44 protein-coding genes (1 of these 44 cut by a window edge) are annotated in these 56,086 nt (G+C 72.0%); 24 read left to right on the top strand and 20 right to left on the bottom strand.

The features are described 5' to 3' along the window. Positions 1 to 139: 139 nt before the first annotated feature. The 4 genes from ABZ883_RS30135 to panB form a co-directional block, all read right to left on the bottom strand. The gene (locus tag ABZ883_RS30135) at positions 140 to 850 is read right to left on the bottom strand and encodes a zf-HC2 domain-containing protein (protein WP_360911606.1); all 711 of its coding nucleotides are present in this window, start codon (positions 848 to 850) and stop codon (positions 140 to 142) included. Next, complete coding sequence (locus tag ABZ883_RS30130; protein ID WP_360911604.1) at positions 847 to 1,380, bottom strand: sigma-70 family RNA polymerase sigma factor; 534 nt, start codon at positions 1,378 to 1,380, stop codon at positions 847 to 849. Before ABZ883_RS30130 ends, ABZ883_RS30135 begins: the two co-directional genes overlap by 4 nt. A 59-nt stretch (positions 1,381 to 1,439) precedes the next feature. Continuing rightward, complete coding sequence (locus tag ABZ883_RS30125; RefSeq protein WP_360911602.1) at positions 1,440 to 1,988, bottom strand: hypothetical protein; 549 nt, start codon at positions 1,986 to 1,988, stop codon at positions 1,440 to 1,442. 217 nt (positions 1,989 to 2,205) lie between these two features. After that, on the bottom strand, positions 2,206 to 3,087 hold the full coding sequence (panB, locus tag ABZ883_RS30120; RefSeq protein ID WP_360911600.1) for a 3-methyl-2-oxobutanoate hydroxymethyltransferase: 882 nt from the start codon (positions 3,085 to 3,087) through the stop codon (positions 2,206 to 2,208). Between the two features lie 168 nt (positions 3,088 to 3,255). Here panB and ABZ883_RS30115 point away from each other — a divergent pair, with 168 nt between their 5' ends. The 4 genes from ABZ883_RS30115 to ABZ883_RS30100 all read left to right on the top strand — a co-directional run bounded on the left by ABZ883_RS30115 (position 3,256) and on the right by ABZ883_RS30100 (position 8,017). After that, on the top strand, positions 3,256 to 4,860 hold the full coding sequence (locus tag ABZ883_RS30115; protein ID WP_360911598.1) for a DHA2 family efflux MFS transporter permease subunit: 1,605 nt from the start codon (positions 3,256 to 3,258) through the stop codon (positions 4,858 to 4,860). After that, positions 4,857 to 5,501, top strand: coding sequence for a TetR/AcrR family transcriptional regulator (locus tag ABZ883_RS30110; RefSeq protein ID WP_360911596.1), 645 nt, complete (start codon positions 4,857 to 4,859; stop codon positions 5,499 to 5,501). The genes ABZ883_RS30115 and ABZ883_RS30110 overlap by 4 nt, the downstream gene beginning before the upstream one ends. 150 nt (positions 5,502 to 5,651) lie before the next feature. Next, the gene (locus ABZ883_RS30105; protein WP_360911595.1) at positions 5,652 to 6,686 is read left to right on the top strand and encodes an endonuclease/exonuclease/phosphatase family protein; all 1,035 of its coding nucleotides are present in this window, start codon (positions 5,652 to 5,654) and stop codon (positions 6,684 to 6,686) included. Positions 6,687 to 6,805: 119 nt separating this feature from the next. After that, positions 6,806 to 8,017 (top strand): MFS transporter, encoded by a 1,212-nt coding sequence (locus tag ABZ883_RS30100; RefSeq protein WP_360911593.1) that lies wholly within the window; start codon positions 6,806 to 6,808, stop codon positions 8,015 to 8,017. A gap of 821 nt (positions 8,018 to 8,838) precedes the next feature. Here the strand turns inward: ABZ883_RS30100 and ABZ883_RS30095 are convergent. Next, positions 8,839 to 10,596 (bottom strand): NAD+ synthase, encoded by a 1,758-nt coding sequence (locus ABZ883_RS30095; RefSeq protein WP_360911591.1) that lies wholly within the window; start codon positions 10,594 to 10,596, stop codon positions 8,839 to 8,841. 199 nt (positions 10,597 to 10,795) lie between these two features. Here ABZ883_RS30095 and ABZ883_RS30090 point away from each other — a divergent pair, with 199 nt between their 5' ends. After that, the gene (locus tag ABZ883_RS30090) at positions 10,796 to 12,157 is read left to right on the top strand and encodes a glutamine synthetase family protein (protein ID WP_360911589.1); all 1,362 of its coding nucleotides are present in this window, start codon (positions 10,796 to 10,798) and stop codon (positions 12,155 to 12,157) included. Between the two features lie 510 nt (positions 12,158 to 12,667). Here ABZ883_RS30090 and pstS read toward each other — a convergent pair. Beyond that, the gene (pstS, locus tag ABZ883_RS30085) at positions 12,668 to 14,416 is read right to left on the bottom strand and encodes a phosphate ABC transporter substrate-binding protein PstS (protein WP_360911587.1); all 1,749 of its coding nucleotides are present in this window, start codon (positions 14,414 to 14,416) and stop codon (positions 12,668 to 12,670) included. Between the two features lie 449 nt (positions 14,417 to 14,865). Here pstS and ABZ883_RS30080 point away from each other — a divergent pair, with 449 nt between their 5' ends. Further along, the gene (locus ABZ883_RS30080; protein ID WP_360911585.1) at positions 14,866 to 15,396 is read left to right on the top strand and encodes a DUF6368 family protein; all 531 of its coding nucleotides are present in this window, start codon (positions 14,866 to 14,868) and stop codon (positions 15,394 to 15,396) included. An 82-nt stretch (positions 15,397 to 15,478) separates the two neighbouring features. Here the strand turns inward: ABZ883_RS30080 and glpK are convergent, their stop codons facing one another. Continuing rightward, complete coding sequence (gene glpK / locus ABZ883_RS30075) at positions 15,479 to 16,993, bottom strand: glycerol kinase GlpK (protein ID WP_360911583.1); 1,515 nt, start codon at positions 16,991 to 16,993, stop codon at positions 15,479 to 15,481. 47 nt (positions 16,994 to 17,040) lie between these two features. After that, positions 17,041 to 17,808, bottom strand: a complete 768-nt coding sequence (locus ABZ883_RS30070; protein ID WP_360911581.1) for an IclR family transcriptional regulator — start codon at positions 17,806 to 17,808, stop codon at positions 17,041 to 17,043. 183 nt (positions 17,809 to 17,991) lie between these two features. On the opposite strand from ABZ883_RS30070, the gene ABZ883_RS30065 reads away from it, so the two are divergent. Continuing rightward, entirely contained in the window at positions 17,992 to 18,426 is a 435-nt protein-coding gene (locus tag ABZ883_RS30065; protein ID WP_360911580.1) for an ATP-binding protein, read from the top strand. Positions 18,427 to 18,444: 18 nt separating this feature from the next. Here ABZ883_RS30065 and ABZ883_RS30060 read toward each other — a convergent pair whose 3' ends face one another. The 4 genes from ABZ883_RS30060 to ABZ883_RS30045 form a co-directional block, all read right to left on the bottom strand. Then, positions 18,445 to 19,488: a TolB-like translocation protein gene (locus ABZ883_RS30060; protein WP_360911578.1), complete on the bottom strand. Its 1,044-nt coding sequence runs from the start codon at positions 19,486 to 19,488 to the stop codon at positions 18,445 to 18,447. A gap of 20 nt (positions 19,489 to 19,508) precedes the next feature. Beyond that, positions 19,509 to 20,672, bottom strand: a complete 1,164-nt coding sequence (locus ABZ883_RS30055) for an MFS transporter (RefSeq protein WP_360911628.1) — start codon at positions 20,670 to 20,672, stop codon at positions 19,509 to 19,511. Positions 20,673 to 20,794: 122 nt separating this feature from the next. Further along, on the bottom strand, positions 20,795 to 21,694 hold the full coding sequence (locus ABZ883_RS30050; RefSeq protein WP_360911576.1) for an alkaline phosphatase family protein: 900 nt from the start codon (positions 21,692 to 21,694) through the stop codon (positions 20,795 to 20,797). A gap of 200 nt (positions 21,695 to 21,894) precedes the next feature. Then, positions 21,895 to 23,334 carry an N-acetylmuramoyl-L-alanine amidase gene (locus ABZ883_RS30045; RefSeq protein ID WP_360911574.1) on the bottom strand — a complete coding sequence of 480 codons (1,440 nt, stop codon included), beginning with the start codon at positions 23,332 to 23,334 and terminating at the stop codon, positions 21,895 to 21,897. 79 nt (positions 23,335 to 23,413) lie between these two features. Between ABZ883_RS30045 and ABZ883_RS30040 the strand changes: the two genes are divergently transcribed. After that, complete coding sequence (locus ABZ883_RS30040) at positions 23,414 to 23,929, top strand: hypothetical protein (RefSeq protein WP_360911572.1); 516 nt, start codon at positions 23,414 to 23,416, stop codon at positions 23,927 to 23,929. 480 nt (positions 23,930 to 24,409) lie between these two features. Next, complete coding sequence (locus tag ABZ883_RS30035) at positions 24,410 to 27,388, top strand: bifunctional [glutamine synthetase] adenylyltransferase/[glutamine synthetase]-adenylyl-L-tyrosine phosphorylase (protein WP_360911570.1); 2,979 nt, start codon at positions 24,410 to 24,412, stop codon at positions 27,386 to 27,388. Between the two features lie 39 nt (positions 27,389 to 27,427). Here ABZ883_RS30035 and ABZ883_RS30030 read toward each other — a convergent pair whose 3' ends face one another. Genes ABZ883_RS30030 through ABZ883_RS30020 form a run of 3 tightly spaced genes read right to left on the bottom strand, consistent with a single transcriptional unit; the run spans position 27,428 to position 31,053 of the window. Further along, positions 27,428 to 28,270, bottom strand: a complete 843-nt coding sequence (locus ABZ883_RS30030; RefSeq protein ID WP_360911568.1) for a phosphatase PAP2 family protein — start codon at positions 28,268 to 28,270, stop codon at positions 27,428 to 27,430. Between the two features lie 37 nt (positions 28,271 to 28,307). Then, a complete protein-coding gene (locus ABZ883_RS30025; RefSeq protein ID WP_360911566.1) occupies positions 28,308 to 29,396 on the bottom strand; it encodes a LacI family DNA-binding transcriptional regulator in 1,089 nt (362 codons plus the stop codon). A 25-nt stretch (positions 29,397 to 29,421) separates the two neighbouring features. Next, the gene (locus ABZ883_RS30020; RefSeq protein WP_360911564.1) at positions 29,422 to 31,053 is read right to left on the bottom strand and encodes a glycoside hydrolase family 13 protein; all 1,632 of its coding nucleotides are present in this window, start codon (positions 31,051 to 31,053) and stop codon (positions 29,422 to 29,424) included. A 325-nt stretch (positions 31,054 to 31,378) separates the two neighbouring features. Between ABZ883_RS30020 and ABZ883_RS30015 the strand changes: the two genes are divergently transcribed. The 5 genes from ABZ883_RS30015 (at position 31,379) to ABZ883_RS29995 (ending at position 37,506) form a co-directional block, all read left to right on the top strand. Beyond that, complete coding sequence (locus ABZ883_RS30015) at positions 31,379 to 32,650, top strand: extracellular solute-binding protein (RefSeq protein WP_360911562.1); 1,272 nt, start codon at positions 31,379 to 31,381, stop codon at positions 32,648 to 32,650. A gap of 118 nt (positions 32,651 to 32,768) precedes the next feature. After that, the gene (locus tag ABZ883_RS30010) at positions 32,769 to 33,770 is read left to right on the top strand and encodes a sugar ABC transporter permease (protein ID WP_360911560.1); all 1,002 of its coding nucleotides are present in this window, start codon (positions 32,769 to 32,771) and stop codon (positions 33,768 to 33,770) included. Positions 33,771 to 33,780: 10 nt separating this feature from the next. After that, on the top strand, positions 33,781 to 34,713 hold the full coding sequence (locus tag ABZ883_RS30005; protein ID WP_360911558.1) for a carbohydrate ABC transporter permease: 933 nt from the start codon (positions 33,781 to 33,783) through the stop codon (positions 34,711 to 34,713). A gap of 92 nt (positions 34,714 to 34,805) precedes the next feature. Then, positions 34,806 to 36,437, top strand: coding sequence for a glycoside hydrolase family 13 protein (locus ABZ883_RS30000; protein ID WP_360911556.1), 1,632 nt, complete (start codon positions 34,806 to 34,808; stop codon positions 36,435 to 36,437). A gap of 31 nt (positions 36,438 to 36,468) precedes the next feature. After that, positions 36,469 to 37,506 (top strand): LacI family DNA-binding transcriptional regulator, encoded by a 1,038-nt coding sequence (locus tag ABZ883_RS29995; RefSeq protein WP_360911554.1) that lies wholly within the window; start codon positions 36,469 to 36,471, stop codon positions 37,504 to 37,506. Positions 37,507 to 37,719: 213 nt separating this feature from the next. Here ABZ883_RS29995 and ABZ883_RS29990 read toward each other — a convergent pair whose 3' ends face one another. Further along, complete coding sequence (locus ABZ883_RS29990; protein ID WP_360911552.1) at positions 37,720 to 39,177, bottom strand: hypothetical protein; 1,458 nt, start codon at positions 39,175 to 39,177, stop codon at positions 37,720 to 37,722. Positions 39,178 to 39,556: 379 nt separating this feature from the next. Between ABZ883_RS29990 and pulA the strand changes: the two genes are divergently transcribed. The 3 genes from pulA (at position 39,557) to ABZ883_RS29975 (ending at position 46,305) form a co-directional block, all read left to right on the top strand. Continuing rightward, on the top strand, positions 39,557 to 44,971 hold the full coding sequence (pulA, locus tag ABZ883_RS29985) for a pullulanase-type alpha-1,6-glucosidase (RefSeq protein WP_360911626.1): 5,415 nt from the start codon (positions 39,557 to 39,559) through the stop codon (positions 44,969 to 44,971). 215 nt (positions 44,972 to 45,186) lie between these two features. After that, positions 45,187 to 45,942, top strand: coding sequence for a TNT domain-containing protein (locus tag ABZ883_RS29980; RefSeq protein WP_360911550.1), 756 nt, complete (start codon positions 45,187 to 45,189; stop codon positions 45,940 to 45,942). A 12-nt stretch (positions 45,943 to 45,954) separates the two neighbouring features. Then, positions 45,955 to 46,305: a hypothetical protein gene (locus ABZ883_RS29975; protein ID WP_360911548.1), complete on the top strand. Its 351-nt coding sequence runs from the start codon at positions 45,955 to 45,957 to the stop codon at positions 46,303 to 46,305. Positions 46,306 to 46,363: 58 nt separating this feature from the next. Here the strand turns inward: ABZ883_RS29975 and ABZ883_RS29970 are convergent, their stop codons facing one another. Both ABZ883_RS29970 and ABZ883_RS29965 read right to left on the bottom strand, forming a co-directional pair. After that, complete coding sequence (locus ABZ883_RS29970) at positions 46,364 to 46,870, bottom strand: GNAT family N-acetyltransferase (protein WP_360911546.1); 507 nt, start codon at positions 46,868 to 46,870, stop codon at positions 46,364 to 46,366. 122 nt (positions 46,871 to 46,992) lie between these two features. After that, entirely contained in the window at positions 46,993 to 48,972 is a 1,980-nt protein-coding gene (locus ABZ883_RS29965) for a hypothetical protein (RefSeq protein WP_360911544.1), read from the bottom strand. 186 nt (positions 48,973 to 49,158) lie between these two features. Between ABZ883_RS29965 and ABZ883_RS29960 the strand changes: the two genes are divergently transcribed. Then, positions 49,159 to 49,713: a DUF1203 domain-containing protein gene (locus ABZ883_RS29960; protein WP_360911542.1), complete on the top strand. Its 555-nt coding sequence runs from the start codon at positions 49,159 to 49,161 to the stop codon at positions 49,711 to 49,713. Between the two features lie 83 nt (positions 49,714 to 49,796). Here the strand turns inward: ABZ883_RS29960 and glnII are convergent, their stop codons facing one another. Beyond that, on the bottom strand, positions 49,797 to 50,816 hold the full coding sequence (gene glnII, locus ABZ883_RS29955) for a glutamine synthetase (protein WP_360911540.1): 1,020 nt from the start codon (positions 50,814 to 50,816) through the stop codon (positions 49,797 to 49,799). 196 nt (positions 50,817 to 51,012) lie between these two features. Here glnII and ABZ883_RS29950 point away from each other — a divergent pair, with 196 nt between their 5' ends. The 5 genes from ABZ883_RS29950 to ABZ883_RS29930 all read left to right on the top strand — a co-directional run bounded on the left by ABZ883_RS29950 (position 51,013) and on the right by ABZ883_RS29930 (position 54,542). Then, entirely contained in the window at positions 51,013 to 51,387 is a 375-nt protein-coding gene (locus ABZ883_RS29950) for an isomerase (protein ID WP_360911538.1), read from the top strand. Between the two features lie 8 nt (positions 51,388 to 51,395). Next, complete coding sequence (locus ABZ883_RS29945) at positions 51,396 to 52,256, top strand: Gfo/Idh/MocA family oxidoreductase (protein WP_360911624.1); 861 nt, start codon at positions 51,396 to 51,398, stop codon at positions 52,254 to 52,256. A gap of 79 nt (positions 52,257 to 52,335) precedes the next feature. Further along, complete coding sequence (locus tag ABZ883_RS29940) at positions 52,336 to 52,740, top strand: hypothetical protein (protein ID WP_360911536.1); 405 nt, start codon at positions 52,336 to 52,338, stop codon at positions 52,738 to 52,740. Between the two features lie 56 nt (positions 52,741 to 52,796). Next, positions 52,797 to 53,804, top strand: coding sequence for an NADPH:quinone reductase (locus tag ABZ883_RS29935; RefSeq protein WP_360911535.1), 1,008 nt, complete (start codon positions 52,797 to 52,799; stop codon positions 53,802 to 53,804). A 156-nt stretch (positions 53,805 to 53,960) separates the two neighbouring features. Next, on the top strand, positions 53,961 to 54,542 hold the full coding sequence (locus ABZ883_RS29930) for a TIGR03086 family metal-binding protein (protein WP_360911533.1): 582 nt from the start codon (positions 53,961 to 53,963) through the stop codon (positions 54,540 to 54,542). Positions 54,543 to 54,547: 5 nt separating this feature from the next. On the opposite strand, the gene ABZ883_RS29925 is transcribed toward ABZ883_RS29930, so the two are convergent. Then, on the bottom strand, positions 54,548 to 55,384 hold the full coding sequence (locus ABZ883_RS29925; RefSeq protein WP_360911531.1) for an undecaprenyl-diphosphate phosphatase: 837 nt from the start codon (positions 55,382 to 55,384) through the stop codon (positions 54,548 to 54,550). 217 nt (positions 55,385 to 55,601) lie between these two features. Here ABZ883_RS29925 and ABZ883_RS29920 point away from each other — a divergent pair, with 217 nt between their 5' ends. Further along, positions 55,602 to 56,086, top strand: the beginning of a protein-coding gene (locus ABZ883_RS29920) for a magnesium and cobalt transport protein CorA (protein WP_360911529.1). The gene runs 610 nt beyond the window's last position; only the first 485 of its 1,095 coding nucleotides appear in the window; it begins with the start codon at positions 55,602 to 55,604; its stop codon lies off the right edge, out of view.

Below are 56,086 nucleotides of genomic sequence, written 5' to 3'. Positions count from 1 at the left end.
CTGCTGCGCCGGCCGGATCTGGCGGAGCGTGCCGCGGACGTCCTCGCGTGGGTGTGGACGCAGACGGTCCTGCCGGACTGGCCGCGGCGGCGGCGCGCGCATCGCGCGTCCCCCCTCGGCTCTTCCGGCCCCGCAGGGCTCAGACGTTCACCGACACCAGCCGCTGCCCCTGCGCCGTGATGACGTCGAAGCGCGCGATGTCGTCCGGCTGCATCCCCGCCGACCCGTCGAGCGTCAGCGGCTGCGGCTGGGCGGAGGTGCCGTAACCCGCCGTCGGGACGCTCCAGGTGGAGACGGTCTGCTGCGAGCCGTCCTTGCCGATGGCGACGAGGCGGCAGGTGAGCGGGCCCTGGACGCCGGAGAGGTTGAGGCCGACCTCGCTGCCCCACTTCTTCTCGTTGACGCCGACCGTGGCCTTGACGCCCGTGGCGGTGTCGGAGCTCTTGAACTCCTGGGCGTAGGTGTGCGCCGCCGGGGAGTCCGAACCGCCGGAGGCCAGCACCGCGACCGTCGGGCCGCCGATGATCAGGGCGACCGAGGCGGCGAGCGCGAACATCCTGCGCCGGGCGCGGGTCTTGCGCTCGTCGGAGACCTTGCCGAGCAGCTTGCCGAGGACCGCGTCGCCGCTGGGCGGCAGCGGTGCGCCGGCGCCGGCGGGGGCGAGTTCGGCGAGCACGGGCACCAGCCCGCTCAGCTCGTCGAGCTGCTGCCCGCACTGGTGGCAGATGGCCAGGTGCTCCTCGAAGCGCGCCATGTCGGCGTCGTCGAGGACGCCGAGGACGTAGGCCCCGACGTCGACGTGCGGGTCGTGAGGCGTACCTGCCCCGGAACCGTAACCGTAGACCGTCACGAGGTGGTCACACCCCTTTCCTCAAGAGCGATTTTCAGTGAGCGGAGGGCATAGAAGACCCGCGAGCGCACGGTGCCGGGCGGTACCCCCAGCGCCGCCGCGGCCTCGTTGACCGTCCGGCCCTTGAAGTACGTTTCGATCAGCACCTGGCGGTGGGCCTCGGTGAGATCTTCCAGTGCGTCGGAGATCGTCATCAGCCTCAGGGAGCGTTCGAGTTCGTCCTCGGCCGGGAGCTGGTCGAGGGCGGCCGGGGAGGCCTCCGGGGGCCGTGCCTGACGGCTGCGGTGGCCGTCTATCACGATCCGTCGGGCGACCGTCACCAACCAGGGCCGCAATGACCGGGCGCCCGGGTCGAGCCGCGAGGCGCTCTTCCATGCGCGCAGGAGGGTTTCCTGCACGACGTCCTCGGCGAGGTAGCGGTCACCGCCGACCAGCCGAAGGACGTATGCGAAGAGAGCGCCCGCGTGTTCGCGGTAGAGCGCCCGCATGAGGTCCTCTTCGGGGACCCCACCTGAGCGATGGTCGGCCACGAGCGCATCCTGCCCTACTGATCGCTGCGGGTCGAGTCCTCGCAATGCCTGCTGTCCCATCAGTATCCGTCTGACCCGTTCTGGGTGGTGGCGCTCTTCGGCCGTGCGCCGGGCACGGCCTTCTCGCCTTGGATGTCGGCCGCGAACCAGACCCGGTCCACGCCCTGGCCCCTGGTGTCGCCCGGGTTCTTGTCGCCCGTGAAGCGGTAGAGCGGCCAGCCGTTCAGCGTGAGCTGGAGGGATCCGTCGGGACGCTTGACGCTGCCGACCAGGTTCTGGTCGACGCCCTGCACCTGGGTGTCCGAGACCGCGGCGGCCGGCAGCCACCGGGTCGCGCACGGGCCGGCGCAGGTCGCCGTCGGCGGGACGTTCCTGTCCTGGTCGAAGCGGTAGAGGACCCACCCCTGGTTGTCGGTGACGAGCGTGCCCAGCTGGGCGTTGTCCACGGTCCGCAGTCCCGCCGCCTGCTGTGTGGCGGAGGGCTGGGGAAGGACCGCGTCCACCGGGGGACCGCTGCCGCCGCTCGCGTTGCAGGCGGTGGCAGCGATCAGCATCGTGGCGGCGAAGGCCCCCGCGATCACTGATCGGTGCAGCTTGTCAAGGCTCATGCCTGTGCCCCCGGCATTCCTGGTCGGTGCTCCGCCGCCCCCTGGTGGGCGGCTGCCCACTCATACGCGCGGGGGCCCGGGTGTACTCAACCGTCCCGGAAAAAACTTCCGCCCCGGGGAGGGGGATTCCCGGGGCGGAAGCAGGCGGCAGGGCGCACCGCCGCTCAGGAGGGTCTTCGGGGGGCCGGACCTCGCAGGACGTCCCCGGCGGGAGACCTCAGTGGAAGCTGTGTTCCGCGGCGGGGTAGGCCCCGCCGGCCACGTCCTCCGCGAAGGCCTTCGCGGCGCCGCCGAGCGTCTCGCGCAGGGCGGCGTACTGCTTGACGAAGCGCGGCACGTGGCCGCCCGTCATCCCCGCCATGTCGGTCCACACCAGCACCTGGGCGTCGCACTCCGCGCCCGCGCCGATGCCGACGGTCGGAATGTGCAGGCTGCGGGTGACCTCCGCGGCCAGCTCGGCCGGGACCAGCTCCAGGACAACGGCGAAGGCGCCCGCGTCCTGCACGGCCTTGGCGTCGCGCAGCAGCTGCTGGGCCGCCTCCTCGCCGCGGCCCTGCACGGTGTAGCCGCCGAAGGCGTTGACGGACTGCGGGGTGAGGCCGATGTGGGCCATCACGGGGATGCCGGCCTGGACCAGCAGCTCGATCTGGTGGGCGGAGCGCTCGCCGCCCTCCAGCTTCACGGCGCCGACGCCGGCCTCCTTCAGCAGGCGGGTGGCGCTGCGCAGCGCCTGCGTCGGGCCCTCCTGGTACGAGCCGAAGGGCAGGTCGCCGATCACCATCGCGCGCTTGGTGCCGCGCACGACGGCGGCGGCGAGCATCGTCATCTCGTCCAGCGTGACCGGGACGGTGCTGTCGTAGCCGAGGTGGCAGTTGCCCATGGAGTCGCCGACCAGCAGGACGGGGATGCCGGCCTCGTCGAAGACGGAGGCGGTCATCGCGTCGTAGGCGGTGAGCATGGGCCACTTCTCGCCGCGCTCCTTGGCGGCGGCGATGTCCCGGACCGTGATGCGGCGGGTCCCCTTGCCCCCGTACAGCGCCTTGCTGCTGTCGGGTGCGGACGGGGCGGGCGGCTGGGCGGCCGAAACGGCGTGCGTCATCGCAACGCTCCTTGTGTTCATCTCGAGGCGCCCTGACGGCGTCCCCGGACCGTTTCCATGCTGACACGACCTGCCGTCCGCGCAAAGGGGGACTCCGGTCCCGCCGCTTTGCCGAGGTTTTACAATACGAGACGGTCTCGTATCGAAACTCGGGTCTAGCGTGGGACCATGTCCGCCGACGTGCCGCAGATCCGGCCCCTCAGCGTCCCGGAGGCGGTTCACCGCCGCCGCTGGGCGATACTCAGCGTCCTGTTGCTCAGCCTCCTCGTGGTGGTGCTGGACAACTCGATCCTCAACGTGGCGATGAAGACCATCGCCGAGCCCGCCCCGACCGGACTGGGTGCCACCCAGAGCCAGCTGGAGTGGGCGATCAACTCCTACACGCTGGTCTTCGCTGGTCTGCTCTTCACCGCCGGTCTGCTCGGCGACCGGATCGGCCGCAAGAAGGTGCTGCTCTTCGGCATGGTCGCCTTCGGCATCGGATCGGTGCTGTCGGCCTTCGCCGGCTCCTCCGGGGAACTGATCGCCTTCCGCGCCGTCATGGGCTTCGGCGGCGCGTTCGTCATGCCCGCCACCCTCGCCATCATCATCAATGTCTTCGAGCGCGAGGAGCAGCCCAAGGCGATCGGCATCTGGACCGGCGCCGTGGGCCTGGGCATCGCCATCGGACCGGTCACCGGCGGCCTGCTGCTCCAGCACTTCTGGTGGGGCTCGGTCTTCCTGGTGAACGTGCCGATCATCCTGGTCGCGCTGGTGGCGATGGTGCTGCTCGTCCCCGACTCCCGCGACCCGCGGCCGGGCCGGCTCGACCCCATCGGTGTGCTGTTGTCCATCGTCGGCCTCGTGCTGCTGGTGTACGGCATCATCAAGGGCGGCCAGCTGGCCGACTTCGGCGCCCCCGCGGCCTGGACGACCATCGTCGGCGGCCTGGTGATCCTGGGCGCGTTCGTCTGGTTCGAGGCGCGCAGCACCCACCCCGCCTTCGACGTGGCGTACTTCCGCAACCCGACCTTCTCGGCCTCGGTCTCCGCGATCGGCCTGGTCTTCTTCGCGCTCATGGGCGTGACGTTCTTCATGGTCTTCTACATGCAGAGCGTGCGCGGCTACAGCGCCCTGGAGTCAGGCCTGCTGCTGCTCCCGCTCGCCGTCGCCCAGCTGATCTTCGCGCCACGGGCCCGGCTCGTCGTCGACCGCGTCGGCGCCCGGGCGACCTGCGGCGCCGGCCTCGGGCTGATCGCGCTGTCCTTCCTCGGCTTCCAGCTGCTGGACTCCGACAGCCCGATCTGGATCCTCGAGGTGCTGTTCTTCCTGATGGGCACGGCGATGGCGCACGTCATGCCGCCGGCGACCGTCGCCATCATGTCCTCGCTGCCGCGCGAGAAGGCCGGTTCGGGCTCGGCCGTCAACAACACCTTCCGGCAGGTCGGCGGCGCCCTCGGCGTGGCAGTCCTCGGCTCGGTGATGTCCACGGTCTACCGTGACGGCATCAAGGACCATCTGACCGGCCTCCCCGCCGGCGTGCAGCACCAGGCCGGCGAGTCCATCGAGGCCACCCGGGCCGTCGCCGAGCACATGGGGCCCGCGGGCAAGGCGCTGATCGCCCCCGCCACCGACGCCTTCATCCACGCCATCCACGTCACCGCGCTGGCCTCGACCGCCGTCGCCCTGCTCGGGATGGTCGTCGTGCTGCTCTTCCTGCCGCGCAAGGGCGCCGCGGCGCGGCCCGCGGGCGGCGGGGAGCGTGAGGCCCGTCCGGTGGAGGTGGGCCGATGACGTTGCCGGTGACGCCCGCGCGGGAGGACTCCGAGGCCGGACGGCCCCGGTGCCCGCGCGGGCGTCCGCGCAGCGCGGAGGCCGACTCGGCGATCGTCGAGGCCGTCCTGCGGCTCATCGAGGAGGGCGCCACCATCGGCGGGCTGTCCATGGAGGGCATCGCCCGCGCCGCGGGCGTCGGCAAGGCCACCGTCTACCGGCGCTGGCCCGGCAAGGACGCCCTCATGCTGGACGTCCTGCGCTCCGTCGACGAGGAGGCGCCCGAACTCGCCGGCGTCTCGGTCCGCGACGACCTGGTGACCTGCGTGGAGTTCATACGGCGCCGCGCCCTGGTCAAGCGGTCGTCCGCGCTCATGCGCAACGTCCTCGCCCAGTTCCAGAACGTGCCCGAGCTGTGGGCCGCCTACCACGACACCGTCATCGTCACCCGCCGCCGGCAGGTCGCCGAGGTGCTGGCGCGCGGTATCCGCGAGGGCGAACTGCGCGACGACGTGGACCTGGAACTTCTCAGCGACCTCTTCGTCGGGCCTATGCTCTCCCGCGTGATGCTCCGCCCGGAGGCCTCGCTCCCGGACGGACTGTCCGAGCAGATCGTGGACTCGGTGCTGGGCGGGGTGCGTGCCGTGCGTGGCGCGCCCTGAGCGGGCGGTAACGGGGGGAATGTGCCCGTTGTGTCACAGGCGGCCTCCCGCCACCCTTCGCGGGAACCCGCCGTCCGGCGCGCCCCGTCCTCCTTGTGTCGATCCCCTATGGTCGACTGAGCACTTCGCAAGACAGTGAGGACTTCCCCCATGGCCCAGGCGTACGACGCGAACGTGACCACCGACGGCGGCGGAGAGCCGCGACGCGGGTCCGGCGCGGCGGGACGACTCAGGCGCTGGATCGGGAAGTTCAGGGACGGCATGTGGCGGCGCGGCATCATCACCGCCGTACTGGCGGTCCTCACGGCCCTGGTGATGGGCTTTCACGGTGCCCTGCCCAACCGGATCGGCAACGTGGGCAGCCTGACCGAGACCTTCCTGCCGTGGGTCGGCCTGGCGATCCCGGTCCTGCTCGTGATCGCGCTGCTGCGGCGCTCGGCGACCGCGCTGATCGCACTCCTGGTGCCGGTGCTGGTCTGGGCCAACTTCTTCGGCGGCCTGCTCTCCGACAAGCACACCGGCGGCGGCGATCTGACCGTGCTGACGCACAACGTCAACGCCGACAACCCCGACCCGGCCGGCACCGCCCGCGACCTCATCGCCTCCGGCGCCGACGTGATCGCCCTGGAGGAGATCGCCGTCGGTCAGGCGCCCTCGTACGAGCACGGCCTCAAGGCCGCCTACCCGTACCACTCGGTGCAGGGCACGGTCGGGTTGTGGAGCAAGTACCCGCTCACCGGCGTGCGCCCGGTCGACATCGGGCTCGGCTGGGTCCGCGCCATGCGGGCCGCGATCACCACACCGGACGGGAAGGCCGCGGTCTACGTGGCCCACCTGCCCTCGGTGCGGGTCAAGTTCAACGCGGGCTTCACGGCCGGGGAGCGGGACCACAGCGCCGACGACCTCGGCGAGGCCATCGCCGGGGAGAAGATGCCCGACGTGATCCTCATGGGCGACCTCAACGGGACCATGAACGACCGCGCGCTCGCCAACATCACCTCGCAGATGCGCTCCACGCAGGGCGCCGCCGGCCACGGGTTCGGCTTCAGCTGGCCCGCCGACTTCCCGATGGCGCGGATCGACCAGATCCTCGTCAGGGGCGCGGAACCCACCGACTCCTGGGTGCTGCCGGCGACCGACAGCGACCACCGGCCGGTGGCCGCGAAAGTGGCTCTCTCGCAGTAAGCGGGTTTAACGTGCCGTTCGTCTGTGGGTGACGCCACGGGAAGAATGGTCGGGGAGAGTTTGTTCCGAAGATAAACTAATGGGGCTCCCCGCCTCCCACCTCCCCGGAAGGGTCACTCATGCCTCTCGCCCTGCTCGCACTGGCGATCAGCGCATTCGGCATCGGCACGACGGAGTTCGTGATGATGGGCCTGCTGCCCAACGTCGCGGACGACCTGCACACCTCCATCCCGACCGCCGGCTACCTCGTCTCCGGCTACGCCCTCGGCGTCGTCATCGGCGCGCCCGCGCTCGCCGCCCTCACCACGCGCATGCCGCGCAAGGCCCTGCTCATCATGCTCATGGGCCTGTTCACGGTCGGCAACACCCTCTCCGCGCTCGCCCCCGGCTTCGGCTGGCTGCTCGCCGGGCGCATCGTCGCCGGGCTCCCGCACGGTGCCTTCTTCGGCGCCGGCGCGGTCGTGGCCGCCGGCATGGTCGACCCGGCCCGCAGGGCCCGCGCGGTCTCCCTCATGATCGCCGGGCTCACCGTCGCCAACATCGTGGGCGTCCCCGCGGCCACGCTCATGGGCCAGCACCTGGGATGGCGGGCCACGTTCCTCACCGTCGGAGTGATCGGCCTCCTCGCCATGGCCAGCATCGCGCTCCTCGTCCCGCGCCTGCCCATGACGCCGGGCGGCGGACTGCGGCACGAACTCTCGGTCTTCCGCAACGGACAGGTCTGGCTGGCACTCGCCACCACGATCTTCGGCTTCGCCGCGGTCTTCACGGTCTACAGCTACGTCACGCCGCTGCTCACCAAGGTCGCCGGCTTCGGCGAGAGCAGTGTCACGATCGTGCTCGCGCTCTTCGGTGTCGGCGCCACCATAGGCAACCTGCTCGGCGGCCGCCTCGCCGACCGGGCCCTGCGGCCCGCCCTGCTCGGCAGCCTCGGCGCGCTCGCGGTCGTCCTGCTCCTTTTCACGGTGACCGCGCACGCGCAGTGGAGCGCCGCGCTCACCGTCGTCCTCCTCGGGATCGCGGCGTTCGCCGCGGGCTCGCCCCTGATGATGCTCGTCATGGACAAGGCCCGGCAGGCCCCCGGCCTCGCCTCCGCCGCGAACCAGGCGGCGTTCAACCTCGCCAACGCGGGCGGCGCGTGGCTCGGCGGGTTCGTCATCGCCCGCGGCCTGGGCTATGTCGCGCCCGCGGTGGCGGGGGCGGGGCTCGCCGTGTTCGGCGTCGCGATAGCGGGGGCGGCTGCGCTGCTGGAGCGGCGTGGCGGGGTGTCCGGGTCGCGGGTCGTGGCGGCGGGGGTGGTGCGGGGGGCGGCGCCCGAGCGGGTCGGCTAGCGCCTGGCCGCCTGGGTTTTTTCCCCGCCCTCCCGCCCGTGTACCCGGCAAGGTCTGGGCGCCCCGACGCGCGTTTCGTTGGGGGTCGGGTTCGGGGCCTCCGGGGCTGGCCATTCTGGACAGCACATTTCGGTGCCTCAGGTGCTTCCCATTGAGCACCCCGGGTCACGCACCCAAATATGCTCCACAGTCCAGAACACCCACCCCTACGACCCCGCCCCCTCAGGTCTCGTATCGCGCCTGATCCCCGGTGGGGGGTAGAGACGGCACCGTGCTCGGACCGGTCGTCGGCTCGGCGCCTGTTGTACGACCGCCGATGGTCGATCTGCGCCCCCTACCCTTCCGCCAGCCACTGGGCGCTGCGCTTCTCGGCCACAACGCGCCTGCGCCCGCCGCACGAGAAATCCGGGCGACGGGGTCGGCGTTTGCGCACGTCAGGGTGCCGCGGTTCTGTCGTATCCGCAGAACGCACTTTTGCTGTCCCCGGCTGCCGGGTGATCGCTCTCCCGCAACCGACTGCGCTGCGCCGACGGTGGCCCGGAGCACGGCCGCCCCCTACACCCCCCCTCCGGGGATCAGGCGCGTGACGAGACCTGAGGGGGCGGGGGTGGAGGGGTGGGTGTTCTGGACTGTGGAGCATATTTGGGTGCATGACCCCGGGCGCGCAGCGGACAGTGCCCGAGGCACCGAAATGTGCTGTCCAGAATGGCCAGCCCCGGAGGCCCCGCACCCGACACCCCAACAACGTGCGCCGGGGCAACTGACTTCACAGGGCACACGGGAGGGCGGGCGGGGAAAGAACCCGGTCCGGACGCGAAGCGTCAGGCGTGTTCGCGCCAGCGGTTCGTGATCGGGAGCCGCCGGTCCTTGCCGAACCCCTTCGCCGAGATCTTCGTCCCCGGCGGGTATTGCCGCCGCTTGTACTCCGCCGTGTCCACCATCCGCAGCACCTTGGCGACGAGTTCCGCGTCGAACCCGGCGGCGACGATCGCGTCGCGTCCCTGGTCCTGGTCGACGTACATCGCCAGCATCCGGTCCAGGACGTCGTAGTCCGGCAGGGAGTCCGTGTCGACCTGCCCCGGCCGCAGTTCCGCGCTGGGGGGCTTGGCGATGGAGTTCTCGGGGATGGGCGGGGTCTGGCCGCGCTCCGCCGCGGCGCGGTTCCGCCACTGCGCGAGGCGGAAGACGGTGGTCTTGTAGACGTCCTTGATGGGCCCGTACGCGCCGACGGAGTCGCCGTACAGGGTGGAGTAGCCGACCGCGAGCTCGCTCTTGTTGCCCGGGGCGAGCACGATGTGCCCCTCCTGGTTGGAGATGGCCATGAGCATCGTGCCGCGCAGGCGGGACTGGAGGTTCTCCTCGGCGAGGCCGGTGAGCCCGAGGGCGCCCATGTACGCGTCGAACATCGGGGCGATGGGGACGGTGCGGAAGTTGAGCCCGGTGCGCCGGGCGAGCTCGGCCGCGTCGTCCTTGGAGTGGTCCGAGGAGTACCGGGACGGCATGGAGACGCCGTAGACGTTGGCCGCCCCGACGGCGTCGCACGCGATGGCGGCGACGAGGGCGGAGTCGATGCCGCCGGAGAGCCCGATGAGGACGGAGCGGAAGCCGTTCTTGGCGACGTAGGCGCGCAGGCCGACCACGAGCGCGGTGTAGATCTCCTCGTCGTCGCCGAGCCGGGCCGCCTCCTCGCCGCGGACCTCCGGCTCGTACGCCGGGAGCGGCTCGGCGGAGAGCGTGACGTGCTCGATCTCCAGCCCGTCGTCCACGATGCCGCTGGGCACCTTGGCGGGGTCGGCGGCCGGCAGGTCGAGGTCGAGCAGGACGCAGCCCTCCTCGAACTGCGGGGCGCGGCCGATGACGTCGCCGGAGGCGGAGACGACGATGGAGTCGCCGTCGAAGACCAGCTCGTCCTGGCCGCCGATCATCGCACCGTAGGCGAGGGTGCAGCCGGCCTCCTGGGCCCGCTTGCGCACCAGCTCCAGCCGGGTGTCGTCCTTGGCGACCTCGTACGGGGAGGCGTTGATCGCGACCAGCAGCCCGGCTCCCGCGGTGCGGGCGGCGGGCACGCGGCCGCCGTCCTGCCACAGGTCCTCGCAGATGGCGAGGGCGACGTCGATCCCGTGCACGCGGACGACCGGCAGGGTGTCGCCGGGCACGAAGTAGCGGAACTCGTCGAAGACGCCGTAGTTGGGCAGGTGGTGCTTGGCGAACTTCAGCACGACCTTGCCGCCGTGCAGCACGGCGGCGGCGTTGCGGGGCGAGCCGGCCGGCTGGCCGTACCGCGGCTGGGCCTTCTCACTGCGGTCGAGGTAGCCGACGACCACCGGCAGGTCCCCGAAGCCCTCGGCGGCCAGGCGGGCCGCGAGCTGCTCCAGGGCGGTCCGGCTGGCTTCGACGAAGGAGGAGCGCAGCACGAGGTCCTCGACGGGATACCCGGTCAGCGCCATCTCCGGGAACGCCACGAGGTGGGCTCCCTGTTCGGCCGCGTGCCGGGTCCAGCGCACCACCGACTCCGCGTTGCCGGCGAGGTCGCCCACCGTGGAGTCGATCTGATTCAGAGCGAGGCGTAGTTGAGGCACGGCGCCCAGTGTAATCGTCAAACCGACGCGATGTAGGAGAGCGCGGCTGTGTGGCGCAAGCCACGTCCGTGCTTTCCCGACTGTCGTAGCGGCGCGACGGATGCGTAATCTTGTGGAAACCGCGGCGGGTGATACTGACGTGCTCCCGCCATGCCCTTGGCTGTGGTGCACAGGCCGTATGACCTGCAAGGATGTAGCTATGGACAAGCAGCAGGAGTTCGTTCTCCGCACCCTTGAGGAGCGGGACATCCGCTTTGTGCGGCTTTGGTTCACGGACGTGCTGGGCTATCTGAAGTCCGTGGCCGTCGCGCCGGCGGAACTGGAGCAGGCCTTCGACGAGGGCATCGGCTTCGACGGCTCCGCGATCGAGGGCTTCGCCCGGGTCTACGAGTCCGACATGATCGCCAAACCGGACCCCGGCAGCTTCCAGATCCTGCCGTGGCGCGCCGAGGCGCCCGGCACCGCCCGGATGTTCTGCGACATCCTCATGCCCGACGGCTCGCCGTCGTACGCGGACCCGCGCTTCGTCCTCAAGCGATCCCTGGCCAAGGCCTCCGACCTGGGGTTCACCTTCTACACGCACCCCGAGATCGAGTTCTTCCTGCTGAAGAACCTTCCGCTGGACGGCACCGTGCCGGTCCCGGCGGACAACTCCGGCTACTTCGACCACACGCCGCAGAACGTGGGCCAGGACTTCCGCCGCCAGGCGATCACCATGCTGGAGTCCATGGGCATCTCGGTGGAGTTCTCCCACCACGAGGGCGCCCCCGGCCAGCAGGAGATCGACCTGCGCTACGCGGACGCGCTGTCCACCGCCGACAACATCATGACCTTCCGGCTGGTCATGAAGCAGGTCGCGCTGGAGCAGGGCGTGAACGCCACCTTCATGCCCAAGCCCTTCAGCGAGCACCCCGGCTCCGGCATGCACACCCACCTGTCCCTCTTCGAGGGCGACCGCAACGCCTTCCACGAGTCCGGTGCCGAGTACCAGCTCTCCAAGGTCGGCCGCTCCTTCATCGCCGGCCTGCTGAAGTACGCCGGCGAGATCTCCGCGGTCACCAACCAGTGGGTCAACTCGTACAAGCGCATCTGGGGCGGCGCCAACCGCACCGCGGGCGCCGGCGGCGAGGCCCCCTCGTACATCTGCTGGGGCCACAACAACCGCTCCGCGCTGATCCGCGTGCCCATGTACAAGCCCGGCAAGACCGGCTCCACCCGCGTCGAGGTCCGCTCCCTCGACTCCGGCGCCAACCCCTACCTCGCCTACGCCGTGCTCCTCGCGGCCGGCCTCAAGGGCATCGAGCAGGGCATCGAGCTCCCCCCGGGCGCCGACGACGACGTCTGGGCCCTGTCCGACGCCGAGCGCCGCGCCCTCGGCATCGAGCCGCTGCCGCAGAACCTCGGTGAGGCCATCCACCTCATGGAGCGCAGCGAACTGGTCGCCGAGACGCTCGGTGAGCACGTCTTCGACTTCTTCCTCCGCAACAAGAAGCAGGAGTGGGAGGAGTACCGCTCCGAGGTCACGGCGTTCGAGCTCCGCAAGAACCTCCCGAACCTCTAGCCGCGGGCCAGGTACGACGCGATCCGGGCCGGCAGCGCGAAGCTGCCGGCCCGGCGTCGACTTGTTTCGCCCTGTGCCACCCGGGGGCTTCCCTGGTGTCCCGGTCGTCGGCCTGCTGGGGTGTACTGCCAGGATGTGCTGAAGCCCTGTGCACCGCTGGAGAGATCATGAAGCGTCGTTTCGGAGACGATCCCCTGGTGGACAGGATCAGTTCCTGCGCCGGGCTGGTGGTGGCTCTCCTGGTCCTGAGCGTGGGAGTCTCCCAGTACCGGCAGGGTGGGTCGGTCTGGTGGGCCCTCGTGCCCGCGCTCGGGGTTCTCAGCGAACTCCGCCTGGTGTGGCGCGCTTTCCGTTCGCGTCGCCCGCCGACAGCCGGGGCAGTCCGGAGTGACACGGCCGGCTGACAGCGATTGCGGGTCGCGCTGCCGGCGGGGCCGTACGAGGAGGCGTGAGCGCGGGGTGGCCGCGCTCACGCTCTCGTTCCGGGGCGAAGGCCCTGGGCCGGGCAGGTCAGATGACGGTCAGTGTGAGGACCGCGGTGTACGTGCCGGGCAGGGTGGTGGTGGGGGCGTCCAGGTGGAGTTCGGCGCCGAGGTCCGCGGTGCCGGGGCCGGTGCCGGTGGCCAGGGTCCGGGCGTCCCTCAGGCCGGTGCCGTCGCCGAGGGGGATCGGGTCGCCCGCGGTGACCGTGTGGACGTTGCCGCGGTTGGCGACGCTGGGGGTCCAGGTCAGGTGGCCGGCGTCGATGGTGTGGCCGGCCGGGTCCGTGAAGTCGCCGGCCTGGGCCGTGGCCGTCCAGCCGATGTTGCCGGGGCGGGTGTCGGTGACGGTGACCGGGGTCATCCGGCCCGAGGTGTGCAGGTACTCACCCGACTCACCGAGCAGCGGGTTCGGCAGTTCCACGTGCGGGTAGCCCGCGACGGACATCACCAACGTCCCGGGTTGGAGGGTCGTCGTGATGAACTGCGTCGCGTCGTCGAGGCCGGTGTCCTCGCACGAGGGACTGCTGCCCAGGCGGTCGCAGACGGACGGGTAAGGGGCCGTCTGGGCGAGGGTGTTGGTGCCGTCGGTGGAGAACGTGGGGTTCTGGCAGGTGCTGATGTCGATGCTCTCGACGTTGACGCCGGGGACCTTGCGGATCTGGGTCATACCCGCTTGCACGAGGTTGATGGGCAGCGGCGCGTACCCCAGGCTGTCCACGTGGCTCTGGCCCTTGCAGAGCGCGTAGTAGGCGAAGGCGCCCAGGGTCTTGCCCTTCTGGGCGGTGAAGTTCGACTCCAGCCTGGTCGGGACGATCATGTAGCTGTAGCTGGAGAGCGGATAGGCACGCGGGTCGGTGTCGTTGTAGACGCCGTCGAGGTTCTGCGTCATGTCCAGGTTGATCCGCGCGTTCAGCAGCGCCACCGAGACGTTCGGCGCCGTGGGCTCGACGTAGTACCCGGCCTTGTTGAGCACCTTGGCGACCGGGAAGCCGGTGGTGTACTTCGCGTACGAGTACTCGACGTACGTGATGGTGCCGATGTTGCCCTGGTGCGCGACGTAGCCGGCGACGCCGTTCGAGCCCGCCTGGGCGACGAAGCCGCTGCCCGCCACGGTGGGGTAGTTCGAGGTCGTCCCGCAGGGGGTGCTGCGGCCGGCCCGGCCGCAGTAGTCGTCCCACAGGGACGGGTACTGCTTGCTCATCCAGGTGCTGAACTGCGCCGTGGTGCCCGAGTTGTCGGCGCGCACCACCGGGACGACGGGGCGGTCGGGCAGCTTGGAGGCGATCGCGGGGTTGTCCGCCTTGATGGCGGGGTCGTTCCAGTTCGTGATCCGCCCGGTGAAGATCCTGGCGATGACCTCGCCGGACAGCCGCAGGCCGGTGACCCGCTTCCCGTCGATGGTGAGGTTGTACATGAAGGACGTGCCACCGGCCGTGATCGGCATGTAGGCGAAACTGCGCGTCGGCGGCACGTCGACGACGCCGGAGTCCGTCAAGCCGTAGGGGATCTCGGAGACGGCGAAGTCCACCGTGCTGTTGCGGAACTGGTTGCGGCCGTCCGACGAGCCCGTGCCGATGTAATTCATTATCAGGTCCGACTGCCGGACATCGGCCCGCCACTGGTCCAGCGCGTTCTGGCTCCAGGTTGACCCGGCTCCCGAGATCGGCACGTACGTCGCGGCGGTTGCGGGGGCGGCGCCGAACAGGAGGCCGGTCAGAAGGGTGAGAGCGGTGACGACTCTCAGGCGTGCGAGAAATGCCGGAAGCGAGCCGGGCATGGCGGAGTCTCCTGGTCGGTGTGGGTGAGTGCGGGCCGTCGGTGGAGCGGTTGCTCAGTGCCCGGGGCGGCGGTTGCGGACCTGAGGCGGGCTCGCCTGTTCATGCGCGCTCGGCGTCCCGGCGCCGGGCCGGTGCCAGCCGGTGCCGTCGGTTGCCGACCGCCCCCATGAACCATCGTTCCCCCCGTGTCGCGGAGCACGATGTCCGTGCCCGCGGCGCGATCAAGGGCCCCCCTGAGCCTTGTGCGCATCGCGCAAGCCTGCGCGTCCGGCCGCAACCCACGACGACGGACAGGTGAAGGACGAACGAACACGCTTGCCCTGGGCGACCGTTGAGCCTGATGCGGCTCAACCCGTTCGGTGCCGCGTCTGTCAGACCCTGGACCGTGTTCCCACATGCGCCGGACCGCTGACGCGGTGGGGGCTAGGATCGCGCCGTTGCCGGCCCGGTGTTGGTGATCGAGTTGCCCGCGGTGCCCTCCGCCGCGGTGGTCGGACGACTCCGCGACATGCTGGCGGGTATCTCGGCCTGGTTCGAGGAGCGGCGTCCCGGCTTCTACGACGTCAACGTCTTCGCGGACCGTATGGGCCCTGTGGAGCCCGGGGAGGCCGACTTGCGCCGGCCTTTCCTGGTGTCCGTGATGGGGCCCGGCATCGGGGACGAGGAGACCTTCGAAGCCGAGCATGAGGACGGGCCTGATCTGGAACCACTCGTCGGGTTCCGCCCCACGCATGCCGTGAACGTCATGGCCGGGTGCAACGACCGGATCGATCACGTCGCCACGGCCTTGTTGACGGCTTCCATCATGGACGTGGTCGGGGGCGTGGCCGGTGTCGAGCTGTGGGACGGCCAGATGCCCGTCGTGGCGGGCCTTCCCGGTGTGCTGGCGATGACGGACGATGCGTGGCCGACCGCGTTCGCCACAGCGGAGTTCCTGCGTGCGTGGGCAGCGCGGCCGGGCTTCCGGCTCCTCAAATAACCAGGGGCGCCGCCGGGGACGGCCCGCGCTGCTGACCGGCCGCCCGAGTGGCCCGCTGGCGCACCCGCACGGCGGCGCCCGGTCAGGGAGCCTTTGGGGGGCGGATCCAGCCGATGGAGCGTTCGACGGCGCGTTTCCAGCAGTCGTACTCGGCCTCGCGTTCCGCGGGTTCCATCGCGGGCAGCCACTGGGCCGCGCGGTGCCAGTTGCGGCGCAGGACCTTCAGGTCGGGCCAGTAGCCGGCGGCGAGGCCGGCGGCGTAGGCGGCGCCGAGGGAGACGGTCTCGGCGACCATGGGGCGCACCACGGGGACGTCGAGGACGTCGGCGAGGAACTGCATGAGGAGGTTGTCGGCGGTCATGCCGCCGTCGACCTTGAGTTCCTTCAGGGCGATCGAGGAGTCGGCGTTCATCGCGTCGACGACCTCGCGGGTCTGCCAGCCCGTGGCCTCCAGGACGGCGCGGGCCAGGTGGCCCTTGGTGATGTAGGAGGTGAGGCCGACGATGACGCCGCGGGCGTCGCTGCGCCAGTGCGGGGCGAAGAGCCCGGAGAAGGCGGGGACGATGTAGCAGCCGCCGTTGTCCTCGACCGTGCGGGCCAGCGTCTCGATCTCCGGCGCGCTGTTGATCAGGCCGAGGCGGTCCCGGAACCACTGGACGAGCGAGCCCGTGACGGCGATCGGGCCCTCCAGCGCGTAGACCGCGGGCTGTCCGTCGATCTTGTACGCGATGGTGGTGATCAGCCCGTGGTTCGAGCGCACGAGCCGGTCGCCGGTGTTGAGCAGCAGGAAGCTGCCGGTGCCGTACGTGCACTTCGCCTCGCCGGGGGAGAAGCAGGTCTGCCCGAACAGGGCGGCCTGCTGGTCGCCGAGGGCGGCGGCCAGGCGGACTCCGGGGAGCACGGCCTTGGCCTCGCCGTAGACCTCGGCCGAGGCGCGGATCTCCGGGAGCATCGCGCGGGGCACGCCGAAGAAGTCCAGCAGCTCGTCGTCCCAGGCCAGCGAGCGGAAGCTCATCAGCATGGTGCGGCTGGCGTTGGTGACGTCGGTGATGTGCAGGCCGCCGTCCGGGCCGCCGGTGAGGTTCCACAGCAGCCAGGTCTCCATCGTCCCGAAGAGCACCTCGCCGTTCGCGGCGCGTTCCCGCAGTCCGGGGGAGTGCTCGAAGAGCCAGCGCAGCCGGGGGGCGGAGAAGTAGGTGGAGGGCGGCAGGCAGCACCGTTCCATGAAGAATTCCGCCCCGGGGTCCCGCAGCAGCTCGTCGACGAGGGGGCCGGTGCGGGTGTCCTGCCAGACGATGGCCCGGCTCAGCGGGGTGCCGGTGGCGCGGTCCCACACGACGGCGGTCTCCCGCTGGTTCGCGATCCCGATGGCGGCGACCTCCTCGGGGGTGATGCCGGCCTCGGACAGTGCCTGCGGGACCACGCGCTGGAGGTTGCGCCAGATCTCCAGGGCGTCGTGCTCCACCCACCCGGGCTTGGGGAAGTGCTGCTGGTGCTCGCGCTGGGCGACCGCCACCAGGCGGCCGCGATGGTCGAACAGGATGCATCGGGTGGAGGTGGTGCCCTGGTCGATGGACAACACATACCGTTCAACCATGTCGGGGGCCTGCCTTCCGATGCGTTCGGGGCCAGCTGGGCGACCTGCTACCAGCGGGCCGCGCCCAGGTCTCTGGAGATCGCCCGTGCCGCCTCCCGGAGCAGGGTGACCATGGCCGGTTGCGGCCGGCCCTTGGAGTCGCAGATCCGCTCGACGGGGCCGGAGACCCCGATCGCGCCCACCACCAGCCCGCCGTGCCCCCGGATGGGTGCCGCGACGCTCGCCTCGCCCATCGACATCTCCTGCACCTCCGCGCCCCAGCCCTGCTCGCGGACCTCGGTGAGGGCGCGCTGGAGGTCGTCGGGGTCGGTCAGGGTGTGCCGGGTGTACGCCTCCAGCCCGGCGGCGACCGCCGCTTCCACGGGGCTGGCCCCGAACGCCATCAGCACCTTGCCGAGGGCGGAGGCGTGCAGCGGCAGCAGTACCCCCATGTCGAGGGTCTGCAGGCTGTCGTCGGGGCGGAAGACGTGGTGGACGATGAGCACCTGGCCCTCCAGGGGGGTGCCCAGCCGTACCGCCTCGCCGCTGCGCGCGGCCAGGGCGTCGGCCCAGTTGATGGAGCGCGATCGCAGGTCGTTGACGTCCAGGTAGCTGCTGCCCAGGTGCAGCAGGGCGGCGCCGAGCTGGTACTTCCCGGTCGCGGGGTCCTGCTCGACGAAGTCGACGTGCTGGAGGGTGCGCAGAATTCCGTGGGCGGTGCCCTTCGCCAGTCCCAGCGAGGCCGCCACCTCGCCGAGTCCCAGTCGGCGGGAGCCGCCGGCCAGCAGACGCAGGATCGCCGCCGCCCGTTCGATGGACTGGAGCGGGCCGGCCATGTATCGATCGTAGCCCGGCTGTTACGGGTCGGCAGCGGACGCGCTCCCGGAGGCCCCGGGGCGGGCGGATTGCGGCGTTCGGTAATGCCGACCCGGTTTCATTGCCCTTCGCCGGGTCTGTCAATACCGTTCCCACGACGCCCGGGTGCCCACGCCCGGCCGGGCCCCTCGGAGGGAGGACACATGGCGGCGGAGCCGAACACGATGCCGCAGCGTGAAGACGTGCACGTGGCCCCGCTCTCGCACATCCCCGGCGCCCTGTCCGTCGTGCGCCGGCGGGTGCGCGCGGTACTGGCCGACTGGAACCTCTGCCCCGAGCTGGCCGAGGACGTGCTCCTGGTGGTCTCCGAGCTGACCACCAACGCGATCGTGCACGCCCTGGGGCCCGCGACCCTGCGGGTGTCGTGGACCGCGCTGGACGGTCTGAGCGCCCTGCACATCGAGGTGACCGACTCCGGGCCGGCCAACCCCTGCGGGCCGCCCGGCGGCATCGACCCGGACGAGCACGGCCGGGGGCTCGGCATCGTCAAGGCACTGTCCGCCCGCTACGGCATGCGCACCGACTGCGAGGGCGTCACCCGCTGGGCGGAGCTCCCCGTGCGGGTGGTCGCCGCCTGATCCCGGGCCCGCCGGGCGTCACCCGAGGTAGGCCGGTGCCAGCGCGGCCGTGGCCATCCGCCGCGCCTTCCCGGTGCCGTCGGCCGGCACCGTCCACAGGTCGGCGCCGAAGTCGCCGGCGAGGGCGTAGACGATCGTGCGGTCGTCCCGCCAGACGACCTGGTCGTCCACGCTGCGCTCCTCCGCGAGCGGGCGCTCGCGCATTGTGGCGAGGTCCAGCACGTACAGGCGCCACGGGGCGTCGGGGGACAGGCCCGCGACGCGCCTCTTGAAGACCAGGCGGGTGCCGTCGGGGGACATCGAGGGGCATTCCACGTTGCTGCGCAGGGTGCGCACGCTCCGGGCCGCGACGTCGCCGCGCACCAGGTAGGTGCGGCCCGCGGTGCCCAGGGTGGCGTAGAAGTGCCCGTCGTCGGCGAAGGTCACGCCCCAGAAGTTGACGTCGGCCGCGTGGTAGGGCTTGCCGTCCTTGGTGATCGAGAAGTCCTCCAGGTTCTGGCGCAGGTCCCAGGTGCGCGTGTCGAGGACGGAGGTGCGGGTGGAGAAGTTGGTGCCGGCGTAGGAGTCGCCGCCGACGAAGACCGTCCAGGCGACCATGCGGCCGCTGGGGGAGACCCGGGCCCGGGTGGGGATGCCGGCCAGCGGGTAGCGGCGCAGCTCCTTCAGGTGCGCGTCGAGCACGACCGCCCGGTAGGAGTCCTGGACGGCGCCGTGCACGGCCTGGAGGCAGATGCCGGTGCCGGCTGCCGCGTAGAAGCGCAGGCACTTGGTGCCGGAGGCGGTACGGGCGCCGGTGGGGTCGTCGGCGGGGACCGTGGCGAGCTCGTCGCGGTGCGGTCCCCAGGCCATGTTCCGGAAGACCATGCGGGGCGCGTCCGGCGCGAGCGAGACGCTGCCCTCGGTGACGGCGGGACCGCCCGCCTGGGGGCGGTCCTTCTCGGCGGCCCGGTCCGCGGCGTGCAGCACGGCCGCCGCCGCGACGGCGGCCAGCACCGCCACCGCCGCAAGCAGCACGAGCAGGCGGTTCCGGTTGCTGAGGGGGGCGCTCTGGGCGCTGTCCATGCGCAGCCTTTCTGTGGGGTTCAGGAGGCCGGGGCCGGCGGGGCTGCCGGGGCTGCCGGGCGCAGCCACACCGCGCAGGCCGCGCACCCGGCCAGGGCCACGGCGGCGCAGGTCAGGGCCGTACGGTCGCCCCAGGCGGTCCAGGCGGCGCCGAAGGCCAGGGACGCGGCGAAGCGGGCCGCGGCCTGACCGGTCTGGATGAGGGCGAGCCCGGCGCCGCGCTGCTCGGCGGGCACGGCGGTGGAGGCGGCGGCCATCAGGACGCCGTCCGTGGCGGCGTAGAAGGTGCCGTGCAGCAGCAGCACGAGGACGGCGGGCCCGTGCGCGAGCAGCAGGGCGTACGCGCCGAGCAGCGCCACGTGCCCGGCGAGGAACATCCGCCAGCGCCCCAGCCGGTCGGCGAGCCGCCCCAGCGGGATCGCGAGCAGCAGGAAGGCCGCCGCCGTGCCCAGCGGCATCAGCGCGAACCACCGGTCGGGCACCCCGAGGCGGTGCTGGAGCAGCAGGTAGACGAAGGAGTCGCTGACCGTCGACAGCCCGAGCAGGGTGGCGCAGATCGTCAGCCGCCGGACGTCCGGCCGCCGCAGCAGTGCCACCGACGCGCGCAGCGAGGGCTGTGCGGCGGCGGCCGCGGGGGCCGCCGGGTCCGCGGCGGGCTTCATCCGGCCGCCGGGGACGAAGAGCAGCAGCACGACCACGCCCACCGCGGCCACGCAGAAGCTGACCGTGAAGACCGCGTCGTAGCCGTCGGCCGCCTGCCGCAGGATGAGGAAGGCGACCAGCGGGCCGAGCAGCGCCCCGGCGGTGTCCATCGCGCGGTGCACGCCGAAGGCCCGCCCGCGCGTCTCGGGCGTGGAGGAGAGCGAGATCAGGGCGTCGCGCGGCGCCGTGCGCAGCCCCTTGCCGGTGCGGTCGACGGCGAGGACCGCGCCGATCAGCGGCAGGCTGTGGACCAGCAGCAGGGCCGGCTTGCACACCGCCGACAGGCCGTAGCCGAAGGCGGCGACGGCCTTGTGGCGGCCGCCGCCGCGGTCGGCGAGGTGGCCGCCGACCAGCCGCACCAGCGCGCTGAAGCCGTTGTAGACGCCGTCGAGCAGGCCGAAGCCGAGCGGTGACAGGCCGAGCCCGGCGACGAGGTAGAGCGGCAGTACGGCCGTGACCATCTCCGACGAGACGTCGGTGATGAGGCTGACCGTGCCGAGGACGAGGACCGTGGGGGCGACGGCGGCCGCGACCCGAGGCCCGGGACGCGTCGCGTCCCGGGCCTCGCTGCCGGCGGCGCCGCGGCTGTCCGCGACGTACACGCTCAGCTCGCCCAGATGCCGGTGATGTCGGAGGCGGAGGCGGCGTTGCCCGCGTGCGTGGTGAGACCGGCGAGGTCCTCCAGCGTGCGGAGCATGTTGTAGTGGTTGTAGGTCGTCGCCGAGGTCGAACCGGCCCTGACCGGCTGCCCGTACAGGACCGTCGGGATGCGGTTGCCCGCCAGGCGGTTGTCCTCGTCGAAGGTGACGACGAGGACGCTGTTGTGGGTCTTGGCCCAGGTGGCGTAGGCGCCCAGCTTGTTCTTCACCCAGGTGTCGCCGGTGGAGACGGAGCAGTCGTGCATGTCGCTGCACAGGTTCGGCGTGACGAAGGAGACCTTCGGCAGCGTGGTGAAGTCCGTCGGGAACTGCGTGAAGGTCTTCGCCGTCGACGTCGGGACGTTGCTGAAGGCGAACCACGGGTTGTGCTTGCGCGCGTAGTCGCCGCTGCTGCAGGTGGTGGAGCCCTGGCTCGGCAGCGTCTCGTTGTAGCTGGCCCAGCTCTTGCCCGCGGCGATCAGCTCGGAGGCGAGGTTGGCGGCCTTGCTGAAGCCGGGGGTGTAGCAGCCGTCGTCGGTGACGCCCTGGTTGCCGCCCGAGAAGATCTGCATGTAGTTGGGCTGGCTCGGGTGCGTGACGCCGTACGACTGCGTGAGGCTGGCGCCGCCGGCCTTCAGCGTGTTGTTGATGTACGGGGCGCTGGAGCTGCCGATGACCTGGTTGTAGGCGTGGTTCTCCATCATCACCACGACCACGTGGTCGGGGTTGGGCACGCTGCCCGCGGCGTGGGCGGTCTCGGCGCCGCCGAGGGCGGCCCACAGGCCGAGCGAGGCGGCGGCGAGGCCGCAGGCGGATGCGAGTGCGGTGACAGTGCGGCGGGGACTGGACAGGGACCAGCCGGACACGACGGACCTCCGGGGCGGGGGACAGAGAGTGGCGCCGCGCCAGGTTAGGAGGGGGCCGCGGAAGCCGGAAGCGCTCCGCAGATGAAGGTACGTCGAACGCTCCGTAGGACCGGGAACCGGGAGGTCAAGGGCAGGCAAAGGGCCCGGGAGGCGCGCAACTCGCGCCTCCCGGGCCCTCGCTGTCGGAGCGTCACCTCAGGTCATTTGACGTAGGTGATGCCGTCCGTGGTGATGGTCGGGCGGCCCGAGGTGCCGACCACGACGATCTTCAGGGTGTGCTTGGCGCTGGTGCTCCAGGCGGTGGACCAGATGGTCTGCCGGTACAGCGTGCTGGAGGACTTCAGCTCCACGGTGGCGGTCTTCTTGCCGTCCACGTAGACGTACGCCTGTCCCGAGGTCGAGGCCCGCGAGACCACCCAGCCGACCGAGCGCCCGGTGAACGTCCAGGTGAGCGAGGCGTTCTTGGAGCTGGAGGTGAGCGACTTGCCGCCCAGGTAGCTGGTGGAGCTCTTCGCGGACCACGTTCCGCTCTTGACCGCCGAGGTCTCCTGGACGATCGCCGCCGTGCGGCTCACCGAGGCGGTGCCGTAGTTGCCGGCCATGTCGGTGGCCTTGAGACCGTAGGTCACGGCGCTGCCGGCCTTGCCCGCGGTGCTCCAACTCGTCGTCGTGGGACCGAAGGAGGCGGCGCTCGGCGAGGTCCCCGCGGAGCCCTTGAGCACCGTGTTGTCGGCCGCCTTCCAGGTCACCGTGACCGGCACCGAGGTGTCGGACACCCCGGCGTTGCGGATTTTCACCTCGGGGGCGGTGGTGAACGTGGGCTTGGTGGTGTCGCCGACGATCGTGTAGGAGGTCGCCGCTTTGGTGACCTTGTTGCTTATGTGCACGGTCTGCACCGTGACGGTGTGCTTGCCTGCCGGGACGGTGATTGCCGCTGAGGTGGCCGTGCGGCCGGCAGTGGTCACCACTTTGCCGTCCACCAGGACCTGGAAATTCTTGATGACGGCGGCCGGAGTGGATTCCTTCCAGGCGACGGTGGCCGTGCCCTTGGTGTAATACGCGGATCCGGAGAGTGTGGCGCCGCCGGAGACGCCGTTCAGCGTCGGCGCTGCAGCTGGGCCGGCCGCATATTGCCTGATGGTCGGGAGCTTGGCGTACAGATCCTCGCCGGGGCACTCAGTTGCGTACCCGTCGCGATGGCCGGAGATGGGGAAGAACGCTTTGCCATTGACGATCTGTGTCTTGGTGCTCGGATTGGGAGGAATATTGGCGAAGCCGAGCTTCCAGGCGGCGAGGGCCGAGACCGAGCCGAGCATCGCCGAGCTGATGACCGTGGGCTTGGTGACGGTCTTGTCGGTCTGGTAGTAGCCAAGGACCGCGATGCCCGCGGTGCCGGTGTTGTAACCCTCCGTCTGGGCACCCACCACGGCACGGTCCACACCGCCGTAGCGGCCCTCGTAGATCGTGCCGCACTTGTCGACGAGGAAGTTGTATCCGATGTCACGCCAAGGCTCGGGCTTCATCTGCAGGTGGTACGCGTAGATGCCCCGGATGATGCTCGGCGAGTCGGAGCAGTTGTAGTCGCCGCTGTGGGTCTTGGGATCGTAGGTCGCCGCATGGTGCACAAACACGACCGACACTTGCGGTGCGTACGCGGGCTCCGTCTGCTCACGGATGCTCTCGTTGGCCCCCCATCCCGCGCGCGTCACGATGACCGGTTTGGGGATGCTCGAAGTGGGCGGCGGTGTGGACGCTGACGTGGAGGGGGACGACGACGGCGACGCCGTCTGCGGCGCGCTGGTGCTCGGCGAGGCGCCGGTGGACGTTGCCGATGCGGTCGGCGAAGTCGATGCCGTGGCCGGGGGCTCGGTCGTGGAGGACGGCGGCGTCTCGGACGGCGGCGTCGTGGAGGCGTCTGCACTGGGAGAGGCAGATCCCTCGGAGTCGGCGGCGAAAGCGGCCGGCGCCATTGCCACGTCCACACTGCTCTTCTCGTCGTTCTCGCCGACGAGGGCCAGATGCAGCCCCTTGGGGAGGCCGGCGGCGCCCTTGTCCGACCGCACGCGGACCTGCACGCCGTCGGACCATCCCACCCACAGGGGAGGCGTGCCGCCGACAGCGGCGGCCTCTGCCGCGTCCGGGGCGTCGTCGGTGTGGGTCTCGATCCCGAACCAGTCGGACCACTGGCCGCTCTTCACGGCCCGGGTACGCACTTCCACTGTGCCGTCGAGCTGAGACTTCGGATCGTCCCAGGTGACCCCCAGCGTTCCGAACCTCTCTGTGCGCTGCTGAGGCAAGGCGCGCTCGTCGCCGTCGCCGGAGAGTGCCAGAGCGTGCACCTGGGTATGCACCGGCTTCTTCGCGTCGGCCGATGAGGCGGTTCCCTTCGGACCGCCGGCCACCGACGCGACGGTCACGACGCCGGCCCCTCCGAGCACGACCGCCCCGACCGCGAGCCACGCTCGCCCGCGGAGACGTATTCGACGCATGTTCTTCCCCGCCCCGTTCCCACCCTTGGTAGCCGTGGGTACCGTTGGTTGCATTCCGAAACCTCTGAAACAGCTAGCGCTTTATACCAGAAGGGCCGGACCGGGCTCACATCGCCGGCCGACTGCCGACACGGGGGCAATACCGCCAGGTAACCAAGCCGGGACAGGGCGGATATTCTCTCTAGGACGATCAGCCCAGCCGGGGGTACCGGGAAAGGCAGGCGGAGTGCTGGAAGGGCGACGGGACACCAGGTTCGGGCGGCTGCTCAAACGGGGCTTCGCCGATGCCGTGGCCGCCGAAGGGCTGCTGGGCGGCGAGGAACTGGGGTCCGTCGGCAACGACCCGGTGCTCCTGGACGCCCTGGGCGCCACCGCGGACCCGGACCAGGCGCTGACCGGGCTCGTCCGGCTGGTGGAGGCCCTGGACGAGGGCGAGCGCCGCACCCTGCTCGACACGATCACCGCCGCCAAGCCGCTGCGCGACCGGCTGCTCGGGGTGCTGGGCGCCTCCGAGGCGCTGGGCGACCACCTGACCCGGCACCCGCGCGACTGGCACGCCCTGGTGACCTACGAGCACGCCGATCTCCACCCGGGGACAACGGAGTTCGAACGCGGCCTGCGCGCCGCCGCCGACCCCGACGCGCTGCGGGCCGCCTACCGGCGCTGCCTGCTGGGCATCGCCGCCCGCGACGTGTGCGGCACCAGCGACCTCGTGCAGACCGCCGCCGAGCTGGCCGACCTGGCGACCGCGACCCTGCGCGTCGCGCTGTCGATGGCCGAGGCGGAGGCCCCCGCCGACGCCGCGCAGTGCCGGCTCGCGGTGATCGCCATGGGCAAGTGCGGCGGCCACGAACTCAACTACATCTCCGACGTGGACGTCATCTTCGTCGCCGAGGCGCGGGCCGAGACCGAGGGCCTGGAGGACGAGGCCAGGGCGGTCCAGGCGGCCACGCGGCTGGCCTCGCGCATGATGCGGATCTGCTCCGACACCACCGCCGAGGGCAGCATCTGGCAGGTCGACGCCAATCTGCGGCCCGAGGGCCGGCGCGGCCCCCTGGTGCGGACGCTCTCCAGCCACGTCGCGTACTACAAGAGGTGGGCGAAGACCTGGGAGTTCCAGGCGCTGCTCAAGGCCCGCCCGGTCGCCGGCGACCCGGCGCTCGGCCAGGCGTACGTCGAGGCCCTCTCGCCGATGGTGTGGCAGGCCGCCGAACGCGACCACTTCGTGCCGGACGTGCAGGAGATGCGGCGCCGCGTCGTGGAGAACATCCCCGTCGCGCACGTGGACCGGGAGCTCAAGCTGGGCCCCGGCGGGCTGCGGGACGTGGAGTTCGCGGTGCAGCTCCTCCAGCTGGTGCACGGCCGCACCGACCCCGCGCTGCGCAGCGGCACGACCTTGACCGCGCTCGCCCAGCTCGCCGCCGGCGGCTACGTGGGGCGGGCGGACGCCGCGGCGCTCGACGCCTCGTACCGCTTCCTGCGGACGATGGAGCACCGCATCCAGCTGCAGAAGCTGCGCCGCACCCATCTCGTGCCCGAGGACGAGACGGACCTGCGCCGGCTCGGCCGCTCCCTGGGGTTCCGCGCCGACCCCGTCACCGAGCTGCACCGGGAGTGGAAGCGGCACGCCCGTGAGGTGCGCCGTCTGCACGAGAAGCTCTTCTACCGGCCGCTGCTGGACGCCGTGGCGCAGCTCGCGCCCGGCGAGGTCGGCCTCAGCCCGGACGCCGCCAAGCAGCGCCTGGAGGCGCTCGGCTACGCCGATCCCGCCGCCGCCCTGCGCCACCTGGAGGCGCTGGCCTCCGGGGTGAGCCGCAAGGCCGCCATCCAGCGCACGCTGCTGCCGGTGCTGCTCGGCTGGTTCGCCGACTCCGCCGATCCGGACGCGGGCCTGCTGAACTTCCGCAAGGTCAGCGACGCGCTGGGCCGCACCCCCTGGTACCTGCGGCTGCTGCGCGACGAGGGCGCCGCCGCCGAGAACCTCGCCCGGGTGCTGTCCTCGGGGCGGCTCGCCCCCGACCTGCTGATGCGGGCCCCCGAGGCGGTCGCCCTCCTCGCCGACGACGAGGGACTGCAACCGCGTTCCCGGGCCGCCCTCGACCAGGAGGTGCTGGCCGCCGTCCACCGCGCCGGCTCCGCCGAGCAGGCCGTGGCCGCCGTGCGCGGCGTCCGGCGCCGCGAGCTGTTCCGTACCGCCGCGGCCGATGTGACCGGGGTCCACCGGGGGGCGCCCGACGCGGTGGGCGCGGCCCTCACCGACGTCAACGCCGCCGCCGTCGCGGGCGCGCTGCAGGCCGCCGTCAACGCCGTCGAGGCGGCGGACGGCGAGCCGCTGCCGACCCGCTTCGCGGTCATCGGCATGGGCCGCTTCGGCGGTCACGAACTCGGCTACGGCTCCGACGCCGACGTCCTGTTCGTGCACGAGCCGTACGAGGGCGTGGAGGAGCACCACGCCTCCCGCACGGCGGTGAAGGTCGCCAACGAACTGCGGCGCCTGCTGCAGATCCCCACCACCGATCCGCCCCTCCTCATCGACGCCGACCTGCGCCCGGAGGGCAAGAGCGGCCCCCTGGTGCGCACGCTGGCCTCGTACGCCGCGTACTACCGGCGCTGGTCGCTGGCCTGGGAGAGCCACGCGCTGCTGCGGGCCGAACACGTGGCGGGCGACGAGCAGCTGGGCGCGCGCTTCATGGAGCTCGCGGACCCGCTGCGCTACCCGGCCGGGGGACTGACGGAGGAGGCGGTCCGCGAGATCCGCCGTCTCAAGGCCCGCATGGAGTCCGAGCGCCTGCCGCGCGGCGCCGACCCGACGACGCACGCCAAGCTGGGGCGGGGCGGGCTCAGCGACGTCGAGTGGACGGTGCAGCTCTTCCAGTTGCAGCACGGCGCGCGGATCCCGGGCCTGCGGACGACCCGTACCCGGCCCGCGCTCGCCGCGGCGACGGAGGCGGGCCTGCTCGGCGCGGAGGACGCCGAAGTCCTCGACGCCGCCTGGGTGCTGGCCGGCCGCGTCCGCAACGCCGTGATGCTCGTCCGCGCCCGCCCCGGCGACACCTTCCCGGGGGACGGCAGGGAACTCGCCGCGGTCGGCCGCCACCTCGGGTACGAACCCGGGCACGTCGGCGACATGGTGGAGGACTACCGCCGGACAACCCGCCGCGCCCGTGCGGTGGTGGAGCGCCTCTTCTACGACGCCCAGCAGTGATGCCGGGGGGCGCGACCGTCCCGCCCCGCCCGCGCGGCACTACGCGGTGGCGACCCGTACCTGGCGCGGGAGCTTGTACGCCAGCCCCCCGTAGACCGCCCAGGAGGCGGCGAAGCCGACCGTGAGGCAGGCGGTGCCGCCGGCCGCGTCCAGCCAGAAGTGGTTGGCGGTGGACACGATCACGAGCAGGGTGGTGACGGGGTAGAGCACCCCGAGCACCCGGACCCAGGTGTGCCGCGCCAGCATGGCGACCGTGATGCCGCACCACAGCGACCACCCGATGTGCATCGAGGGCATGGCCGCGTACTGGTTGGACACGTGCGCCAGGTCGCCGGAGGCCATCGAGCCCCATGTGTGGTGGATCCGCACGGTGTCGATGAAGCCGCTGCCCATCAGCCGCGGCGGCGCGAGCGGGAAGAAGTAGTACCCCAGCAGTGCGATGCCGGTCGTCACGAACAGCACCAGCCGGGTCGGGGCGTAGCGCCCGGGGTGCCGGCGGAAGAGCCAGACGAGCACCGCGAGAGTTACCACGAAGTGCAGCGTGGCGTAGTAATAGTTCATCCCGACGATGAGCCACGTTACCGAATTCACGGCATGGTTGATCGCGTGCTCGAAGGCGAGGCCGAAGGACTGCTCCAGGTCCCACACCCGGTCCGCGTTGCGCATGGCCGCTGCCTGCTGTTCGGGCACGGCGTTGCGCACGAGTGAGTAGATCCAGTAGCTGACGGCGATCAGCAGGATCTCGAACCACAGCCGTGGTCGGCGTGGTGCCAGCCGCCCGTTGCCCGTCGTCGCTCCATCGGCGTCACGGGAATCGATGGAGCGCGGCGGGGCTGCCGTTGCGGCTCGGCGTGCCAGGATCTTCGCGGTCGATTCCCCCATGGGGGGATAGTCTGCCATGCGGGGGTAGGCCGTCCGATCAGCCCCCGGTCGGATTCCGTGCATCCTGCGTACGCCTCCAGGCCGACTGCTGTACCGGTACGGCTGCCCCGGCCCCGGGACCTGATGCCGTCGAACCGCGTACGACCAGTTCAGGCAGGAAGACGAACTCGCTGTGCGGGGCCGGGGTGCCCCCGACCTCCTCCAGCAGCGCGCGCACCGCGGCCTGGCCCATGGCCGTGACCGGCTGGCGGATCGTGGTGAGCGGCGGATCGGTGAACGCGATGAGCGGGGAGTCGTCGAACCCGACGACCGAGACGTCACCGGGCACCGACAGGCCGTGCTGCCGGGCGGCCCGGACGGCGCCGAGCGCCATCATGTCCGAGGCGCAGACCACGGCGGTGCAGCCGGCCCCGATCAGCCCCGAGGCGGCCGCCTGGCCGCCCTCCAAGGTGAACAGCGAGTGCTGGATGCGTTCCTCGGCGAGCCGTGCCGGTATGCCGAGCACCTGGTCCATGCTGCGCAGGAAGCCCTCGATCTTGCGCTGCACCGGGACGAAGCGCTTGGGCCCGACCGCCAGGCCGATCCGCTCGTGCCCGAGCGACGCCAGATGAGTGACGGCCAGCCGCATCGCGCCCCGGTCGTCGGGGGACACGAACGGCGCCTTGATCCGGTCGGAGAACCCGTTGATGAGGACGAAGGGCACGCCCTGGCCGTGCAGCCGGTCGTAGCGCTCCATGTCGGCGGTGGAGTCGGCGTGCAGGCCGGAGACGAAGATGATCCCGGCGACACCGCGCTCGACGAGCATCTCCACGAGTTCGTCCTCGGTGGAGCCGCCCGGCGTCTGGGTGGCCAGCACCGGGGTGTATCCCTGGCGGGTCAGCGCCTGGCCGATGACCTGGGCGAAGGCCGGGAAGATGGGGTTCTCCAGCTCGGGCGTGATGAGCCCGACGAGCCCGGCGCTGCGCCGGCGCAGCCGGACCGGCCGTTCGTAGCCGAGCAGATCGAGTGCGGTCAGCACGGATTGGCGGGTTGCCGCGGAGACCCCGGGCTTGCCGTTGAGAACCCGGCTGACCGTCGCTTCGCTCACCCCCGCCTGGGCTGCGATGTCGGCAAGCCTTGCGGTCACAGGATTGGACTGTACCGGTCGCATCTCAGATCGCCCACCAGATGCACGAATGGGCCGGAAGACGGATGTTTCCGCCGGTGGTTCCCAACGGCTCGCTGGAGAGCACCGGCCGCCCGGGAACGGGCAGTTCGACGGGCGTGGAGCGGGTGTTGACGGTGCAGACCAGGCCGGGCCGGGAGAGGGCCAGCACACCCTGCGGGGCGTCCAGCCACCGCATCGGGCCGTCGCCGAGACCGGGCAGTTCGCGGCGCAGCCGCAGGGCCGCGCGGTACAGCTCCAGCGTGGACGCCGGGTCCCCGGTCTGGGCCTCGACGCTCAGGCCGGCCCAGGAGGCGGGCTGCGGCAGCCAGCTGCCGCCGCTGCCGAAACCGTACGAACCGCCTTCCGCCGTCCACGGGATCGGCACCCGGCAGCCGTCGCGCAGTCCGTCCTGCCCGTTGTCGCGGAAGAAGGAGGGGTCCTGGCGGACCTCGTCCGGCAGGTCGGCGACCTCGGGCAGGCCCAGTTCCTCGCCCTGGTAGACGTACACCGAGCCGGGCAGCGCCAGCATCAGCATCGCCGCGGCCCGCGCGCGGCGCAGCCCGGTGGCGCCGCCGCCGTAGCGGGTGACATGGCGGACCACGTCGTGGTTGGAGAGCACCCAGGTGGTGGGGGCGCCGACGGAGACGGTGGCGGCCAGCGACTCGTCGATGACCGCGCGCATGGCGGCGGCGTCCCAGGCGCAGCGCAGGAAGTGGAAGTTGAAGGCCTGGTGCAGTTCGTCGGGACGCACGTAGAGCGCCATGCGTTCGGGGGTGGGCGCCCAGGCCTCGGCGACGCCGATGCGCCGGCCCGGGTAGCCGTCGAGCAGCCGCCGCCAGGAGCGGTGGATCTCGTGCACGCCGTCCTGGTCGAAGAACGGCAGCACCTGGGAGCCGATCAGCTTGACCTGTTCCTTGTGCCCGATGTCGGGCAGGCCCGGGGCCTTGACCATGCCGTGGGCGACGTCGACGCGGAAGCCGTCGACGCCGAGGTCGAGCCAGAAGCGCAGGATCTGCTCGAACTCCTCCCGCACTTCGGGGTGCTCCCAGTTGAGGTCGGGCTGCTCGGGCGCGAACAGGTGCAGGTACCAGTCGCCGTCGGGCACGCGGGTCCAGGCCGGGCCGCCGAAGACCGACTCCCAGTCGTTGGGCGGCAGTTCGCCGTTCGCGCCCTTGCCGGGACGGAAGTGGTAGCGCTCGCGGGCCGGACCCCCGTGCCGGTCCGCGAGCGCGGCCCGGAACCACGCGTGCCGGTCGGAGGTGTGGTTCGGGACGACGTCCACGATCACCCTCAGACCCAGTTCGTGCGCGGTCCGGACGAGGTCGTCGGCGTCCGCGAGGGAGCCGAAGAGGGGGTCCACGGTCCGGTAGTCGGCGACGTCGTAGCCGCCGTCGGCCTGCGGGGAGGCGTAGAAGGGGGTCAGCCAGACGGCGTCGGCCCCCAGCTCCGCCAGGTAGGGCAGCCGCGCCCGGGCGCCGGGCAGGTCGCCCACGCCGTCGCCGTCGCCGTCCGCGAAGGAGCGCACGTACACCTGGTAGATGACGGCACTGCGCCACCAGCCGGGGTCCGAGGCCTCGGAGCGGTCCGCGGCCGCGGGGGCCGCGCCGTGGACGACGGGGGCGAGCTCTTGGGTCATGTCGGTCCCTCGTGAGTCGGCGCCGGTTCCTGCCGATGATTCCCATCCACCGCCCGATCGGCAATGCCTTTCAAAATTTTGCGGAAGATGGCGTAATGACTTCCAGGTCGTCGTGCTTCCTCCCGCACGTCTCCTCTCGGCAACTGCCGGGACACACCGACGTAACGATCGGAAGATCTTGCAAGTCTTTGCTGCAAGGTCTTTCCGGAAGCTTTCATCCCTGTTACGTTCCTCGACAGCCCGGCGGCCGCAACGGTGCAGTCGGCAGGGGGGACGCGGCGACGCGCCCCGCACTATCACGGGCTTTCATCCTGGAGGAGATCACATGCGGCGTGGCATAGCGGCCACCGCGCTGGTTGCGGCGCTCGGGCTCGCGGCGACGGCTTGCGGCGGCGACAGCGGCAGTGACAAGGCCGACGGTCCCGTCACCATCACCTGGTGGGACACCTCGAACGCCACCAATGAGGCGCCGACCTACCAGGCCCTGGTGGCGGACTTCGAGAAGGCGAACTCGAAGATCAAGGTCAAGTACGTCAACGTCCCCTTCGACGCGGCGCAGAACAAGTTCGACACCGCCGCCGGCAGCAAGGGCGCCCCCGACGTGCTCCGCTCCGAGGTCGGCTGGACGCCCGCGTTCGTCAAGAAGAGCTACTTCCTGCCGCTGGACGGCACCGAGGCCCTCGCCGACCAGGACAAGTTCCAGGCGTCCCTGCTCAAGCAGGCCCAGTTCGACGGCAAGACCTACGGTGTCCCCTTCACCACCGACACCCTGGCGCTGGTCTACAACAAGAAGCTCTTCCAGCAGGCCGGCATCGCCGAGGCCCCCAAGACCTGGGACGACCTGAAGGCCGCCGCCAAGACCATCAAGGCGAAGACCGGTGCCGACGGCTTCTGGCTGAACACCGCCTCCTACTACGCCCAGCCGTTTCTGTACGGCGAGGGCACCGACATGGTCGACACCTCCGCCAAGAAGATCACCGTCAACGGTGACGCCGCGGTCAAGGGCCTCACCACCTGGCAGAGCATGTTCTCCGGCGCCGGGCTGCACAAGGCCGACACCACCGCGGACGCGTACGCCCACATCCAGGACGCCTTCGTCAACGGCAAGGTCGCCGCGATCATCCAGGGCCCGTGGGAGATCACCAACTTCTACAAGGGCTCCGCGTTCGCCGACAAGGCCAACCTCGGCATCGCCCCGGTCCCGGCCGGCTCCGCCGGTTCGGCCGGCGCCCCCACCGGCGGCCACAACCTCGCCGTCTACGCCGGCTCGGACAAGGCCCACCAGGAAGCCGCGCTGAAGTTCGTGAACTTCATGACCTCGACGAAGAGCCAGACCACCATCGCACTGAAGAACTCCACGCTGCCGACCCGCTCGGACGCCTACACCGCGCAGGTGACCGCCGACCCGGGCGTCGCGGGCTTCCAGTCGGTGCTGTCCTCCGCCCAGCCGCGCCCCGAGCTGCCCGAGTACAGCTCGCTGTGGGGTCCGCTCGGCGACGAGCTGACCAAGGTCGCCGGCGGCAAGGAGCCGCTGGACAAGGGCCTGGACAACGCGGCCGTCGCGATGGCCAAGCTGCTGCCCGACTACAGCAAGTGATCCCCGCGGCCGCCGGCCCCGCCCCCGAACCGGGCGGGCCGGCGGCCACCGGCTGTCCTCCGCCGGAAGACGCCCCGCACGAAGCCCCGCACGACACCCCGTGGAGAAGGCCCCAACGATGACAGCCGCCGCCCCGGGCACGGTGCGCGAGTCCCGCGAAACGCGCGGATCGCGCCCCGGTCCGATCGAGCGCCTCAAGCGCTCCTACCAGAAGCACTGGTACGCGTACGCGATGATCGCCCCGGTGGTCGTCGTGCTCGGCGTCCTGGTGGGCTACCCGCTCGTCCAGGGCATGTACCTCACGCTCACCGACGCCAACAGCCTGAACTCGGCCCGCACCATCGGCGTCAACCACATCGACGCCACCTACCAGTTCATCGGCCTGCACAACTACGCCGACATCCTCTGGGGCCCGACCTCCTACGACCGCTTCTGGTCGCACTTCATCTGGACGGTGATCTGGACCGTGGTCTGCGTCGCCCTCCACTACGGCCTCGGCCTCGGCCTGGCACTGCTGCTCAACCAGAAGCTGCGCGGGCGCACCTTCTACCGGATGATGCTGATCCTGCCCTGGGCGGTGCCGACGTTCGTCACCGTCTTCTCCTGGCGGATCATGCTCGGCGACTCCGGGGTGGTGAACTCCGTCCTGGGGGGCCTGCACCTGCCGCAGCCGCAGTGGCTGGAGGACAGCACCTTCCAGCAGATCGCCGCGATCCTGGTCAACACCTGGGTGGGCGTGCCCTTCATGATGGTCTCGCTCCTCGGCGGTCTCCAGTCCATCCCGTCGGAGCTGTACGAGGCCGCCGAGATGGACGGCGCGAACGCCTGGCAGCGCTTCCGCAATGTGACCCTGCCCGGCCTGCGCTCGGTCAGCAGCACCGTCGTGCTGCTCGGCATCATCTGGACGTTCAACCAGTTCGCCATCATCTACCTGCTCTTCGGCAGCGGCGCGCCGGACGCGCAGATCCTCGTGACCTGGGCCTACCAACTCGGGTTCGGCCAGCAGCCGCGCGACTACGCGCAGTCCGCCGCCTACGGCGTGCTCCTGCTGTCGATCCTGGTCGTCTTCACCACCTTCTACCGCCGCTGGCTGGCCCGCCACGACCAGCTCGCCGCCTGAGGGGATCAGCATGAGCACCACGACCCAGACCACGATCCCGGGCCCCGGCCCCGATTCCTCCGGCGAGCCGCAGGGCGCCGCGCCGAAGAAGCGGCGTCCGGGCGGGTACCGCCGCGACCGCCGCAGCCGGACCGCCTCGGTGCTGTCGCACGGCGTACTGTCCGGCGCCAGCCTGATCGCGCTCTTCCCGATCGGCTGGCTGGTCTTCCTCTCCCTCGGCCCGGACAAGGACGACTACCTGCACCCCGGCCGGATCCTGGACAAGGCCGGCTTCTCCAACTACTCCTTCGTCCTGCAGCACACGGGCTTCCTCACCTGGTTCGGCAACACCCTGATCGTCGCGGGGGCCACCTGCCTCATCGGCGTGCTGATCGCGGCCACCACCGGCTACGCGGTCTCCCGGATGCGCTTCCCGGGCTACAAGAAGTTCATGTGGGCGCTGCTGATCACCCAGATGTTCCCGGTCGCCGTGCTCATGGTCCCGATGTACGTGATCCTCTCGGACCTGGGGCTGATCGACACCTACGGCGGCCTGATCCTCGTCTACTGCAGCACCGCCGTGCCGTACTGCGCGTGGATGCTCAAGGGCTACTTCGACACGATCCCCTTCGAGATCGACGAGGCCGGCCGCGTCGACGGGCTCAGCCCGTTCGGCACCTTCTGGCGGCTGGTGCTGCCGCTGGCCCGGCCCGGCCTGGCGGTGGCCGCCTTCTACACCTGCCTCACCGCCTGGGGCGAGGTCGCCTTCGCCACCACCTTCATGCTCGACGACGGCAAGTACACCCTCGCCGTCGGCCTGAGCAGCTTCGTCAGCGAGCACGACGCGCAGTGGAACTACATGGCCGCCACCGCGGTGCTCATCGCCATCCCCGTCAGCTTCGTCTTCTACCTCGTGCAGAAGCACCTGGTCACCGGCCTCACCGCCGGCGCGGCCAAGTCCTGACCGCACGCCCCGGGGCGCCCGGCCCGACCGGCCGGGCGCCCCGGCCCCGCCTTCCTCGCCGTACCGCGCCTCCACTCCTCCAAGGGATCACCATGACCCAGTACCTGGCGGACTCCACCCGTCACCCCCACGCCTCCGACCAGCCCGTGGCCGCCACGGACTGGTGGAGAGACGCGGTCATCTACCAGGTCTACCCCCGGAGTTTCGCCGACGGGAACGGCGACGGCATGGGCGACATCCCCGGCGTCCGCGAGCGCCTTCCGTACCTGCGCGACCTGGGTGTCGACGCGGTCTGGCTGAGCCCCTTCTACGCCTCCCCGCAGGCCGACGCCGGTTACGACGTCGCCGACTACCGGGCCATCGACCCGATGTTCGGCACCCTGCACGACGCCGACGGGCTGATCCGCGACGCCCACCGGCTGGGCCTGCGCATCATCGTCGACCTGGTCCCCAACCACTCCTCCGACCAGCACGAGTGGTTCAAGCAGGCGTTGCGCGAGGGCCCCGGCTCCCCGCTGCGGCAGCGCTACCACTTCCGTCCCGGCAAGGGCGGGAACGGCGAACTGCCGCCCAACGACTGGGAGTCGGTCTTCGGCGGCCCGGCCTGGACCCGCGCGGCCGACGGCGAGTGGTTCCTGCACCTGTTCGCGCCCGAGCAGCCCGACTTCAACTGGGAGCACCCGGCCGTCCAGGACGAGTTCCGCTCGATCCTGCGCTTCTGGCTGGACATGGGCGTCGACGGCTTCCGCATCGACGTCGCGCACGGCCTGGTGAAGGCCGACGGCCTGCCCGACATCGGCGCCCACGAGCAGCTCAAGCTGCTTGGCAACGATGTCCTGCCCTTCTTCGACCAGGACGGTGTGCACGAGGTCTACCGCTCGTGGCGGCGCATCCTCGACGAGTACCACGGCGAGCGCATCGCGGTCGCCGAGGCGTGGACCCCCACCGTGGAGCGCACCGCCAACTACGTCCGCTCCGACGAACTGCACCAGGCCTTCAACTTCCAGTACCTGGGCACCAAGTGGGACGCCGCCGAGCTGCGCGAGGTCATCGACCGCTCACTGGACGCCATGCGCCCGGTCGCCGCGCCCACCACCTGGGTGCTGTCCAACCACGACGTGGTCCGCCACGCCACCCGGCTCTCCGCCGACCAGCGGACGTACGACGTGCGCCGCGCCCGCGCCGCCTCCCTGCTGATGCTGGCGCTGCCCGGCTCCGCGTACGTCTACCAGGGCGAGGAGCTCGGCCTGCCCGAGGTCACCGACCTGCCCGACGAGGTCCGCCAGGACCCGGCGTTCTTCCGCGCCGCCGGCCAGGACGGCTTCCGCGACGGCTGCCGGGTGCCGATCCCGTGGACAGCGGAGGGCGGCTCGTACGGTTTCGGCAGCGGCGGCAGCTGGCTGCCGCAGCCCGCCTCCTGGGCGAGCCTGAGCGTCGAGGCGCAGACCGGGGACCCGGCCTCCACGCTGGAGCTGTACCGCGCGGCGCTGCGGCTGCGCCGCGAACTGCCCGGCCTCGGCGCGGGGGAGTCGGTGCACTGGCAGGACGCCCCGCAGGGCGTGCTGGTCTTCCGCCGCCCCGGCTTCGTCTGCACCGTCAACACCACGGGTGCCCCGGTGACCCTGCCGGCGCCGGGCACGGTGCTGCTGAGCAGCGCCCCCGTCGAGGTCACGGCGGACGGGGCCGTCCTCCCGTCCGACACGACCGTCTGGTGGGCCGTTTGACGTGCGCCGCGGTCGCATAGGCTCGGGGATCGTGAACACCACGGCCCGCCTCGCCGACATCGCGGCACAGGCGGGGGTCAGCGAGGCCACCGCCAGCCGCGTGCTGAACGGGAAGGCGGGGGTCGCCCCCGCCACCCGGCAGAAGGTGCTGGCCGCACTCGACGTGCTCGGTTACGAGCGCCCGGTGCGGCTGCGCCGGCGCAGCGCCGGCCAGATCGGCCTGATCACCCCCGAGCTCAACAACCCGATCTTCCCGGCCTTCGCCCAGGTCATCGAGCAGAACCTGACCGGCTACGGCTACACCGCGGTGCTGTGTACCCAGCACCCCGGCGGCTCCACCGAGGACGAACTGGTGGAGGCGCTCGTGGAGCGCGGGGTGCGCGGCATCGTCTTCCTGTCCGGCCTGCACGCCGACGTCACCGCCGACCCCGAGCGCTATGCCCGGCTCCTCGGCCAGGGCGTGCCCTATGTGCTCGTCAACGGCTGGAACCCGGCCATCGCGGGCCCGTACATCTCGCCGGACGAGCGCGCCTCGGCGCGGATCGCCGTGCAGCACCTGGTGGACCTCGGCCACCAGCGGATCGGGCTGGCCGTCGGGCCCAACCGCTATGTGCCGGTGCACCGCAAGGTCGACGGCTTCGTGGAGGCGCTGGGCGACTTCCTGGGCCTGGACACGGAGGAGGCGGCGGGCTGCGTGCAGCACACGCTGTTCTCCGTCGAGGGCGGTCACGCGGCCGCCGGCGCGCTGCTGGACCGGGGCTGCACGGGCATCGTGTGCGGCAGCGACCTGATGGCGCTGGGGGCCGTGCGGGCGGCGCGGGAGCGGGGGCTGACGGTGCCCGGGGACGTCTCGGTCGTCGGCTACGACGACTCGCCGCTGATCGCCTTCACCGACCCGCCGCTGACCACGGTCCGGCAGCCGGTCGAGGCGATGGGCGCGGCCGCCGTGAACGCGCTGCTGGAGGAGATCGGCGGCAATCCGGTGCAGCGTTCCGAGTTCGTCTTCCAGACGGAGCTCGTCGTGCGCGGCTCCACGGGCCAGGCGCCCGGCGGCGGCCGCCGCTCCTGACGCCGGGCCCGGCGTCAGGAACGGCCTTTGTCCGTACGTCCCCGGTCCGGCCGGCCGGGCGCGTGGGGCCGCCGTCAGGCGCGGACCCCCGGCCGGCCGGACCGGGACGATGAGGAACGTAACAGCGCTTCCCGGCGGGACGGAAGGCCCCTGCAGAAACTTTCTGCAAGATTCTGCAGGTGGGAGGCGGGCGGGACGTCCGAGGCGCTTCGCTCAGGGCGCGATGCCCACGCCCGGCAGCCGGCTGAGCACCCGCTCCCGTGCCGCGGACAGCGCCGGCCAGTGCGTGCCGCCCGGCCGCGGGTAGACGCGGGTGGCGTACGGGCGCGGGAACCAGTCCGGGGCGAAGAAGCAGCCGGTGCCGTAGCCGGCGTCGTACGCCGGGCAGGAGGCCGCGACCGACGCGGGCGTGGGCGTGCGGCCGGTGCGCACCCAGCCGGCGAGGGCGTCGAGGGCGGCGGCGTACTCCGCGGAGCTCAGCTCGCTGTGCTCGGACTCCCGGGTGAAGGTCTGCACGAGACGGACCCGCCCCCGGTCGCCGCGGGAGCGGGCCGCGCCCTCCAGGGACGCCCGATAGGCCGCCTCGTGCTCGACGAACGCCGTCGGGTCGTCGATGGCGTGCATCGTGAGCACGGGCAGGGAGACGGCGCCGGTGATGTCGCTGTCGAAGGACAGGTCCCGCTTGGCCGACGGGTCCGCGGCGAAGCGCTCCACCCCCGCGTTGAGGGCGGCGTCGTCGTGTGAACCGCGGTACCGCACGGTCATGTTGTCGAACGGATTGCGGCCGCCCAGCCGGTTGACGACGATGTCGCGGAAGGTGAAGGTCGCGAAGCGCAGGTGGGACTCCAGCGTCCGCTCGGGGACGCGTGTCACCGCGAGGATGTCGTCCAGGTTCCGCTGCTGGAGCGGCGTGCGCTCCTGGGGCGGCGACGCGTAACCGGTGCACTCCTGGAGCCTGGAGCGCAGACCCGTGGTCGTCATCGTCGAGTCCGCGCGCAGCCCCGTCCACAGGGGGTACTGGGGTTCCGTGGGGCGCGGGTGGTTCCGGCAGTAGTACTGGTAGACCACGCGCAGGTCCACCCGGTAGTCGTAGCCGCGCGAACCGCCGCCCAGGACACCGCTGGTCAGCAGGACGCCGTCGTAGGGCGCGTGCCTGCCGGTGCCGTGGATCTCGGCGACCTTGGCCGCGACGTTTCCGCCCCAGGACTGGCCGTGGACGAAGGTCCGGCGCGGGGTGCCGAAGCGCGCCACGAACAGCCGGCGCACGTTCTCGGTGTCCGCGACAGCCATCCGCGTGCCGTAGCCGCCGCGGCGGTACGACGAACCCGCCCAGGCGTAGCCCTCGTTGACCATCACCGACCAGCGCTCCAGGTCCCCGGTGCTGCGCTCGGGGTCGGAGGTGTCGCCGAGGTCGGGGCCGCCATGGGCGTGCACGACCAGCGAGCCGTTCCAGTCGTGCGGGACGGCCATCGCGTAGAAGGCGCCGTTCGCGTCCTGGCCCCGGTAGCAGGTGGCCTCCGCCGCCAGGTTCGCCGGGCACGGCGCGGGGGCGGGGCCGTCCGTCGCGGCGGCCGGGACGGGTCCCGCCGTGCCGGCGGCGAGGATCGCGGCGAGGCCGCCGGCCACCGCGGCGACGCGGCGTCCCGCGGACCGGCCCCTGGCCGGCGGCACTGCGGAGCGTGTGCGGCGAGAGAAAAGCCCGAGCATCTCCTCGTCTCCCTTCGGTCTTCCCGCGCCTCGTCGCGCGGGGCACCGATGCTCGGCGACGGCGGCCGGGCGGTCCAGGGACATCGCGGTTGCGTTCATAGTGTTCGGTGACGGTTCGTCAGAACGTGTGTGGCGAGAGGGTGTCGGGCGGGCCGCAGGGGCAGGGCACGACCTGGTTGGAAATCCTTGCGACATCTTGCTGTAAGACCCGCGCAAGAGGTACGGTCCCGCTCACGGTCCGGCACCGCCGCCGGGCCACGGCTCATGGCGCGTGGGCTCCCAGAGGTACAACCGTCCGCACACGGATTCCGCAAGGAGAACCCCCGTGGCCCAGCCCACCGGGCTGCCCGCGTCCGCCGCGCGTCCCCGCGCGCGCAGACGCGGAGCCGCAGCCGTCGCGGTGGCGGCCCTCGCCGCCGCCCTCGCCGTCCCCGCCTCGGCCCCCGCCGCCTCGGCGGCCGCCCCGCCCGTCCCGCCGTCCGATGCCGTGCTCGCCGCGCAGCCCGCCCGTCACGACCTGACGCGGGAGCAGTTCTACTTCGTCCTGCCGGATCGTTTCGCCAATGGCGACCCCTCCAACGACAGGGGCGGCCTGACCGGCAGCCGGCTCAGCACCGGCTACGACCCCACCGACAAGGGCTTCTACCAGGGCGGCGACCTCAAGGGCCTGACCCGGCGCCTCGACTACGTCAAGGGCCTCGGCACCACCGCGATATGGATGGCGCCGATCTTCAAGAACCGGCCCGTGCAGGGCACGGGGGACGGGGCGTCGGCCGGCTACCACGGCTACTGGATCACCGACTTCACCCAGGTCGACCCGCACTTCGGCACCAACGCCGACCTCAAGGCGCTGATCTCCAAGGCCCACGCCAAGGGCATGAAGGTCTTCTTCGACGTCATCACCAACCACACCGCCGACGTCGTCGACTACGACGAGAAGTCCTACGGCTACCTCTCCAAGGGCGCGTTCCCCTACCTGACGAAGGACGGCGTGCCCTTCGACGACGCCGACTACGCGCAGGGTGGCAAGGGCTTCCCCGCCGTCGACCGCGACTCCTTCCCCCGCACCCCCGTCGTCACCTCGGACAACAAGGTCCCGGCCTGGCTCAACGACCCGGCGATGTACCACAACCGGGGCGACTCCACCTTCGCCGGCGAGAGCGCCGACCAGGGCGACTTCTCCGGCCTCGACGACCTGTGGACCGAGCGCCCCGAGGTCGTGAAGGGCATGGAGGAGATCTACGAGAAGTGGGTCCGCGACTTCGCCGTCGACGGCTTCCGCATCGACACCGTCAAGCACGTCGACCTGCCGTTCTGGACGCAGTGGGCCACCGCCCTCGACGCGTACGCCGCCCGGCACGGCCGCAAGGACTTCTTCATGTTCGGCGAGGTCTACTCCGCCGACACCGCGATCACCTCCCCGTACGTCACGCAGGGGCGTCTGGACTCGACGCTCGACTTCCCCTTCCAGGACGCCGTCCGCCAGTACGCCTCCCAGGGCGGCCCGGCCTCACGGCTCGCCTCGGTCCTCGGCGACGACTACCGCTACACGACCGACAAGGCCAACGCGTACGAGCAGGTCACCTTCCTCGGCAATCACGACATGGGCCGCATCGGCACGTTCCTGGAGCAGGACAACCCGAAGGCCGACGACGCCGCACTCGTGCGCAGGGACCGGCTCGCCAACGAGCTGATGTTCCTCTCCCGCGGCAACCCTGTCGTCTACTACGGGGACGAGCAGGGCTTCACCGGCGCCGGCGGCGACAAGGACGCCCGCCAGACGATGTTCGCCTCGAAGGTCGCCGACTACCTCGACGACGACGAACTCGGCACCGACCGCACCCACGCGAGCGACGCCTACGACACCGGCGCCCCGCTCTACCGGGCGATCGCGAGACTGTCCGCGCTGCGCAAGGCCCATCCGGCCCTCGCCGACGGCGTGCAGACCGAGCGCTACGCCGCGGACGGCGCCGGGATCTACGCCTTCTCGCGCACGGACCCCAGGACCCGCACCGAGTACGTCGTCGCCGTCAACAACGCGACGGAGGAGCGGACCGCCGAGGTGCCCACCGGCTCCGCGAACACCGCCTTCACCGCGCTCTACGGCACCGAGGACGCGGTGCGCAGCGGTGCCGACACCAGGATCGCCGTCACCGTCCCGGCCCTGTCCGCCGTGGTCTGGAAGGCGGCGAAGCCGCTCGGCGCCCCCGCCACCAGGCCGTCCCTCACCCTCGAAGCCCCCGCGGCGGGCGCCACCGGCACCGTCGAACTGTCGGCCGGCGTCCAGGGCGGGCAGCTGAACCGGGTCGTCTTCGCCGCGCAGACCGGCAACGGGCCCTGGAAGGTGCTCGGCTCCGCGGACCACGCGCCGTACAAGGTCACCCAGACGGTCGGTGACGACGTGACGCCCGGGACCGCGCTGCGGTACAAGGCGGTCGTGATCGATTCCGCCGGCCGCACCGCGAGCGCCACCGCCGAGTCCACCAGCGGCACCCCGGTCCCGCCGCAGCCCCCGGTGGCGAGCAGCCGCGACTACGCGATCGTCCACTACAAGCGGGCCGACAACGACTACACCGACTGGCGGCTGTACGCCTGGGGCGACATCGCCGACGGCGAGGGCACCACGTGGCCCGCCGGGCACGACTTCATCGGCCGCGACGCCTACGGCGCCTTCGCCTATGTGAAGCTCAAGCCGGGCGCCTCCAGCGTCGGTTACCTCGTCATCGACAAGGACGGCACCAAGGACGTCGGCTCCGACCGCTTCATCGACGTCACCAGGACCGGCGAGATCTGGGTCGAGCAGGGCAAGGAGGCCGTCGCCACCCAGGCCCCCTCCGGCACCGAGCCGGGACAGGACAGGTCCAAGGCCGTCCTCCACTACCACCGGGCCGATGGAGACTACACCGGCTGGGGCCTGCACACCTGGACCGGCGCCGCCAACCCCACCGACTGGACCGCCCCGTTGCAGCCGGTCAGGACCGACGCCTTCGGCGCCGTCTTCGAGGTGCCGCTCGCCGCGGGCGCCATGTCGCTCAGCTACATCCTGCACAAGGGCGACACCAAGGACCTGCCCGCCGACCAGTCGCTCGACCTCGCCACCTACGGACACGAGGTGTGGCTCCTGAACGGCACCGAGAAATACCTGCTGCCGACCACGTCCGGCTCCTCCGCCGACCTCGACCTCTCCACGGCCAAGGCGCAGTGGATCGACGCCGACACCGTCGCCTGGAAGACCGGTGACGCCGCGGCCAGTCAGCAACTGGTCTACGCCCCCGGCGGCGGGCTCGCCGTCAAGGACGGCGTGCTGACGGGTGAGGGCCACTGGCTTCGTCTCGACCGCGTCCCGGGCGGTCTGACCGACGCCCAGAAGGCCCGTTTCCCGCACCTGAAGGACTACGCGGCCTTCACGATCGACCCGCGCGACCGCGACCGCGTCCGCGCGGCCCTCACCGGCCAGATCGTCGCCACGCAACGGCTGGCCACAGGGGCGCTGCTCTCCGCCACCGGAGTCCAGATCCAGGGCGTCCTGGACGACCTGTACGCGGCGAAGGCGACCAAGGCCGCACTCGGCCCGGTCTTCTCCCACGGCAGGCCCACGCTGTCGGTGTGGGCCCCGACCGCCCAGTCCGTCGCCCTGGACCTCGACGGGCGCACCGTCCCGATGCGGCGCGACGCCTCCACCGGCGTGTGGAGCGTGACCGGTGAGCGCAGCTGGACCGGCAAGCCGTACCGGTACGTGGTGAAGGTCTGGGCGCCCGGCGTCCAGAAGGTCGTCACCAACACCGTCACCGACCCGTACTCGGTCGCCCTGACCGCCGACTCGAAGCAGAGCCTCGTCGTCGACCTCGACGACAAGGCGCTCGCCCCCAGCGGCTGGTCGCACCTGGCCAAGCCCAGGGCGGTCGGCCTGAACAACGCCCAGATCCAGGAACTCCACATCCGGGACTTCTCCGCCGAGGACACCTCCGTCCCCGCCGCTGACCGGGGCAAATACACTGCCTTCACCGACACCGGCTCCGCCGGCATGACGCACCTGCGGGCGCTGGCGAAGGCGGGTGTCTCCTACGTCCACCTCCTGCCGGCCTTCGACTTCGCCACCGTGGCCGAGAAGGGCGCCGACCAGGCAACGGTCGACTGCGACCTCGCCGCCTACCCGGCCGACTCCGAGAAGCAGCAGGAGTGCGTGGCGGCCGTCGCCGCCGAGGACGCCTACAACTGGGGCTACGACCCGTTCCACTACACCGTCCCCGAGGGCTCCTACGCCACCGACCCGGACGGCACTCGGCGCACGGTGGAGTTCCGGAGGATGGTGCAGAGCCTCAACACCTCCGGCCTGCGCGTCGTCATGGACGTGGTCTACAACCACACCGCCGCCAGCGGCCAGGACGACACGTCCGTCCTCGACCGGATCGTGCCCGGCTACTACCAGCGCCTGCTGGACGACGGCACGGTCGCGAACTCCACCTGCTGCTCCAACACCGCGCCCGAGAACGCGATGATGGGCAAACTGGTCGTCGACTCGATCGTCACCTGGGCCAGGGAGTACAAGGTCGACGGCTTCCGCTTCGACCTCATGGGCCACCACCCCAAGGCCAACATCGTCGCCGTCCGCAAGGCACTGGACGCGCTGACCCCCGCCAAGGACGGCGTCGACGGAAGGAAGATCATCCTCTACGGCGAGGGCTGGAACTTCGGCGAGGTCGCCGACGACGCCCGCTTTGTGCAGGCCACCCAGAAGAACATGGCCGGCACCGGCGTCGCCACCTTCTCCGACCGGGCCCGCGACGCGGTCCGCGGCGGCGGCCCCTTCGACGCCGACCCCGGCGTCCAGGGCTTCGCCTCCGGCCTGTTCACCGACCCCAACGGCTCCGCCGCCAACGGCACGCAGGCCGAGCAGAAGGCCCGTCTGCTGCACTACCAGGACCTCATCAAGGTCGGCCTCACCGGCAACCTGAAGTCCTTCTCCTTCACCGGCAGCGACGGCAAGGAGGTCACCGGCGCCGAGGTCGACTACAACGGCTCGCCCGCCGGGTACGCGGACGCCCCCGGCGACGCCCTCGCCTACGTGGACGCCCACGACAACGAATCCCTCTTCGACGCGCTCGCCTTCAAGCTGCCGAAGGACACCTCGCCCGCCGACCGGGCCCGCATGCAGGTGCTGGCCGAGGCCGTCCCCGCGCTCTCCCAGGGCCCGGCCCTCTACCAGGCCGGCTCCGACCTGCTGCGCTCCAAGTCCCTGGACCGCAACTCCTACGACTCCGGTGACTGGTTCAACGCCGTCCACTGGGACTGCCGGGCCGGCAACGGCTTCGGCCGCGGCCTGCCCCCGAAGGCCGACAACGAGTCCAAGTGGCCGTACGCCAGGCCGCTGCTGACCGCGGACACCCTCAAGGCCGGCTGCGAGCAGATCACTTCGGCCTCGGCCGCGTACCAGGACCTGCTGCGCATCCGCTCCACCGAGCCCGACTTCGGGCTCACCACGGCCGCGCAGGTGCGGGACCGGCTCTCCTTCCCGCTGTCCGGCAAGGACGAGACCCCGGGCGTCATCACCATGCGGCTCGGTGACCTGGTCGTGGTCCTCAACGCCACCCCGCAGGCCCAGGAGCAGCGCGTCACCGCCCTCGCCGGTACGGGCTGGGTCCTCCACCCGGTCCAGGCCGCGGGCTCCGACCCGGTGGTCAGGCACTCCGCCTACGACCGCGCCTCGGGCACCTTCACCGTCCCGGCGCGGACCGTCGCGGTGTACGTCCACCGGTAACGCGACACTCCGTCACCGCCCGGCCGGGGCTCCCCCGAGGGGGTGCCCCGGCCGGGCGGTGCTGCGTACGGGCGAAGTCCGGGACCATCCGGATGAATTCACGGCGAGCCGGTCCGGCGGACGGCGCGGTGAGGGGTACGTATTCGCGCGGCCTCGGTTACCCAGGGTGACCAGGCCTCCCGATTGCCCGGTTCCCGTCGTCCCATGGAGGACCCTTGAAGCGGCGCCAGCGAATATCGCTCACCACTCTGCCTGCTCTGCTCGTCCTGGTTGTCAGCACCCTTATCGGCACGGTCGCGCCCTCGCAGGCCGACGACCGGGGCCCGGCCGCGCACGCCCCGGCCCCCGCCGTCCGTCCGGCGCCTTCCGTGCGCCCTGCCGCGGCTCCGGTGGTCCCGCTGGTGGGTCCCGGCCGGCCTCTCACCGCAGGCCCGCACACCCCCCGCATCTGCGTCGGTGCCACGTTCACCGTCCCGACGTTCTTCTGCGGCGATCCGCGGCTCGGCCCGCGCGTCCTGCCCCGCAAGGGCCTGATCGGCGCGATGCTGACCGGCTATCGCCGCCTCGACGGCCAGAACGCCAACGGATTCCTGTCGACCTGGTACGACTCCGCGGCGGGCAGGTACCGGTTCCCGGCCGACGACGGTTTCCTGCCCGGCACCCCCACCACGATCCTCAACCTCAGCGTGGGCCAGCGGATCGACCGCTTCGGCGGCGAGGGCGGACGGTTCCTCGCGCCGGCGGGCTCGCCGTACGCCCAGCGCTCCATCGCGCCGTCGAACCTCAACACCTTCGACGCGGGCTACCCCTTCAACTACCACCTGTACAAGGTCGTCCGCCGCTTCGAGGTCCGCGCGGGGCTCGTCGCCCCCTTCTACGGCCAGCCGGGCAACGGACTCCAGTACGTGCTGGGGGACACCGACAGCGTCGCCAACCACATCGCCAACGGCGATCTCGTCCGGCTGAACTGACGGGCCCCGTCCATGGACCGGCGTGAGCTGTGCGAGGCACTCGCCTCCGAGGGGGTGCCCGGCGGCCTGTACGAGATCCCCGGCTTCCACGAGTTCGACGTGCGGCCCCCGGACCACTACTACCTCCGGCAGGAGGACGACGCCTGGGTGGTCGGCAACTGGGAACGCGGCGTGCACCACCCGCACCGCCGCTTCGACAGCGAGGACGCGGCCTGCCGCTACCTCCACGACCGGCTCACGTGGCGCGGGCCCGGCCCGGGCCCCGGCGTGGACGAGGAGATGGAGGCGGTCCTGCGGGACCGCGAGGAGATCCGGCGTGCGGCCGACGCGGCGTACGACCGGGCCCGTCGCGCACAGCCCTGACGCCGATCCCCTGAGGGCGGCCCGCCCCCGGACCTCCGGGGCGGGCCGCTCCGCCGTGCTAGAGCGCCTTCTCCAGCAGCGTCACCGCGTACGGGCTGCCCTTGCCGCCCTGCTTGCGGGGCTGCTCCCCGACGACGGTGTAGCCGGCCGCCTCGTACCAGCCGCGCAGCCGCGCGTTGCCGGCCACGCAGTCCAGCCGGGCCCAGCGGCGTCCCTCGGCGGCGATACGGCGTTCCGCCTCGGCCAGCATCGCCGTGCCGGCGCCGCGCGGGGCCGTCCCGCGGTCCACCATCAGCCGGTGCACATAGCCGGCGTCGGGCGGTCGCACACCCCAGGCGGGCTCGTCCGCCCACCACAGCTCCCAGCCGCCGACGACCCGGCCGCGGTCCTCGGCGAGCCACACCTCGCCCTCGGCCATGCGGGCCCGGAAGTGGTCCTCGCCCATCTCGCCGGGCTTCCACTGGTCGATGCCCCGCTCCTGCATCCAGCGCGCGGCGCCGTCCCTGAGACGTACGAGCAGGGGGGCGTCGGGGTGCTCCGCGAGGCGGAAGCGGAGATGGTCCATGTCGCCATTGTCGCCGACCCGCCCGCCGACCCGTCTGCGGACGCCCCGTCCGCGGACCCGGGACGGGGCCGGGCCGCCCGGCCGGTGGCGTGGACGGCCACCGGCCGGGCGGCCCGGACGCTTCAGCGCAGCGTGCTGATCCTGGTGCCCGAGTCGAGCACCGCGGACAGCTCCGCCCGGGCGCCCTGCCCGGCCTTCACCGCCATCACCGGGTCGTCGGCGGAACCGGTCACGCCGCCGGTGGCGGTGATCCGTTCGACGTCGGGGCTGCCCGCCGCCAGCAGGTACCAGTGCCCGGCCGTGGACTTCCACAGCACCCCGGCCAGCACCTGCGGCACCGGCCGGCCGCACGCCCCGGTGTCCTTCGTGCTCTGGCCCACCGGCGCGCCCGGGCTGGTCGGCTCGGTGACCGGCGGCAGGAACAGGGCGAGAGTCCGCCCGTCCGTGCCCGTCCACGTGTCGGCGCGGGTGCACACCCAGGTGGCCCGGCCGTTGTCCTCGGGCAGCCGCTGCTCGGCGTACTGCCAGGCGTTGACCGTGCGCACGCCGAGACCCCGCATCGAGCCGAGGTGGCAGACCGTGCGCGCCCAGCTCGCCAGGGCGTCCTTGCCGGCGGCCTCGCCCGGGACGGCACTGCCGGCCGGCTGGTACGTCAGGTGCACCGGTACGAGGTCGCCCAGGTCGGTGAGGAGGATCGGCTTGCCCGGGCCCACGCGGTCCGCCGCCCGGAACTCCAGTGCCGGCCAGGCGGTGCCGCACGGTCCCTTCGCGCCGGCCGAGGCGCTGTCGCTCCCCGCGCCCGGCATCCGTACGGGGTCGGTCACCCCGTCCGCCGCCAGGCGCAGCTTCTGCGCGGGCCGGCCCGGGCCGAGCAGGTCGCGGGACGCCGTCCCGGTCACCCAAGGGGCGGTCAGGAAGCGCGTGTTGCCGTCGATCCGGCCCACCACGACGGCGGCGGTCGACACGTCGGCGCCGTCCACCCGCGTGAAGTCCAGGGCCGCCTGGCCCTTGCCGTCGCGGGGCTCCGCGTAGCGCACGAGCCGCAGGCCGTCGTACATCAGCACCACGCTCGCGGCGTCCACGTCGCCCGCGTACAGCAGTTGCGGGGGCTGCGCGGGCAGGCCCTCGGTGGTGCCCTTGGTGGCCGAGACCGCGACCCGCTCGCCGGGGTGCGCCCACACCTCGAGCGCCCGGCCCAGCAGCTTCGCGTCCTTGACCCGGCCGCCGCGGGCGGGCCAGACGGTGAAGTCCACCCGGGAGGCGCGCTTCCACACGGCGCCGTCCACCCGGACCAGCCGTGCCGGGTCCAGGAGACTCGCGCCGTACGCGTTCGGGGGGCCGCCCGCGGAGTACGGCTCCGGCCCGCCGCCCAGCACGGCGACCAGGACCGCTGTGACGGCCACCGCGGCGGCCGCGATCAGCGCGGCCCGGCCGTGCTGGCGCCTGCGCAGCAGATCCGTCGGCCGGGCCTGCACCGTGCAGGGGTCGAACCCGCCCGCGCCGAGCAGTCCGTACGGGACCGCCTCCGCGGACTTGAGGGCGCCGCGCGGGTCGGGGGCGTCGGCGGCGGCGAGCAGCTTGCGCACCTCGCGGCCGTCGGAGCGGCGCAGGTTCTCCAGCTCCAGGAGCGCGTACGCCGCCCGCGCCGGGGCGTCGAGACCGGCCAGCGCGCGGTCCAGTGCCGCCTCGTCCGTCCCGCCGGCCTTAGGGTGCAGCCGCAGGCCCCAGACGTGCGGCGGCAGGACGCCCGTCGTCAGCTTCCGCAGCCAGCCGCGCGCGCCCTCCTCCTGCTCGAAGGCCAGCGCCGCGCAGAGCACTTCCTGCCGCATCAGCGCGTAGGACCGGTCGGCCGGGCCGCGCGGTCCGGGCACGCCGAGGGACGCGGGGTCGGGCTCGCTCGCGGATCTCGGCAGGGTGCGCTGCACCAGGGTGTGCGCGGTCATGACCCTGCGGTGCCTGCCGAGCCCCGCGGGCAGGATCAGGTACGCCAGCCGGACCAGGTGCGGGTAGTTCTCGACGAGCGCGGCCTCGGCCTCCTCGACGTCCACGATCACGGGAGTGCCGCGCCGGGTCCGGGTGGCGGTCGCTTGTTGAGAAGTCACGTTCCGTTGAACGAGTGAACCCCCGGTTGGTCACCCCCGCGTGCCCAGGGCGAACCCAGCGCGGCAGGGAACCACCGTTCCCCACAAGAGATCTGACGGCCCGTGAGGTCAGGTGGAGAGCGGGCGGCCGAACACGGTGTCCGTATCCCGCCGGACCGGGCGGCCCGTCGCGGCGAGGCTGGGGGCATGACCACGGCATACACGGTGCACCCGACGTACAGCTCCCCCTTCTTCTCCGTTCGCGCCATCGACCCGGCCGTCCTGGAGCGGCTGCGCCGCACCGACGACGCGGGGCTGACGCCCGAGCCCGCGGTGGACGGCGAGGGCGGCGCCCCGCTGCGCTGCTGCCTGCGCCGCAGCGCTCCCGGTGAGCGCGTCGTCCTGGTCGGGTACGCCCCGTTGCGCCGCTGGGCGGCCGCGACCGGCGCGCGGCCCGGCCCGTACGACGAGACCGGCCCGGTCTTCGTCCACGCCGCCGCGGAGGACTGCCCCGGGCCGCCCGCGGGCACCGGGTACGCCCCGGCGCTCGGCCTGCACGGCGAACACCGGGTCCTGCGCTCGTACGACGACAACGGCCGCATCCTGGGCGGCCGCCTGGTGCGGCTCAGCGCGGAGGAGGCCGCGGCCGGCGCCGCCGAGGCCGTGCTCGCCACCCGCTTCGCCGACCCGCGGGTCGCGCTGGTGCACGTACGGGCCGTGGAGTACGGCTGCTTCCTCTACGAGGCCGTGCGCGCGAGGTGAGGCCGTACGCGCCGAGGGCGCCCGTCGTCGTGACGGGCGCCCTCGGTGTGCGGGAGCGGTGGGTGCCGGACGGCAGCCGCCGGTCAGACCAGGTCGGCCTTCTCCAGGGCGGTGCAGCAGGTGTCGACCATGAGGCGGGTGACGGTGTAGGGGTCGACGTTGGCGTTGGGGCGCCGGTCCTCGATGTAGCCCTTCTTGTCCGCCTCGACCTGCCAGGGGATGCGGACGGAGGCGCCACGGTCGGAGACGCCGTAGCTGTACTCGCTCCAGGGGGCGGTCTCGTGGGCGCCGGTCAGGCGGGCCTCGACGCCGGCGCCGTAGTTGCGGATGTGCTCCAGCGGCTTGTCGTCGCGGCCCAGGGCCTCGGCCGCCTCGACGATCGCGTCGTAGCCCTCGCGCATGGCCTTGGTGGAGAAGTTGGTGTGGGCGCCGGCGCCGTTCCAGTCGCCCTTGGCGGGCTTGGGGTCGAGCGTCGCGGAGATCCCGAAGTCCTCGGCGGTGCGGTAGAGCAGCCAGCGCGCGACCCACAGCTGGTCGGCGACCTCCAGCGGGGACAGCGGTCCGACCTGGAACTCCCACTGGCCCGGCATGACCTCGGCGTTGATGCCGGAGATGCCCAGGCCCGCGGCCAGGCAGTTGTCGAGGTGGGCCTCGACGACCTCGCGGCCGTGGATCTCGTCCGCGCCGACGCCGCAGTAGTAGCCGCCCTGCGGGGCCGGGTAACCGCCCTCGGGGAAGCCGAGCGGGCGGCCGCCCTGGAAGAACGTGTACTCCTGCTCGATGCCGAACAGCGGCTCCTGCGCGGCGAAGCGCTCGGCGACCGGGCGCAGCAGCGCGCGGGTGTTGGACTCGTGCGGCGTGCCGTCGATGTGGAACACCTCGCACAGCACCAGCAGGTTGTCCTCGCCGCGGATCGGGTCCGGGTACTGGGCCACCGGCTTGAGCACCCGGTCCGAGCTGTGGCCCTCGGCCTGGTTGGTGCTCGACCCGTCGAAGCCCCAGACACCCGGCGCCTCGCCGTCGGCCAGGATCTTGGTCTTCGAGCGCAGCTTCGCGGTCGGCTCGGTACCGTCGATCCAGATGTACTCGGCCTTGTAACTCACGGATGTCATCCTCGGGGGCGCGGGCCTTGCGGGGCGGCTGGTCTGTTCCGCAGCAGCGTCACAATCCGTGATTTCACATCCATTGCCCAATTGTTAACCCGGTGTGAACGAGCCCGCGGGCCGTGCGCCGGGTACCGGCCGGGGGCCCGGCACCCCTGCCCGGCAAGGCCTCTGGGCAGCACTTACGCTGTGTGCCATGCCTCACATCACCGTGGACTACTCCGCCGGGCTGGCGGACGCGTTCGACCGGCGCGGCTTCGCGCTCGCGCTCCATCCGCTCATCGCCAAGACCATCGACGCACGGGTCGAAGCCTGCACGACCCGCTTCCGCCGCATCGAGGAGGCGGTCATCGCCGACGGCGGCGCGGAGCACGCCATGGTCTACACGCAGATCTCCGTCATGGCCGGGCGCAGCGCCCAGGCCAAGGCCGAGCTGAGCGAGGCCGTCCTGGAGCTCCTGGCCGTCCACCTGGCGTCCACGCCGGAGCTGCGGGTGCAGAGCGCCGTCGACATCACCGATCTCGACCCCGCGTGGTACCGCAAGCACATCGAGCCCGCGAAGGGGGCCTGAGCATGAGCATGCGCATCGGACTGCTCGGCACCGGCCCCTGGGCCGGCATCACGCACGCCCCCGCCCTCGCCGCCCACCCCGGCGTGGAGTTCACCGGGATCTGGGGCCGCCGCCCCGAGGCGGCGGAGGTGCTCGCCGCGGAGCACGGCACCCGCGCCTACACCGACGTCGACGAACTCATCGCCGACGTGGACGCCGTCGCCGTCGCCCTGCCCCCGGACGTCCAGGCGCCGCTGGCCGTACGCGCCGCCGAGGCCGGCCGGCACCTGTTGCTGGACAAGCCGGTGGCGACCACGGTCGACGACGCGCGCCGCGTCGCCGAGGCCGTGGAGAAGGCCGGGGTGGCCTCGGTCGTCTTCTTCACCCTGCGCTTCGCCGCCCCCAGCGCCGCGTGGATCGACGAACGCGCGGCCGAGGACGGCTGGTTCACCGCCCGCGCCGACTGGCTCGGTTCGGTCTTCACCTCCGGTGACAGCCCGTACGCCAACTCGCCCTGGCGGCGCGAGAAGGGCGCGCTGTGGGACGTCGGCCCGCACGCGCTGTCGGTGCTGCTGCCCGTGCTCGGCGACGTCACCGCGCTCACCTCCGCCCAGGGCCCCGGCGACACCGTGCACTTGGTGCTCCGGCACGCGAGCGGCGCGTCCAGCACCGCCACGCTCAGTCTCACCACGCCCCCCGAGGCGGCGGGCGTGACCGTCGAATTCCGTGGCGACCACGGGGTCTCCACGCTGCCCGCGCGCGGCGACGGGTCGGTCGTCTCCTTCGGCAAGGCGGTGGACGCCCTGCTCACGGCGGCGGAGACGGGTGTCGCCCACCCCTGCGACGCCCGCTTCGGATTCCGCGTGACGGAGCTGCTCGCCTCCGTGTGACCCGGGGCGCGGGGACGGTGACGCGCCGTCAGGTGCCAGACCCTGGCGGGGGGCTTGCGAAGTGCCTATCGTTTTGGGTATGGCAGCGGACTGGTGGTCCATCGAAGTCCTCAACGCCGGCACATCCGCCGCGGCATGGCGTGACGCGTACGCGCCCGCACTCGTCGAGTCCGCGGTCACCCACCGTGCGCTGGCGTGGGAATGGCACACGTTCGGTTGGGGCGTGGTCTTCGAGCTGTGCTTCCGTGAGGAGGAGCACTGGCTCGGCTGGCACGCCCTGCCCGGGATCCGGGCGGCGCTCGACGCCGTGCCCGATCCGGTCTCCGGCGTCCTGGTGCACCGCGGCCGCGGCGGCACCAGCGGCGCGTACGTCCCACGGTCCCCGCGCCGCTCCCCGGGCGCGGCGGCGCGCGCGCTCCCCGAGCCACCGCCGGCGCCCGGGGGCGGCCCCGTCGTGCTGTGCGACGGGATCGGGCGGGTCTGACCCCGCGGGTCGCCGGGTACGGGAAGAAACCCGCTCCGGCGGGACTTGTACGGATCATGAAGGCGATCGTGTACACGGAGGGCGGCGGCCCGGAGGTGCTGCGCCTGACCGAGCGTCCCGTCCCGGAGCCCGCTCCCGGCGAGGTACGGGTGCGGGTCGAGGTGTCCGGGGTGAACCCCACGGACTGGAAGTCGCGGACGGCCGCGCCGCCCGGCGGCGGCGAGCGCGTGCCGAACCAGGACGGCGCCGGCGTGGTCGACGCGGTGGGCGAGGGCGTCGACCCCGCCAGGAACGGCCAGCGGGTGTGGCTCTGGGAGGCCGCCTACCAGCGCCCCGGCGGCACCGCGCAGGAGTACGTGACCGTGCCGGAGGCGCAGGCCGTGCCGCTGCCCGACGGGGCCTCCTTCGACCTCGGCGCGAGCATCCCCATCCCCGCGATGACCGCCCACCGCGCCCTGACCCTGCTGGAGGGCGGTCCGCACCGGCTCGGCCCCGGCACGCTCCGCGGCCGCACGGTGCTGGTCGCCGGCGGCGCGGGCGCGGTGGGCAACGCGGCGATCCAGCTGGCGCGGTGGTCGGACGCGACCGTGATCGCCACGGTCAGCAGCCCCCACAAGGCGGGCCTGGCCAGGGCCGCCGGCGCCCACCACGTGGTGAACTACCGGGCGGGCGACGCGGCGGAGGAGATCCTGCGGGCGGCCCCCGACGGCGTCGACATCGTCGCGGAGGTCTCGGTGGCGGTCAACGCGCCGCTCGACCTCGCCGTGCTCGCGCCGAACGGCGTTGTCGCCTACTACGCGGACAACGGCGGCCCCGAGGTGACGCTGCCCGTACGGGAGACCTTCTCCCGCAACTTGCGCTGGCAGGGCGTGCTCGTCTACACGATGCCGGCCGCCGCCAAGCGCGAGGCGATCGCGGCGATCACCGCCGCCGTGACCGTGGGCGCCCTGCGGGTGGGCGAGGAGGCGGGCCTGCCGCTGCACCGCTTCCCGCTGGAGCGCACCGGCGAGGCGCACGCCGCGGTCGAGGGCGGCGCGATCGGCAAGGTGCTCATCGACGTGTAGCGCGGGGTTTCCTGCCGGCCGGGTGCGGGCACCTCCCGGCGGTAGCCGGGGTGGGGGCACCTCCCGGCGGTAGCCGGGGTGGGGGCACCTCCCAGCGGTAGCTGGGGGCGCGTTTGTTCAAGACCGGGTGCCGCCCGCGTTCCTAGCGTGGGCGGCATGACCGATCTTCACGCGTACCTGACCGAAGTCGCCGCCGAGGCCGCCCGCATCGCCCGCGGCGTGCCGTCCGGCCCGGAGCAGCTCGCCGCCCCGACGCCCTGCGCCGCATGGGACACACGGGCGCTGCTCAACCACTGGATCCTCTACACCTCGCACGGCCTGGAGCACCGCGCCCGGCGCGAGCAGCTCCCCGAGGAGCTGACCGCCCGCGACTTCACCGCCGACCCCAACTGGGCGGAGGCCTACGCACGGCAGTTGGACCGCGCCGTCGCGGCCTGGGCCGATCCCGCGGTCCAGGAAGGCGAGATCGACCTCGGCTACGCACGCATGCCCGCCGCCGAGATCGCCGCGATGATCGTCAAGGAGCTGGCCGTCCACGGCTGGGACGTCGCCGGGGCGACCGGCCAGGAGTACCGCTGCGGCGACGCCCTCGGGGAGTTCGTCCTCGGTGTCGTCGAACGCCACGCGGAGGTCTACCGCCAGTACGAGGGCTTCGCCGCGCCCGTCGAGCTCCCCGGTCCCGGGGCGCCGGCCTTCGACCGCGCTCTGGCCCTGTCGGGCCGGACCCCCCGGGGCTGACCGGATCAGGCGCCGATGACGTCGGTGGCGAGGAGGCCGAAGAGGAGGGCGCCGATGACGAGGCGGTAGACGATGAAGGCGTTGAAGGAGTGCTTGGCGACGAACTTCAGCAGCCAGGCGATCGAGGCGTAGGCGACCACGAACGAGACGAGGGTCCCGACGACCAGGGGCGCGGTGTCGATGCCGGCGCCGAGCGCGTCCTTCAGCTCGTACAGGCCGGCGCCGACGAGGGCGGGGATGCCGAGGAAGAAGGACAGACGGGTGGCGGCGACCCGGTCCAGGTCGAGGATGAGCGCGGTGGACATCGTCGCGCCGGACCGGGAGAAGCCGGGGAAGAGCAGGGCGAGGATCTGGGAGGAGCCGACGAGCATGGCGTCCTTGAAGGTGGTGTCGTCCTCGCCGCGCTTGTGCCGGCCCATCTGGTCGGCGACCCACATCACACCGCTGCCGACGATCAGCGACCCGGCGACGACCCACAGGGAGGCCAGCGGTCCCTCGATGAGCGGCTTGGCCGCGAGGCCGACCACCACGATCGGGATGGTCGCGAAGATCACCCACCAGGCGAACTTGTAGTCGTGGTGGTAGCGCTCCTCGCGGTTCGCCAGGCCGGTGAACCACGCCTTGCAGATCCGGACGATGTCCTTGAAGAAGTACACGAGGACCGCGGCGATGGCGCCGGACTGGATGACCGCGGAGAAGGCGACGACGGCCTTGTCGTCGACATCGATGCCCATCAGGCCCTCGGTGATCTTCAGATGACCGGTGGACGAGATCGGGAGGAACTCCGTGACCCCCTCCACCACGCCGAGCACAGCTGCCTGACCGATACTGATGGCGCTCATGGGACCCATCTCTGCGGAGTACGTGGCGTGCCTGCGACCGTCACGGCCGGAGCCCTACGGAGTGTAAAAGACGGGTAGCGCCCCCCGCGAACCAGGGCGCCGGTCGCACCGGCCGCCGCGCCCCTTGCGGAGCCGGGCGCCGCTTCGCGCCCGCCGTCCCCCGCGCGGCGGGGCCTTGGGCATACTGGCGCAGGCCAGACGCGTTCAGGAGCCCTTCATGTCAATGATCAACAATCTCCGCAAAGCCGTCCGTTTCGCTCATCCGCGCCACCGGCGCGTGGACCTGAGCCACCCCGGGCGCTCGCCCCTCGGCAGTTCGGTGGTCAACTGCGTTGTTTACCAGGAGGGTCTGCGGCAGGGAGACTGCGCCGCGTACGAGGCGATAGCCCGGGTGCGCAAGTCGGGCCGGGGGTTCGTGTGGATCGGGCTGCACGAGCCGTCCGAGGCCGAATTCGCGGGTGTCGCCGAGCTGTTCGGGCTGCACCCGCTCGCCGTCGAGGACGCCGTGCACGCCGAGCAGCGGCCCAAGCTGGAGCGGTACGGGGACACCCTCTTCACGATCCTGAAGACCGTCCGCTACGTCGAGCACGACCGGTTGACGGCGACGAGCGAAGTCGTGGACAGCGGCCATGTCATGGTCTTCACCGGCGCCGACTTCGTCATCACCGTGCGGCACGGCGGCCACGGCTCCCTCGGGCCGCT

Origin of the sequence: Streptomyces sp. NPDC046977, from assembly GCF_040644455.1 — a bacterium.
Lineage (GTDB): Bacteria > Actinomycetota > Actinomycetes > Streptomycetales > Streptomycetaceae > Actinacidiphila.
Note: the sequence above shows the minus strand (reverse complement) of the source record. Positions and strands in the feature narration are given on the sequence as shown.

Coding starts and splice junctions, on each gene's coding strand:
- ABZ883_RS30060 (WP_360911578.1), bottom strand. CDS start 19,488: ATGGACAGCGCCCAGAGCGCCCCCCTCAGCAACCGGAACCGCCTGCTC.
- ABZ883_RS30065 (WP_360911580.1), top strand. CDS start 17,992: ATGGCGGCGGAGCCGAACACGATGCCGCAGCGTGAAGACGTGCACGTG.
- ABZ883_RS29950 (WP_360911538.1), top strand. CDS start 51,013: ATGCCTCACATCACCGTGGACTACTCCGCCGGGCTGGCGGACGCGTTC.
- ABZ883_RS30115 (WP_360911598.1), top strand. CDS start 3,256: ATGTCCGCCGACGTGCCGCAGATCCGGCCCCTCAGCGTCCCGGAGGCG.
- ABZ883_RS30125 (WP_360911602.1), bottom strand. CDS start 1,988: ATGAGCCTTGACAAGCTGCACCGATCAGTGATCGCGGGGGCCTTCGCC.
- ABZ883_RS30015 (WP_360911562.1), top strand. CDS start 31,379: ATGCGGCGTGGCATAGCGGCCACCGCGCTGGTTGCGGCGCTCGGGCTC.
- ABZ883_RS29935 (WP_360911535.1), top strand. CDS start 52,797: ATGAAGGCGATCGTGTACACGGAGGGCGGCGGCCCGGAGGTGCTGCGC.
- ABZ883_RS29960 (WP_360911542.1), top strand. CDS start 49,159: ATGACCACGGCATACACGGTGCACCCGACGTACAGCTCCCCCTTCTTC.
- ABZ883_RS29930 (WP_360911533.1), top strand. CDS start 53,961: ATGACCGATCTTCACGCGTACCTGACCGAAGTCGCCGCCGAGGCCGCC.
- ABZ883_RS29970 (WP_360911546.1), bottom strand. CDS start 46,870: ATGGACCATCTCCGCTTCCGCCTCGCGGAGCACCCCGACGCCCCCCTG.
- ABZ883_RS29975 (WP_360911548.1), top strand. CDS start 45,955: ATGGACCGGCGTGAGCTGTGCGAGGCACTCGCCTCCGAGGGGGTGCCC.
- ABZ883_RS30030 (WP_360911568.1), bottom strand. CDS start 28,270: ATGGGGGAATCGACCGCGAAGATCCTGGCACGCCGAGCCGCAACGGCA.
- ABZ883_RS30090 (WP_360911589.1), top strand. CDS start 10,796: ATGGACAAGCAGCAGGAGTTCGTTCTCCGCACCCTTGAGGAGCGGGAC.
- panB (WP_360911600.1), bottom strand. CDS start 3,087: ATGACGCACGCCGTTTCGGCCGCCCAGCCGCCCGCCCCGTCCGCACCC.
- ABZ883_RS30010 (WP_360911560.1), top strand. CDS start 32,769: ATGACAGCCGCCGCCCCGGGCACGGTGCGCGAGTCCCGCGAAACGCGC.
- ABZ883_RS29925 (WP_360911531.1), bottom strand. CDS start 55,384: ATGAGCGCCATCAGTATCGGTCAGGCAGCTGTGCTCGGCGTGGTGGAG.
- ABZ883_RS30110 (WP_360911596.1), top strand. CDS start 4,857: ATGACGTTGCCGGTGACGCCCGCGCGGGAGGACTCCGAGGCCGGACGG.
- glpK (WP_360911583.1), bottom strand. CDS start 16,993: ATGGTTGAACGGTATGTGTTGTCCATCGACCAGGGCACCACCTCCACC.
- ABZ883_RS30000 (WP_360911556.1), top strand. CDS start 34,806: ATGACCCAGTACCTGGCGGACTCCACCCGTCACCCCCACGCCTCCGAC.
- ABZ883_RS30100 (WP_360911593.1), top strand. CDS start 6,806: ATGCCTCTCGCCCTGCTCGCACTGGCGATCAGCGCATTCGGCATCGGC.
- ABZ883_RS30070 (WP_360911581.1), bottom strand. CDS start 17,808: ATGGCCGGCCCGCTCCAGTCCATCGAACGGGCGGCGGCGATCCTGCGT.
- ABZ883_RS29945 (WP_360911624.1), top strand. CDS start 51,396: ATGCGCATCGGACTGCTCGGCACCGGCCCCTGGGCCGGCATCACGCAC.
- ABZ883_RS30005 (WP_360911558.1), top strand. CDS start 33,781: ATGAGCACCACGACCCAGACCACGATCCCGGGCCCCGGCCCCGATTCC.
- ABZ883_RS29940 (WP_360911536.1), top strand. CDS start 52,336: ATGGCAGCGGACTGGTGGTCCATCGAAGTCCTCAACGCCGGCACATCC.
- pstS (WP_360911587.1), bottom strand. CDS start 14,416: ATGCCCGGCTCGCTTCCGGCATTTCTCGCACGCCTGAGAGTCGTCACC.
- ABZ883_RS30105 (WP_360911595.1), top strand. CDS start 5,652: ATGGCCCAGGCGTACGACGCGAACGTGACCACCGACGGCGGCGGAGAG.
- ABZ883_RS30020 (WP_360911564.1), bottom strand. CDS start 31,053: ATGACCCAAGAGCTCGCCCCCGTCGTCCACGGCGCGGCCCCCGCGGCC.